The sequence below is a fragment of the Methanobacterium spitsbergense genome, from assembly GCF_019931065.1.
In the GTDB taxonomy this organism is placed as follows: domain Archaea; phylum Methanobacteriota; class Methanobacteria; order Methanobacteriales; family Methanobacteriaceae; genus Methanobacterium_B; species Methanobacterium_B spitsbergense.
Window position 1 is genome coordinate 637597 of the sequence record NZ_JAIOUQ010000003.1, and the last position, 57671, is coordinate 695267.

Consider the following 57671-nt stretch of genomic DNA (forward strand, 5'->3'; position numbering starts at 1 on the left):
ATCCAACACAGTTCGGTAAAATATGCCCCAATGAAACACCTGAGGGCCCTAACTGTGGACTGGTGAAGAACCTTGCAATACTTGCCAAGATATCAGAGGGTTCAGATCCAGAGGAACTTGAAGCTGTAATTAAAAAGATGGGAGTTATAAACCCTGTACAAACTTTATAAACCAATTAATGATAATCCAAAGGATAATCAATTTTGTTGGAAATTGGAGTTTGTTGAGAAAGTTAAAACGCAAAAAATAGAATTTAAGCGTTATAAACCATTAAATTCTCTTCAAACCCGGAAATCCTTTTTGGGGGCAAATTCGTGAAAAAATCCAAAATATATATTAACGGTAAGATCATCGGGACTTGTGATGATCCAGAAGACTTTGTAATGTCCATGAGGGAAAAACGAAGATCTGGTGAAGTATCCCCCGAGATGAACATAACCCACTACCATGAAACAGACGAAATATACCTGTTCACAGATCCAGGAAGAACTAGAAGACCACTAATAATTGTGGATGAAGGTGAATCAAAACTCACAGAAGAACATATTGTGAAGCTTCAAGAGGGAGAACTTGACTGGGACGGTCTTATAAATCAAGGAATCATCGAGTACATGGATGCAGAAGAGGAAGAAAATTCTTACATAGCCATGTTCCCGAACGAAATCAACGAGTACCATACACATCTAGAAATAGATCCATCCACAATGCTCGGAATATGCGCAGGAATCATTCCATTTGCAAACCATAACTCATCACCAAGGAATACAATGGAAGCAGGTATGACGAAACAGGCTCTAGGGCTTTACGTTTCAAACTACAACATGAGAACAGATACACGTGCTCATTTACTTCACCATCCTCAGGTGCCACTGGTCAAAACCAGAAGTATGGATGCAACTAAATATGATAAACGTCCATCAGGACAAAACTTCGTTGTTGCAGTTATGTCTTACGAGGGCTACAATATGGAAGATGCCCTCATACTGAACAAAGCATCACTAGAGAGAGGACTTGCAAGATCATCATTTTTCAGGTCATATGAAGCCTCAGAAAGACGTTATCCTGGAGGACAGGAAGACAAGTTTGAAGTACCAGAGAACATAGTTCGGGGCTACAGATCAGAAGAAGTTTACAGACACCTGGATGAGGATGGAATAGTAAACCCTGAAGTAGAAGTTAAATCTGGAGATGTTTTAATCGGTAAAACATCACCACCAAGGTTCCTTGAAGAGATAGACGAATTCGGAACAGTTGCAGAAAGAAGACGTGAAACATCTATAACTGTAAGACACGGAGAACATGGAGTTGTAGATGCCGTACTCTTAACAGAAACTGTAGAAGGAAGTAAACTCGCAAAAATAAGGATTCGAGATCAGAGACAGCCAGAATTTGGTGATAAATTCGCATCAAGACACGGACAAAAAGGAGTTGTTGGACTTATAGTTTCACAGGAAAATATGCCCTTCACAGAAGAAGGAGTAGTTCCTGATTTAATAATTAACCCACACGCAATTCCATCAAGGATGTCAGTTGGGCAAGTTATTGAAATGATAGCAGGCAAAGCAGGGACCATGGAAGGAACCAGAATGGATGGTACTCCCTTCGGTGGTCAACAGGAATCCGAGATAATGGAACTCCTGAAGAAAAATGGTTTTGAAACAGCAGGACGTGAATCACTTTACAATGGAATAACCGGTGAAAGATTAGAATCCGAAATATTCGTTGGAGTCGCATTTTACCAGAAACTGCACCATATGACTGCTGACAAAGTTTATGCAAGATCCAGAGGACCTGTACAAGTTTTAACAAGACAACCAACAGAAGGAAGAGCAAGAGAAGGTGGTTTAAGATTTGGAGAGATGGAAAGAGACTGTCTCATTGCACACGGAGCAGCATTAGCACTCAAAGAAAGACTGCTGGACGAATCCGACAAATACGAAGCATTAGTATGCCAAGACTGTGGAATGATAGCCATATACGACAGAATAAGAGATAAAAAATACTGTGCAATATGTGGAGAATCAGAAACATTCCCAGTTGAGATTTCATATGCATTCAAACTTTTACTCGACGAACTCAAGAGCCTTTGTATATTCCCAAAATTAGTTCTTGAAGATAAAGCATAGGGGCGAACAAAAGCGGATATGATGCTGGAATTAAGAATAAAAGCCCATAAACGCACATAATAATAAGGAGAGAATGAGCTTGAAAGGAATTTTAAAAAAGATTTCCCAAATCAACTTTGGTCTTATGTCTCCAGAGAACATAAGAAAAATGTCCGTTACCAAAATTGTAACACCAGACACCTACGATGAGGACGGATATCCAATAGAAGCTGGACTCATGGACCCAAGGTTGGGAGTTATTGACCCAGGTCTTAGATGTAGATCCTGTGGATCAAAGGGTGGAGATTGTCAAGGACACTTTGGACATATAAATCTAGCAAGACCAGTTATACATGTTGGTTTTGCAGACACAATTCATAAAGTACTTAGATCAACTTGCAAAGACTGTGGACGTGTTCTCTTAACAGAATCTGAAATGGTAGATTACAGGGAAAAGATAGAGAATCACCTCAAAAATGAGGAGAGCATAACAGCAATTATTAAAGAAATTTACACTGTTGCAAGAAGAGATAAATGCCCTCACTGTGCAGAAGAACAGGAAGATGTCAAAATTGATAAACCAGTTTCAATAGTTGAAGGAAACTATAAACTCACTGCAAGTGAGGTAAGGGAAAGGTTAGAAACCATTCCTGATGATGAGTATATATTCGTTGGAATAAATCGTGATATTGCGAAACCCGAATGGATGGTTTTAACTGTACTTCCAGTTCCACCAGTAACTGTGAGGCCTTCAATAACACTTGAAACAGGGGAAAGATCTGAAGATGATCTAACCCACAAGCTTGTTGATATTTTAAGGATCAACCAGAGACTTAAAGAGAACATGGAAGCAGGAGCACCACAACTGATAGTTGAAGATCTCTGGGAACTTTTACAGTACCATGTTACAACTTACTTTGATAATGAAGCATCTGGTGTGCCACCTGCTAGACATCGTTCAGGAAGGCCACTTAAAACACTTGCACAACGTTTAAAAGGTAAAGAAGGACGTTTCAGAAGTAATTTATCCGGTAAAAGGGTAAATTTCTCTGCAAGAACAGTTATATCTCCAGATCCAAACATCAGTATAAATGAGGTAGGAGTTCCGGAGATGATTGCCACAGAAGTTACTGTACCAGTTTTTGTAACTGAATGGAATATGGATGCAATGAAGAAGTTCATTATGAACGGTCCAAAAAAGCATCCTGGAGCTAATTATGTTATACGACCAGATGAAAGGAAGATAAGGGTGTATGACGAGACCAAGGAAACTGTTATCGAAAAATTGGAACCTGGTTTCATAGTAGAAAGACATCTAATGGATGGAGATGTAGTTTTATTCAATAGGCAACCTTCTCTCCACAGGATGTCAATGATGGCCCATGAAGTTAAAGTTTTACCCTACAAAACATTCAGATTGAATTTATGTGTATGTCCACCATACAATGCTGATTTTGATGGGGATGAAATGAACATGCACGTATTCCAGACAGAAGAATCCCGTGCAGAGGCCAAGTCCCTTATGAGGGTTCAGGAACACATACTCTCCCCAAGATTTGGAGGACCTATCATAGGTGGAATACACGATCATATATCTGGCGCATATCTTCTAACAAGAGAAGGTTCAAACTTCTCAGAAGAAGATGTATTCCAAATGGTTAAACATGCAAGAATGCCATTACCAAAACCAACAGGTGAAGAGTGGACTGGAAAACAGGTTTTTAGCCTGCTGCTTCCAAAGGATCTGAACATGGTTTACAAGGCAGAGATATGCAGAAAATGTGATGAATGCCTTAAACAGGAATGTAAAAATGATGCATATGTTGTTATTGAAAATGGACAGATTAGATCGGGAGCCATGGATGAAAAAGCATATGGTGCATTTTCAGGTAAGATACTTGATTCCATAGTCAAGGAGTATGGTACAGACAAGGCACGTGAATTCCTTGATGCATCAACAAAACTTGCAATATCTGGAATAATGAAAAGGGGTTTCACAACCAGTACCGCAGACGAAGAAATACCAAGGGAAGCCAAGGACCGTATAGAGGAGTTATTGGCAAATGCAGAGGCAAAGGTTGAAAAACTTATCGATGCATACCATAATGAAGAACTAGAAGCCCTCCCTGGCCGAAGTCTGAGGGAAACACTCGAAATGAAGATAATGCAGGTACTTGGTGAAGCAAGGGACAAGTCTGGTGAAATAGCAGAAAGTTACTTTGGAATGGAGAACCATGCAGTTATAATGGCACTTACAGGTGCTAGAGGATCAATGTTGAACCTGACCCAGATTGCAGCATGTGTAGGTCAGCAGTCTGTTCGTGGTGGGCGTATAGAGAGAGGTTACAGTAAACGTACCTTACCTCATTTCCAAGTTGGAGAATTAGGTGCAAAGGCAAGTGGATTTGTTCACTCAAGCTACAAAAAAGGCCTGGACCCACTAGAATTTTTCTTCCATGCAATGGGAGGAAGGGAAGGACTTGTGGATACAGCTATACGTACTGCACAGAGTGGTTACATGCAACGAAGACTTGTTAATGCCCTCCAGGATCTGAATGTACAACCAGATGGAACTGTGAGGGACAACAGGGGAGTTATCATCCAAACAGAATATGGTGAAGATGGTATAGACCCTGCAAAAAGTGACTATGGTAAAGTTGCAGATATAGACAGGATGATCGATGAAATGAGAATAAAATCCAAGGTTAAATAACCAAAGGATTCATCGCATCCACTTTTATTTAATGAATTATTTGATATTATTTGATTGGGACGTAATTTAGGATCAGGTGGTTTTGTGGACATAGAGAAGGTAGAAAAGGTTGTTAAGAAGAAAAGGACCAAATTTCCTGAAAAACTTATTTATGAAATAGCTGAAGCAGCCGAAAGACATGAATTAAATGACAAGGAATTAGATGAACTTGTTAAGGAAATTAAAAAGGCAAACCAGCGTGCAGGTGTCGAAAATGGAGAAGCAGTTGGTACTGTTGCTGCACAGTCTGTTGGGGAGCCTGGTACTCAGATGACCATGCGTACTTTTCACTATGCAGGTGTTGCAGAGCTGAATGTTACATTGGGACTGCCGCGTCTAATAGAAATTGTTGACGCCAGAAAGAAGATATCAACTCCAACAATGGGAATATACTTCGATGAAGAGTACAGTGCAGACGAAGAATTCGTAAGGCGAATAGCCAATCGTATTGGTAAAATTGTCTTAAATGATATTCTAAAGGATTTTAACGTCAATTATGCAAATATGAACCTTTCCATCGAGATCGATGAAGCCAAGGTTGAAGATAAAAGACTAGACCATGACGAGATCATAGCCAAGATAGAAAAAGCTTTTAAGAAAGTAGAAATAGATAAGAACCTACTCAGTTTTGAACCTACGATTTCTGATCCTAAACATGCAATAAGAGAATTAAGACTTTTAGCTGATAAGGTCCGCGATCTCCAGATAAGTGGTGTTAAAAACATCGGGAAGGTTGTGATCAGGAAAGAAGGTGCAGAATGGGCTATACACACTGAAGGTTCAAATCTTGGAGCCGTCCTCAAAATGGAAGGTGTTAATAAGACTAGAACAAGCACTAATGACATCCATGAGGTAGAGAAGGTTTTAGGAGTAGAGGCAGCGCGAAATGCAATCATACATGAAGCACAGAGTACAATGGAAGAACAGGGACTTACAGTTGATGTAAGGCATATAATGCTGGTTGCAGATATGATGACTGCTGATGGTAAGGTAAAATCCATTGGAAGACACGGTATAAGCGGTGAAAAGGCCAGTGTTCTTGCAAGAGCTTCTTTTGAAGAAACAGGTAAACACCTTTTAAGAGCCAGTATTAGGGGAGAAATTGATCACCTCACTGGTATAATTGAAAATATTATAATAGGGCAGCCAATACCACTGGGAACAGGGTCTGTTGGCGTCATTATGAAAGAGAAGAAATAGGAGGCAGTAGATGGATATAGATAGAGGAATAAGAGTTGCTGTAGATACAGGTAATGTTATACTAGGATCTGATAAATCAATTCAGGAGCTGAAGCTTGGAAAGGGTAAGCTCGTGATACTTGCAGGTAACTGTCCTAAAGATATAAGGGAAGATGTTGAGCAGTATTCAGAATTATCAGATATCACTGTTTACAATTATGATGGTACAAGTGTGGATCTTGGATCTGTATGTGGTAAACCATTCACAGTTGCAACGTTAATTATTAAGGATCCTGGTGACTCCACTATATTAGAGATTATGGGGTAGTTTCTGTGACTATAAAATTTTCAACCAATGAAATAAGGTACATTGCACTGTTTGAAAGTATGACCGGTGCAATGGTAAAGGACCTTTTAGTTGATGATGAAAATGGTAAATTAACCTTCCTTGTTAAAAAGGGAGATATGGGACTTGCCATTGGAAAAAGAGGCAGTACTGTTGCCAAGGTTCAAAAAACAGTTGACAAGGGTGTTGAGGTTATTGAACACTCTGATGATCAAGTTGAATTCATAGGTAATCTCATGGCTCCGGCCAAGATCAGAAGTATAAGAATACTTCAGAAGGAAAATGGGGAGAAGATTGCCACTCTTGAAACAGATTCAAGAAATAAAAGAACTGCTATTGGGAAGGGTGGCCAAAATATTGAACGAGCCAGACTCTTGGCCAAGAGACAGCATAATATAAATAACATTATTATAAAATAGTGAAGAACGAAGAAAAAGATGATTCAAATCATAGTATTCAAATATAATAAATGTTACTCGTTGATTATCATCGAATGATATTATATTAAATAATCATAAATTGAATATCTGATAACTTTAATTAAATTGTAATATTTACAAGGAGGAATTTCATTTGCCAGGACTTTTCGCAGCAAAAAAGCTTAAAAAGAATAGACAAAATTTCAGGTGGAAGGATGTGGAATATAAGAGGAAAGCTCTTAGATTAGATGTAAAAGCAGATCCACTTGAAGGCGCACCCCAAGCTAGAGGAATCGTTATTGAAAAAGTAGGTGTAGAGGCAAAACAGCCAAACTCTGCTATAAGGAAATGTGTACGTGTCCAGCTTATAAAAAATGGTAAACAATTAACAGCCTTCGCTCCAGGAGACGGTGCAATAGGTTTCATTGATGAACATGACGAAGTCATGATCGAGGGAATCGGAGGGCCTTCAGGAAGGTCTATGGGTGATATCCCTGGTGTTAGATGGAAGGTTACAAAAGTTAACAACGTATCATTACAACAAATGGTTATAGGTAGAATAGAAAAACCTGTAAGATAAAAGTGAGGTAATTTTAATGAGTTTTAAGGTCTTCGATAAATGGGATTTAGAAGAGGTGAAGGTAGAGGACTTAGGTCTTGTAAACTACATTTGCCTTGACGAAATTCTGGTTCCGCACACCCTAGGAAGGCATGTTAAAAGGCAGTTCGCAAAATCCAAAGTTTCCATAGTTGAAAGACTCATGAACAAAATCATGAGAACACAGAGAAACTCTGGGAAAAAGAACAAGTCTTACAACATAGTTAAAGGGGCATTGGATATTATAAACCAGAGGTCAAAAAAGAACCCTATTCAGGTTCTAGTGAAAGCGGTAGAAAACACTTCTCCACGTGAAGAAACAACCAGAATAAAGTATGGTGGAATAGGATATCAAGTTGCAGTGGATATAGCACCACAGAGAAGGGTTGATCTGGCTGTTGGATTCTTAACAAGAGGCGCTCTACAATCATCATTCAAAAGGAAACGATCTGTAGAAGAATGTCTTGCTGATGAACTTCTTTTTGCTGCAGAGTACGATACAAGAAGCTTTGCAATCGGAAAGAAGGAAGAAAAAGAGAGAATTGCAAGATCTGCCCACTAATATTAAATGATTACAAATTTTGGTTACTAGGTGATTTTGGTGAGTAGACGTACTAAAATGATTAATAAGATTAAGGAATTGATGTACACTCCTAAGTATATAAGGAACATCGGTATTGTAGCCCATATTGACCATGGGAAAACTACACTATCTGACAACCTCCTGGCTGGAGCTGGCATGATCTCTAGAGAACTTGCAGGTGATCAGCGGTTTCTGGACTTTGATGACCAGGAACAAGCAAGAGGAATTACCATAGATGCAGCAAACGTTTCAATGGTCCACAAGTACAGGGAAGATGAGTACCTAATAAACCTCATAGACACACCTGGTCACGTTGACTTCGGTGGAGATGTTACAAGGGCAATGAGAGCTGTTGACGGTGCAGTTGTTGTTATATGTGCAGTTGAAGGTATAATGCCACAGACAGAAACTGTTCTGCGTCAGGCTTTAAAAGAAAATGTTCGGCCTGTTTTATTCATAAACAAGGTTGATCGTCTTATAAACGAGCTCAAACTTGAGGGAGATGAATTACAGAACAGGTTCCTTAAGATAATAGCCAGTGCTAATAAGCTCATAAAAAATATGGCTCCAGAGCAGTTCAAGAAGGAATGGCTTGCAAGAGTTGAGGATGGAAGTGTTGCATTTGGTTCAGCATATCATAATTGGGCTATAAATGTTCCAATGATGCAGAAAACAGGTATAACATTTAACGATATTCGTGAAGCTTGTCGAGACGACAAACAGAAGGACTTAGCAGACAAAGTCCCTATACACGATGTACTTTTAGGGATGGTTGTGGACCACCTTCCAAGTCCTGATGTCTCCCAGAGATACAGGGTGCCAAGTATATGGAATGGTGATATAGAATCTGTTGAAGGGCAGGGTATGATTAACACCGACCCAGATTCACCACTTGCTGTGATGATCACAAACGTAAGCATAGACAAACATGCAGGTGAAATTGCAACTGGAAGGGTTTATGGTGGAACCATAGAAAAAGGATCTGAAATATATTTCGTAGGATCCCATGGAAAAGCCAGAATCCAACAAGTAGGAGTTTACATGGGCCCAGAACGTATTAACACAGATAAAGTTCCTGCAGGAAACATAGTCGCTATAACCGGTGCAAAGAATGCTATGGCTGGTGAAACAGTAACCAACCTTGGAACAGTCATCGATCCCTTTGAAGGTATTGAACACATATCTGAACCAGTTGTTACGGTTGCAGTCGAAGCCAAAAGCACCAAAGACCTTCCAAAACTCATAGAAGTTTTAAGACAAATTGGAAAGGAAGATCCAACTGTGAGAGTTGAGATTAACGAAGAAACAGGCGAACACCTCATATCCGGTATGGGTGAACTTCACCTTGAGATCATAACCTACCGTATAGATGAAAAAGGTGTGGAAATCGAGACTTCAGAACCAATCGTTGTGTACAGGGAAACTATTGCCGGAAAAGCAGGCCCTGTCGAAGGAAAATCTCCGAACAAGCACAACAGGTATTATATTGACATAGAACCTTTATCCGACGAACTTTTCAATGCCATTCAGGACGGAAAGATCAAAGAAGGCCGTGTTAAAAAGAAAGAAAACACTTCAACCTTCACGGAGTATGGTCTTCCCAAGGACGAGGCCAAAAAGGTATGGGATGTTTACAAAAGATCTCTCTTTATCAATATGACACGTGGTATCCAGTACCTGGATGAGATAAAAGAACTTCTACTCGAAGGATTTGAAAGTGCACTTGATGATGGGCCAATAGCCAGAGAGAAGGTTATGGGACTTAAAATAACACTCAAAGACGCTAAAATTCACGAGGATGCTGTTCACAGGGGTCCTGCTCAGGTTTTACCCGCAATAAGGAAAGCTGTGTACGGTGCAATCATGCTGGCTAACCCAACACTATTGGAGCCAATACAAAAAGTATTTATCAACGTTCCACAAGACTATATGGGTGCAGCAACTAGGGAAATACAGAACAGAAGAGGACAGATAGTGGACATGTCACAAGAAGGAGACATGGCTACATTGGAATCAACTGTACCTGTTGCTGAAATGTTCGGATTCGCAGGAGATATAAGATCTGCTGCTGAAGGTCGATGTCTCTGGTCAACAGAGAGTGCTGGCTTTGTAAGATTGCCTCCTGAACTTCAGAAGACAATTATAAGAGAGATAAGAGCTAGGAAAGGATTAACTCCAGAGCCTTACGGACCAGACCATTACATAGGCTGATCAAAAATTAATGAATAAAACTAATAAAATTATACAAATGTTAAATGGAGGTATATTTTATGGCTAAACAAAAAGAACATATGAACTTAGCGTTTATTGGACACGTAGACCATGGTAAATCAACACTTGTCGGACACATTCTCTTACAATCAGGAGCTATAGCTGAACAGCAGCTCTCAGAAGGTGAAAACAAGTTTAGATTTGTTATGGACAAGCTCCAAGAAGAAAGAGAAAGAGGGGTTACAATCGACCTTGCACACGCAAAATTCGATACTCCTAAATATGAATTCACAATTGTGGACTGTCCCGGTCACAGGGATTTCGTTAAAAACATGATTACCGGTGCATCACAAGCAGACGCAGCCGTATTAGTAGTTGCAATTGACGATGGTGTAATGCCACAGACCAAAGAACATGCTTTCCTTGCAAGAACTCTAGGTATCAACCAATTAATCATTGCAATAAACAAAATGGATCTTGTAAAATACGATGAAGAAAAATTCAACGAACTCAAAGAAGAAGTATCTGCTTTAATCAAAACAGTAGCATACAAACCAAAAGATATCAACTTCATACCAATCTCTGCATTCCAGGGAGACAACATCACAACATCATCTGAAAACACACCATGGTACAAGGGACCATCACTTGTTGAATCCCTTGCTGAACTCAAAGCTCCAGAAAAACCAACACAGCTACCATTAAGGGTACCTGTTCAGGATGTTTACTCAATCACTGGTGTCGGAACTGTCCCAGTGGGAAGAGTAGAAACTGGAATAATGAAAAAAGGTGACAACATCATATTTGAACCTCCGGGCTCAACTGGAGAAGTAAAAACTATCGAAATGCACCACGAAATGCTTGATCAAGCAGAACCAGGTGACAACGTAGGTTTCAACGTCAGAGGTGTTGGTAAAAACGACATCAGAAGAGGAGACGTAGCTGGACATACATCAAATGCACCAACAGTTGCAAAAGAGTTCACAGCACAGATCGTTGTACTACAGCACCCAGGTGTTATCACCGTTGGATACACACCTGTATTCCACTGTCACACAGCACAGGTTGCATGTACCTTTATGGAACTCCAGAAAAAATTGGACCCAGCAACAGGTCAGACAAAAGAAGAAAACCCAGATTTCCTTAAAACTGGTGACGCAGCATTTGTTGTTGTCAGACCAACAAAACCTATGGTAATCGAAAAGATCAAGGAAATTCCACACATGGGAAGATTCGCTATAAGGGACATGGGTCAAACAGTGGCAGCTGGAATGTGTATTGATATCGTACCAGCGAAGTAATTTACAGATAATAACTGAAGGTAATATTAAACCTTCTTTTTATTTTTATGGAGGATTGGAATGCACAAAGCCAGAATAAAACTCACAGGTACAGATCCTGAGAAACTTGCATATGTATGTGATCAGCTCAAAAGAATAGCAGAGAGAACAGGCGTGGACCTATCCGGACCAATACCATTGCCAACCAAAAAACTTGTGGTGCCAACCCGTAAATCTCCAGATGGAGAGGGAAAAGCAACATGGGAAAAATGGGAGCTCCGAATCCACAAGAGACTTGTTGGGATTGAAGCAGATGAACGTGCAATGCGTCAAGTCATGAAGGTCAATGTACCAGACAACGTGAGCATAGAAATCGAATTAAAAAGCTAATATAGCTTAACCCCTTTTTTATATCATGCCGGGATAGCCTAGCCAGGGAAGGCGCAGGACTTGAGATCCTGTGGAGTTTGACTCCACCTGGGTTCAAATCCCAGTCCCGGCGTTCAAACCCTTACAAAGTTTGATATAATAAATTTTTATATTCTATTTTAAATTTTTAAATTACCAATTCATATCACACCTAGAGAGGATGCTCGATGAGTTACACCCAAATATCAACTTTCATAAAAACAATAACAGGAATCACAATAGGTAAAATACAATTCAAAAGAGATGAAATCAATAAAACTGTACAAATGTTAGATGGCCATAGATTCACTGTATTTAGACATGTAATAAAAAAATCAAAAAATCAGAAAGGGCAAAAACCAGCAGTATTATGTGTCAGATTTCATGTAAACGGAATGTCACCCGAAAGAAACATAAAATATTCACTTTTGCCAATGTTATTTATACTTGGTCTTCCCGGATTCAGGGAAAAATATTGGATGATAAATAGAAGAAACGGAGATTTCCAGGGATTATATGAATGGAACAGTGTTGAACAAGCTGAAAAATATGTCAATTCTTTTGCAATGAATTTTATGGCTAAAAGATCCATTCCAGGTTCTGTTTCATATGAGATAATTCCAGAAATTGGTCTTGCTGATCATCTAAGACATTTAGAACTATAAAAACATCAATAATTTATTATAATTTATTTCTATTTTTTAAATTCTATATACTATTTATTAGGAAACTCTCTAAAAATTCTCAGTTCAATTATTTTAAGTAAAAAATAATTTATGGCTTCAAATCCAAATATAAACATAATACTTTTTGGAGGGTGATCATGAGGTCAATATGGTCGGGATATTTATCGTTTGGTTCAATTCTCATACCTGTCCGTCAATATGCTGCAAGTGGAACTCTTCATGTCAGTTTTCACCAAGTTCATAAGACTGATTGTGGAAGAGTTCGTTATAAAAAGGTGTGTGAAAAGGATGGTGAGGAACTCAATCCTGAAGATATAATAAAAGCATATATTGTTGGGGGTGAATGTCTTAAATTCACTGACGAGGAATTAGATTCTCTCAAACCATTTTCAACAAAAATTATGGAAATATTAGGTTTCTGCAACATAAAAGAAATCCCTATGGAAGCACTGAACAAACCATATTATCTAGGTACAGATTCTCCAAAGAAGGGAGGGGCAGGTAAAAGTTTTCTTCTTTTAAAAGAATCAATGAATAAAAGCAATAAAGTAGCGGTAGTTAAGTGGGTGTCAAGAACCAACGAGTATCTTGGAATGTTACAACCATATGAAAAAGGTTTACTCCTAAAACAGCTTTTATATCATGAACAAGTAAAGCCAATAGAAGAAGTTGAAGTATTAGATGCAGAAGTTGAAGATGACTTGGTTGATAAGGGCGTTAAGGCTATTGAAAAGATGACATTCAAGTTTGATTGGTCAAAATACACAGAAACATACACTCAAGAGGTTAAGGAACTTGTTGAAAGGAAATTCATAGGTGAAGAAGTGGTAGTGGGTGAATTCAAAGTACCCGAAACCCGTTCAATTGAAGCTGAATTAGAAAAGATGCTGGAAGAATAGAAAATGGTGATTTATAATGCCCAACATGATTGAACCCATGCTGGCAACCCTAACAAATCCAACGAATTTGAAATTAACTGGTACTTGGATTATCGAACCAAAATATGATGGTGAGAGGATAATAGCTGTCCGTTATGGTGATAAAATAGATTTATGGACCCGTAGAAATATTCAGGCAACCTATAAATTTCCTGAAATAGTAAAAGCATTGAAAAAAGAAGTTGATGGGGATAAATGGATACTTGATGGTGAAATGACTGTTAAAGGAGGTTTTAGACAGTTATTAAACAGAAATGTTGAAGATAGATTTAAAATTAGTTTACTATCACGAAAGATCCCAGCAACATTCAATATTTTTGATATATTACAATATGAAAAAGATGATCTAATAAACAGGCCTCTTATGGAGCGTAAAAGCATATTAATGAAGGTGGTACATCCAGAAAACTACATAGAAATTGTTCCATTTAAAGAAGTAGATAAACCAGATAATCAATTTCAAGATTATTTAAAACAGGGTTATGAAGGGGCAGTTATCAAGAATTTAGATTCTAAATATGAACCTGGAAAAAGATCAGATAATTGGTTGAAGATTAAAAAAGGAGACACAGTAGATGTATGTATAATAGGAGCCACTAAAAGCACGAGTAGTATACCATTTGGTGCTCTTTTAATGGAAAAGAATGGAAAATATTTTGGTAGGGTTGGGACAGGCTTCAGTGACCAAGATAGAAAGGATATATTAAAACTTCTTAAGGAAAATCAAGCACCTCTCCAAATAACAGTACCTCCTGATGTGGAACCAGAAATATTAATCACATCTAAACCTCTTTTAGCAGAGATCAAGATGCAAGAGATGATCAAAAGATCTCCCCGAGCTCCTGTATGGGTCAGATTTAGATGGGAATAATTTTAAAAAAAAATAGAGTAATTTAAATATGTTAATTTTTACTCAAGTCATTCTTTTTAAAGTAACAACAACTATCTGTGGAGGTGCAAAAAATCTCACCGGCGCCCATACCATACCAATACCATTGCTTATTATCATTGTATCATTGCCCAATTTTGTAACGCCACTAAGATGCTTTTGTTCATATTGAGATTTTATAAATGGAGCATAAAGTCCAAATAAAGTAATTTGCCCGCCATGAGTATGTCCTGCAAATACCAGATCAACCCTTGATTTTGAAACTTTTGGAAAATAGTCCGGTTTATGAGTAACCAATATAACAAAGTCTTCAGGAGTTATATCTTGTAGTATAGGAAGTTGGTTTGGAACATCTGTGTCCATATCTGCTACTCCTCCCACTCTGATCCTAGAAGAATTAGTGCCTATCCATGCACCATTATTCCCAATATATGTGATGCCTGCATTTTGCATAGCATGAATTGATACATTTTTAGGGTCATTATTTCCTAACACACCATAAACCCCTAAAGGTGCCTTTAATTTTGATAAGGATAAAAAAACAGGTCCAACTGCCGAAGAGTCAGAAGTAACATAATCACCACCAAGGAGGATCATATCTGGCTTTAACTCATTGGTCTGGTTTACAATGCTGTCTACTCTTTCTTTACTAAAAAATGAACCATAATGAATATCTGTTAAAAAAACTATATGCTTTCCATCAAATTCTGGTGGAATCTGACTTGATTCAATTGTGATTTCTTTGGTTTGAATGAGATAAGGTTCAACAAAGGAGTAGGCACCAAAAAATATCCCTAGAATTACAATAATTAAAATTAATTTTTTTAACATTTTAGCATCCTTTCATATATTTTAATAAAATAATTTAAATTTAGAATATTATTTTTCTAAAAAAAAGTCTAATAAAATTGGAATTTAATTTATTTTCCCCAATGCTATCTTTTTCATTATATTTTATAGTAAATAAATGGTTGGTTGACTATGGATATTTTAAAATATGTTAGTGCTCAAATTTATTTTAAGTTTTTGTTAGCCTATTTTCCAATAATATGTTTTAAATCTAATTTAAACACCAAAATCTTTGAGAAAATAATTCAAGATTTGTAATAAAGATGTTCAAAATAATAATCACCTTTCTATAATAGCCCAACATTAAATTTTGAAACTCCTTAATATTTTTTTTAACCTAAATAAAAGTCTAAAATTACAAATAAGAAGTGATACAAAGCCGATCTAATTTGGGTGTGATTTAGGCATAGGTACTTATCGTTTATTAACAATACAAATATACATACATAACTCAAGAAAGTAGATACTAAAATTTTCAAGCTTACAAATAATTTTTAAACAAATAATAAACAATATTAAATATAAATTGGAGAGATAAGATGCATCGTTTTGATAAATTAACTTCATTTAAAGATTACATTCCACTTATAAGAGAAAATTCACACGGAAAAAATATAGGACTTCTTGTAGACGGTCCTAATATGCTTCGAAAAGAATTTGACTGCAATTTAGATACAGTAAGAGATTTAATTTCTGAACATGGTAATATCAAAGTTGGTAAAGTTTTTCTTAATCAATACGCTTCAGACAAGCTTATAGAGGCTGTTGTAAATCAGGGATTTTCACCAATGATCGTAGCAGGGGAAACAGATGTTCAACTTGCCGTTGAGGCGTTTGAACTTATACACAATCCTAATATTGATGTGATTGCCATTATGACTCGTGATGTGGATTTCTTCCCATTAATAAATGTTGCCAAAGAACACGGGAAAAAAACTATTGTAATTGGAGCAGAACCCGGATTCAGTGTAGCTTTAAAGAATTGTGCAGATAGTACAATTACTCTAAAAACACATCAACCACCAAGCGCAGCTTAATTTAATTCATTTTTCAATTCTTTTTTTTTAGTTACTTCATTATATTTTTTCGAAATTTACATTGTTATTTTTAAAGTAAAATCCTTATGTTGGATAAAAATTTTTATTATATAATGATGACATAAGTAAATTCTGGAGAGTTTGTTATGGAGATAGTAGAAAAAAGAATAGAAGAAACAAGAGTAGCTTATGCACAATTTAAAGGGAGTTATAGTAAAATTCCAGAGCATATGCAAGAAGTTGGTCAGTGGGTTATTGATGATGGTTTAGAAATGACTGGCATGGTATACGGTTCTTATTTCAACAGTCCTGATGAAGTTTCAGAGGATGAACTTGAATATGAAATAGGATTTTCATTTAAGGGAGATTTAAAGATTCAAGAAGGTAAATTGGGGTATAAAGAGATACCAGAACATTCAGTACTGGCAGCAGTACACAAAGGACCTTATACTAATGTAGGTCCTGTAATCCGTGCAATAGCAAAATATGCAGCAGAAAATGGGTATGATGTAGTAGGTCCAGTTACAGAGGTCTACCTCAACGATCCTAGTCAAGTTTCGCCTCAAGAGTTACTAACTGAAGTAAGATTTCCAGTGATTAAAATGGGTTAATATTCAGTTTACCTAAAATATTTTTTTTATCTTTCAATAGAAATGGAATAACTGAGAAACGATTTCAATGCAACCCCTAGAATAGATCCTCATATATCAGAAATTGATTTCAAATATGATACAATTCCATAATATGAATCTTTAATTTAAAAATTTAACAAGATTAAAAGATATTTGAAAATATTTGGCCTTCAACAAGAAGATTTGAAATTGCAGAAGAATTATTTGGAAAATTTCAAATATCTTTTGGTAAAAAACTGTGGAAACAGTTGAATATCAATTAAAAAGATTTGATATAGAATATTTCTCCATTAAAACAGATGAACTTAAATTATTATTGTAAGAAACATTTTTTGGGATAGTTAAAGTGTTTTTAATATGTGCTAAATAGGATTTTATAAATAATTATAAATTTCAATAATCTTAATTTTTATATAAATTAGAACAGAATATTTATAGATCAATAATTTATTCAGGGGGTCTTAATATGGAAATCAAACTGAAAAAAACTGAAGAAAAGCAAGTAGCATATATATTTTATACAGGACCCGTGGAGGATATGGGTGATTTAATTGGGGAGATAGTTGATTGGATGATGGCACAAAATGTTGAAATGACAGGTCCACCATATTCTGCTTATTACACAAGTCCAGCTGAAGTCGCACCTCAAGATATGCAATATGAAATGGGAGTTCCTTTTGCAGGACAAGCATCAGAAGCAGGAAAGGTAAAAATAAAAACCATGCCTGTTCAAAAAGTCATTTCTGCTATTCACAAAGGACCTTACAGTGAAGTTGGTCCCGTGTATGAAGTTTTAATGAACAAAGTTATTGAAGATGGATATCAAATGATTGGTGCACCCATTGAGATATACTTCAACAGCCCTATGGAAGTACCCGAATCTGATCTGTTAACAGAAATACAATTTCCTGTTGTTAAAATTTGATATTATAAATTTTATATTAAGTATATGCCAGCAATATTCATTTATTGTGGGTTAGATTTGGAAGTAATATTCACATGATCCAAGATTTTAATGATCAAAAATAGAAATTAGAAATCAATGATGGAAGTACATTTTACATTCAAGTTTTTCAGTTTGGCAGAATGTAATTATTTCTTCTTCAATTCTTTCCCAGAATATACTATCTTCAAAATAGATATCCTTATAATCTTGAATTATATCGGGGAATTCCGTTTTAAGCCACCTGTTAACAGAACCCCATATATTACCAACAATATTCAAATTTTCAAACATGAAATAATCAGCATAACTTCTAGTTTGACTAATTATCTCCTTCCAATTAGTAATAAATGGAATAATAGGGCTTACAAATACATAGCTTGTTATATGCTCTTCATGAATAGTTTTAAGGGCCTTTAATCTATTTTTAATAGATGATGCTCCAGGTTCGACTTTTTCCTGAATATCTTCCTCTAGGGTTGAGAATGAAAATCCTATCTCTTTATTTTCAAACTGTTTTATAAGGTCAAGATCTCTTATAACCAGATCAGATTTGGTAAGAATGATTAAATGAGGCTGATGAGGAATGAGCTTTTGCAATATTTTTCGTGTAACTTCATATTTCCTTTCAAGAGGAATGTATGGATCAGTTACTGAAGAAAGAAGGATTCGTTTACCAGTATACTTTGAAGATTTATAATCCTTCAATACGGGTATGAGAGCGGGAGCATTGATTTTAATATCTATAAAATCGCCCCAATTCTCTTTATGACCTGTAAAACGTTTCATAAATTTTGCATAACAATAAAAACATGAATGAATACACCCAATATATGGATTTATAACATAATCTGCAGAAGGAATTCCTGTTTTAGAAATTATTGATTTGGATATTATTTCTTGTATTTTCATAACAGCCCTATTAATATATCTGCAGAATTGATTATTCACATTTCATGGTACTTATTTACTATTTCAATGAAAGATTCCCCAATATAGTCCTTCTGTTCCTTACTGAAACCATAAATACTACACTTAAACCATTTTGTCTGGCCCCGTTTAATACCAACTATATTCCTTTTCTTAAGTTCTTCATAGAGGAAGAACCCTCTTCGTGGATGTTTACTTGCTATTTCGTCAAACACAGGTGTTTCAAAACGAACCAAATCATGTTCTGTTGGTTTCACTCCCAGCTGCACAACACCTTCAATTTTCTCCATTTGATCAACAAATTTCCTAGTGTCTTGGACTTCATTATCCCAATTTTTCAACCTTTCAATAACGAATGGTAATGAAGCCATAAGAGTTGCTACTGGTGCGCCACGACTAGTGCAACCCAACATTTCAAGTTCCTTCACAGCATGTCTTTTGGACTTTTTAAGTAGTATGTCTGCCCATTCCTCCTTCAAACCCAATACTCCAATTGGGCCCGAAGCAGCCATACTTTTGTGGCCGCTTCCAACTACAAAATCTGCGTTAAATGCCTTAGCATCAATTGGCAAACGTCCCATGGAATAAGCACAGTTTAAAAGTAGAGGAACTCCGGCATTATGTGCAATTTTACCTATTGAACTAGAATCTGTCAAGTTCCCATAATTACCATCCACATGTGTTAAAAGAACCAAGCTTACTTCTTCACCTTGGTCTGTTAGATCATCTAGAACTTCTTTGTAACCTTCAGGATTTATTTTATAATCTGGATATTCACTGTTAGGAACTTCAACGATGTTAAGTCCAGCCCTTTCAGCAGCAACATGAGTTGTATAATGAGCATTTCCATCAATGACTATGGTGTCGCCTGGCTTGCAAAGCGCATGCATAACTGCAAATTTGCCTTCGCGTGCCCCGTGAACTGTTCTTGCATGATCAGTGTTAATGAATGAGGCAAGATCATCAAGGAAACCTTTTATCTCTGGTTTTGATATTTCATCAAGTCTTCCCACACAGTAATCACATACACTATAACCATCAGAAAATTCATAAAGTGCCTTTCTTGCCGCGACAGGCAGTACTCCTCCTCTTTGAAGAGGATTTAAATTGAGGTTTTTCCTTTCTGTGTCTCTAGTAAGTCCATAATCTTGACATTCCATATAATTCACCTGCAAATTTTCATAAAATTATGTAGAATCTTCAAATCATATCAGATTTTTGATCACTATGTTATTTTTGTCTTTTTCTATTAATTATTATCGTGATAAAATTAGCTTATAAATTAAGAAAATAAAATTTTTTTCTAAATAATAAAATCAAATATCTAAATTTTTTTAGTAGTATTTAGATATGGAGCTTCCCTTATCAAATTTGTAAGTTTTTTTGATTCAATTTCTTCAGAATTTCGAATCTTCACATGACGCATTTTTTGCCCTGTTCCTTCTAACATTCCATCTGGATCTAAAAGTTCAATACCATTAGCAAACTCCAGGTTAACATGATCTTTGTGCACAACAATTGCATAAACCAATCCATTTTTTTCGTAGATTATATTATTCCATTTAATAACTTCATCTAAATCTAAATCCAATTTAAGAATCTTAGCCCTTAGATCTCTAACCAATATACTGATATCATCAGTAAATGGGGATAAATATTTATCCAAATCTATTCTTTTGTTTTCCATAAATTATAGCTCCTTAATTAAATGATTATACTTATCATCATCTATTGGAACCTCTCCAAATTTTAAGTAATTTGGTTGTTACAGGATTTATAATGTTTGATCTCTTTCCAAAAACAGTGAAATCACTGTTTAACACAGCTTCCCTAATATTATCAGATTCAGTTTTAACACCAGCATTTCCTATTTCATTTTCGAAATGGGCGTCACTACCCGCAATTATTTCAAGATCATTTTCTAAGGCATAATTTCTGGCCATATCATTGTAAATTTGACGTACACACCTTGAATTGAAAACTTCCATGCTATCAATAAATTTAACGTCTTGGGGATCAGGATGAAATGATGTGCTCCTTATGCCATCGAAGGGGTGCGGCAATATGACAATTCCATTTTGTGCCTTTATTTCCTCAACAACATCTAAAAAGCACGTTTTTTCTATTTCTTCTGTTAAAAAAATCCCTGTGACTTCTCCCCTATCAGTCAGAATTTCTGAACCCACTATAATCTCAATTTCGTTAGTAGCAAGTTTTTTAGCATTTAAACCTCCTTTTATGGTGTTATGATCTGTTACTGCAACTCCTGATAGTCCAGCTTTAGCTGCAACTTTCACAAGCATTTTTGGCTCCATATATCCATCAGAGGAATACTTAGTATGGGTGTGGAAGTCGTATTTCATATTAGTAATTTTTGGAACTCATTATATTTATTGGATATACTCATTTTAATGATAATCTTACAAGGTAACGAAAGGATCATAAACTTTAAAATCTTATCATTTACTATAATACCTTGGAGATTGTTTATGACTGGGAAAAAAACACCTATTAAAAGTCTTGATCAATTCTGGAAAATAGATGATGCTCAACTTAAAACACCAGAACATGATAAAATGTTGCTATGGCTCCTTAAAAAAGAAAATTTAAGGAAAATTATCGTTAAAAATAATCCTGAAGCAGAAAAATGGGATTGGGGGCATGTGAAGATACATGCAGAGGAGTATATAGTTTCAAACAGCGGATTTAGGGTTGGTGCTCCGGACATTATCTTTATAGTTCCACGATACATATGTCAAAATTGCAATTTCACCCATAAAAATACTGATAACTGTCCAAACTGTGACAGCAACGATATTGTAGACTATTCTCGTGATCATCAACAACACTATTCAAGATATTTCATTGAAATAAAACCTAAAATAGAGAACTTTGGAGCTACATTAAGACAGCTTAAACTTTATATTTCCTATGGATTCGAGGAAAGAGCCTATATTTTCACGAAGGATTTAAGATTCAAGGAAGAATTTGAAGAACAAGGTATAAAAGTTATAATCCCTCTGGAAATGCAGTCTAAACTGGATTAGTATTTTATCAAGATATTTCATATTTAGAAAAGGGGAATATTGGATTTTATCCAATTATACCAATATTCTTATTTGTTCTAGCAATGGATTTTTCAGAATTTGTTTCCATTTCTAGCATTGCTCTTATTGCATCAACATTTTCAGGTACAACATCTGATTCCTGGTGTATTGCTTGCATATAATACAATTCGTTGTCTACAATGTTTAGCGATTCTCTCCAAACTGCTATCTCAAACAAATCCCCTCTAGGTCTTCCAAGATCCTTTGCATATTCCATTATTTCTGCTGTTGAGCCAAGACCCCTTGAAGCATCCACCAGAATAACCCTCGGAGTTTTTTCAAAGGTTTCAACTACATCATCTATACTCACATCAGATTCAAGTTCAACCATTAGGTTATGTTGATGCATAAGTGTTGTCGGAACAAGTATTGCCATTGTTGTAATGTTAAGTCCATACATGACAGTTTGAACATCAGGACCATGGTGTGATGGTACAGTTGGGGGATTTGGAACTATTGAGTTGATTGGTCCTTTTTTAACTTGACCAGGATCAGCACCTCGTCTTACCATAACAGCTCTAACTTTTTTAATGCCTCCTAGTTCTTTTATTGGATTTAATGTTCTACAAAGGCCTGTAGTGTTGCAGGAAACTACTCTTACATAGTCTGCTCCAAGTGCATCATTGAAGTTTGAGAATGAATTGAAGGATTTTCCTATCTGGTCATGTTTTTCTCCACCTTGGAAAATACCTTTCACACCCATCTTTTCATAAATCTCCTTATTTTTTGCACCTACTCCTCCAGGAGTACAGTCAACCATAATATCTATTTTATCATATAACTCGTCAATTGTGCCTTTAACAGGAATTTCTGCTTCTTCAAAGAGGTTTTCTCTGTCAGGGGCACTCATATAAATATCATAACCTAATTCAACAGCCCTTTTAGCTTCAAAGTTTGGAGTTCGCTTTGTGACTCCTGCGATTTTCATGTCATCTTGAGCAGCTACTGCATCTGCAACTCTTTTACCTATGGTACCATATCCGTTTATTCCAACAGCTTTCATAATTGACCTCCATTATGGAATTTTAAAAGTTATTCCTGCTATAAATGAACTTTACAAATATATTCAAATTCTTTGAGATTTTTAATAATGTTAACTTCTTTAGAAGGGGTTTGACATAAAATACTATTTCTTAAAAACAATTTATATTATTCATTGTATTATAAATTTTATGATTTAATTCCAGTTTCTATTTATTATGACATCAAAAGAAAATTAATAAAATTAATTTAATTTGTTCAATTTATTGGCTTGAAAAATATGTATTTTTGGAACATATAAAAAAATTTAAGTAGTTTAACTTTTACATTATAAATGATATAATATGAAAATGAATTAGTTATTGTTTAGAATTACTTCGAAAATTTCGATTTTTTCTATTCATTTACCAACAGACATGGTTTTAAAAAGGTGATAAAACATGATAGTTGATAATCTAGATAAAATTTTAGGATTATTTGGGTTGATGATTGGAATTGAATTGATTGCAATAGTTATTTTCACTGTTTCAATATTATACATCCGTAATCCTGTAGCTGCAGGATTAATTGGGAATATTTCAAGTCTCACCATGACTCTTGGAATTATTGGATATGCAATAAACAGAGATAGAAAATAATTCTATAGGATAATTACTTGAATAAATATTGATTTCTATTTAGGTTTTAAGAAAAATCTAAAAAAAATAATTTATGAATCTAAAAAAATGAAATAGCTTTATAATCCTAATTGCCCTTTTTAATTTCATCATCACATTCAGGACACAAATATTCTTTTACTTTGCCTTCTTTTTTGATATTTGCGATCTTTTCTTTTTCCAGTTTGTACCATTTATCGCATCTTCCACATTTCACGGTCTCTTGTTCAGCCATTGTATCACCATATTAATAATAGATTTTGACACATATTAATTTTTTTAATTTAAGTCAGTAGTGAATTTAAAACATTTAAGCGGTTTTTATATAATTTTTAAATTATCAATAACTTTTTATCTACGAATATGTGAATTTAATGCCCATCAGAAGCTGCTTTCTTACTTAATAAATTAATAATAAGTCTTGCTTAATTTGGATGATACAATATTCACCAATAAATTCCCATTTAAAAACTATTATTTTCTTGTTTTTAAAATTATCAACGCTCCTTGCTTAAAAAGATTGTTAATAACATATTTTTGGTATAGATTTGGGTATAAATCTGGAATACTTACTTAAATATAGTTTCATCAACACTGTTCTAAGGAATTGTGGAGGTAATAATGAAATTTAGGAATCTCATAGTAAAAAATATTTTTCGAAATAAATTTAGAAGTATTCTAGCAATAATTGGAATTGCAATAGGTGTGGCTGCTGTAGTAGAATTTGGTCTTGTAACAGATAATCTTAGTTCATCTGCACAAAATGCACTTACAGCGGGTGCAGCAGACTTTTCAGTTATTAATGGAACTAGTGGTGAAGGTGGCGGACCACCAGCCGGTGGAAATGATCAGTTGATCAATCAAACTTCAATTGGTGATATCCAACAAGTATCGGGTGTAGCTAATACAGCTGGAGTTTTACAAACAATGATCAATCTAAACACATCTGATACAAATAATAGTGGAGATAACAGGGGTAACGGCGTATCAGGAGGTAATTTTAGATCAATGACCACATTGATCAGTATTAACAATGATTCTATAAGCATGGATAATTTAGCAATAACAAACGGCACTGTATTTTCCAATTCAATGAAGTTATATTGGGTCAAAATGCTGCTCAAAGTTTAAATAAAACAACAGGCGACACTATTTCCATTTCTAATCAAACTTTCAAAATAGTTGGAATTTATGAAACTGGTAACTTCCAAGAAGATAGGGGAATTGTTATGTCGTTAAGTGAGCTTCAAAATATCACTGGTGAGACTGGGCAGGTTTCATTGATTTTGGTTAAAGCAAAGAATGGAACTGATGCCACTACATTGGCAAAAACAATTCAGCAAAATTATCCTGGATTAACAACATCAACATCACTTTCAGGACATGATAGGATGAATAACGGTCTTGAAGTTATCAATTCTGGTGCATGGGCAGTATCATTACTTGCCATTCTTGTTGGGGGAATTGTTGTTATTGTCACTATGATGAAAGCAGGGTGAAAGAACCAGAGAAATTGGAGTTTTACAGGCTATAGGGTGGACACAACAAAGAATATTGGTCATGATAATTGGTGAATCATTGGTTATATCATTGATAGCTATTGTTGTTGGTTTGGCTGTAGGTATGGGGATTGTAGAACTCATATCCACTATGCATATTATGAGAGGAATTGTTCCATCATTTTCAACATTACTATTACTAAAGGGTGTTGGAGTTGCATTATTCCTTGGTATAGTGGGAGGAATCTATCCTGCATACAGAGCAAGCAGGTTATCACCAACGGAGGCATTACGCTATGAATGATGAGAATATTATTGAAATAAAAGATCTCAAAAAAACTTATGAAAATGGGTTGATCAAAGCATTAAATGGTATAGATCTTGAAATAAAAAAAGGAGAAAGTGTATCAATTATTGGACCATCAGGATCTGGTAAGTCAACACTTCTCAATATGATCGGGGCGTTGGACAGAGCTGATGATGGTAATATTTATGTGGCTGGTATCGATCTGAAGCAGGAAAAAGACCTTAGTAAGTTTAGATTAAATGAAATTGGATTTGTTTTCCAATTGCATAATTTAATACCTAATCTCACAGTCCTTGAAAATGTTCAAATGCCATTAATTGAAACTAATATTCCGGATAAAGAAATGGAAGAAAGAGCTTGGAAATTTTAAGATCAGTCAATTTAATTGACAAGATCAATCAAAAGCCAACAAAACTTTCTGGAGGTGAAAGACAACGTGTAGCCATAGCAAGAGCATTAGTTAACCATCCATCTATTATTTTAGCCGATGAACCTACAGGAGCTTTAGATTCAAAAACACAAGAAATCATAATAAATTTGCTATTAAATATACACAAAAAAGAGAATGTAACGTTGATTATGGTAACACATCAAGAATACATAGCAAAAAAAGCTGAAAGAAGTATATATATGCTTGATGGAAAAATTGAAGAGGTTCCATAGTATCTCTGATTTAATCAGAGTTGTTGAAGATTCTACTTTTATCCCATATTTCTTTTGGATACTCAATGGGAAAAGCAAATAAACTATTTCGAAGAATTCAAAGATTTGGGTGTAATTATGGAAAAAGTATTTACTGTTTTGTTTCAACTTTAAAATTATACAAAGTATAATTTAGATACTAAAAAAATCTAATGAGAAAGTTAAAAAGAATATCATATTTTTAAGATGTACTATTATCATCTATACTCCTTTTTATTAGTTCATCATTACTTAATCCCCTTAAAGGGGTGTGATGATTAAATCAACTATAAATTTGGATAATTTCCATAGATGTTATATAAAGTATATTCTTAGGGTATGAAACTGCTCTTAATGGTTTAAAAACCCATGATTGTTTGGTGATACCCATGAAGAAAATACTTTGGTGGCTTATTGCCGGTACAAAGGGAGGTATTAATAGGGCAAGGATAATACATAACATCCAAAAAAGGCCTTATAACGCCAATCAGCTGGCTGAAAAATTAGAATTGGATTATAAAACTGTAAGACATCATATAAAAGTTTTAGAAGATAACAATGTTATAACATCATCTGGTGAAAAATATGGAACAAAGTATTTTCTTTCGTCTACAATGGAAGAAAATTATGAACTTTTCCAGGAAATATGGAATGAAATAAAGGAAGATTAGAAGGTGATCATGTGTTAGATAATCATATGTTCAATAATCAAGTGTTTAATAACTTAGACCCAATTAATGGAACTCTTGGAGAAAATAGACCAGAAAGGAACCCATTTGATGATCCTATTTTGGCTCTTGTTGCTGCCATTGTATGTGCAGCTAACATTGGATTGCTCTTAATATTGTTATTCACATATATTACAAGTTATAAAAAACTAAAATCCCAGTTCACATTGGGTTTGGTTATATTTGCATCACTCTTAATAGTACAAAACATAATATTCATGCTTTTCTTATTAATAAGAGAAGGGTTTCATGGTCCCGGAATGGGCTTCCCCGTACTTAGTATGAGTATAATTGAATTTGGTGCTCTCTTAGTTCTTTTGAAGACCACATGGGTTTAACACCATTTAAATTCAGAACCAAATTATTTTGAATAACGAAAATTTATTGCACAAATAATAAGAGTTTAATCGATTGTAACGAGATTATAAAGAAAAGATTGAATATAAAAAAAATAGTTAAATATTTTAAAAAATAAAAATAAGGTTGAATTTATCAACCTTTTTCAACCATTAATGGTTGTTTTACATCGCATCAAGTTTTTCTGGTAAATATGTGTCAACTACATATTCCAGCCCATATTTCGAGAAAGACTGCTGTTCTGCTTTTTTACCGATCTTTAGCATTTTCTTGATCTCTACCTTCCAGAAATCATCCCTGTACCTTGGATCCTTGTAAAGTTCTTTGAGCCTTAAAACATCTATGTCCTTCAATGGGTCTGTTGGTAAGTCATAGTTTATAATGTCTGAAGCCGTAACTCCCAGAAACTTTGCATTGGGTGTTGCAAGCTCGTGGTTTACATGTGCGAGTTTTGCACTTCCAGATATGATAACCATAGCAATATGGAATCCCCATGGATCTCCATCGTTACAGATGTAAACTGGAAGTCCAAGTTCTTCATTAACTCTTTTAAGAAATCTACGTGTCGCACGTGCAGCCTGTCCTTTGAGTCCAACAATAAGTGTATCGAATTTTTTATATGCGTTTTCTTGAACCATCCTGTGGAACATACCCATGGTTTCAACAGCTATTACTCTTTGGACATTGTGATCAACTAGTTCAACCTCATCAATGGTTGGTGAAATTGTGTAACCTGATTTACCCATTCTCAGGGCGTTTATTTCTACATCGTCATCTTTAACTGTAATGTCTCCATAGACTGATGCACCATCTTCTTCAGGCATTAGTCCAAGATCTTCACGTGATATACCTAATGTTACCTCAAGATCTTCTCCAACTATGTTAGATTCCTGCTGGTCTCCAAAGTCTATGTCCCATCCCTCTGAAACATAATACATTTCCCTTAAAGTTGCTGTTTTCCCTGTTTGAACAAGACCCTTACAAAAATTAGCCATGTAAACCATTTGGCCGATTTTCTTGATCTGTTTAACATTTCCTAGAGATCTCTGCCCAAAACGATCTCCAAGTACGTAGTAGCGTTTTTCATCGTCGTAAACTATATTGGAAGTACCTCTTGAGGGTACTTGTATTGATGGGACATTCATAGCATTAACGTCTTCAATTATTTTATCTCCAAGACTTTGGAGTTTATTTACAGCCAAATCTCTTCTGTTTAAGGCAAGTTCTTTTCTATTCATCATCCTTTTCGCCTACTATATCTTCATCGGCTAATTCGCCTAAATCTACTTCAATTTCATCTAATATTTTTGGCCTTCTAGTTACCTTGGCCAGAATTTCCTTGTATTCTGGAACATCTTTCCCAGCAAGTATTGCAGCTTCTCTCATTATTACAGGTACATATGTTTCAAATATCTTTGAACGCATTTCCTCATCTTTTGCTGCCCTTTTAGCGTTAATATATTTTTGAAGACTCCTTGCTATTTTCATAGTGGCTTGTCTAACTTCGTGGAGTATTTCCTCTTCGGGAGCAACACTCTGTTTACCTGTTGAAAGATATGGAACGTTTGTTGAAACTATGTTAACAAATACAGTAATTGGTGCATTTTCTAGATCCCGTATACCATACCGTTTCCAATCTATGCTTTTAAGTGCTTCTGTTATTGCACAGCTTCCCTGATCAAAGCTCAATGGAACTCTGTTTGCAAACCTCATAATTTCTGCACGGTTTTGTTCACCAACTATTCGTCCAGAATCTCCTCCATAGGATATACCTGCTTCTATTACGAATGAAACTCCACCACGATAAGTTTTGGGTTTTCTTGTTGTGGTTGCAACAAATTCAGGGTTTAAAATTTCTCTTATACCCTTCTCAATTTGTTCTTTTCCAATTGGGATCAAACCGGATGTTGGAGGTGCCATAAAGTCCATCTGGGCAAATAGTTCAACAATTCTTTCGGCTTCTTCCCATTTCATATCTTTAGGACGTTTGTTAAGGTCTATCTTGGTTATTTCTTGTATTTCATTGACCCTCTTGGTCGACATCCTTGACAGTGAACTGGTTAATAAACTCCTGAATCTACGTTTATCAGTGTGTTTTGCCATGAATATTAGGTCATCTGCTGTAACACCTCTTGGATGGGGCAAAACTTCCTTGGGGAGAGGAGGTATAACGTCTGTAGCTCGTTCAAATATATATTTGTGTCCTGTTGGATCACGGAAGGTGATTTTTGCATGTGGATTTGCTATCATACTTCTTCTGATATATTCATATGCTCCTTGTTCACTAAGGGAATATGAAACATCTTTGAACTGTAGTTCTATTGCCACACCAGTTGAATCTACTTCTACAGGACGTTTATCCAGTATAAGTCCTTTGTTGGTTTTGACATCCATTTTAAATGTCATCTCAACTCCCTGGAGTTTTTCACCTTTTTTATATCCCGATATTACTCTGGCAGGTTTTCCTGTTGTCATCTGGGATAATAATACACATCCACTGCATCCTAGCCCTTGTTGACCTCTGGATTGAATGTTCCTGAATTTAGAACCAGCAAACATTGTACAGTAAACTTTAGTTATGAAATCTTCAGGGATTCCTGGCCCATTATCCATGTGTTTAAGAATATAATGGTCTTTATCAACTCTCTTAAGGTCTATGGATATTTCTGGCTGTATTCCTGCCTCTTCTGCAGCGTCGAGGCTGTTGGTTATCAGCTCATGAAAAACCATTGTGAGGGACCTTATTTTTCCAGAGAATCCCAGCATTTGTTTGTTCCTTCTGAAAAATTCAGATGCTGTAAGTTCCTTAAATTCTTCAAAAAGTTCTGATGCTTCTCTCTCCAAACTTAGCCTCCTTTAAATGCGATTTTTTGCATCAATAATTTATAAATCTATAAATATCATGTATTTATTTATTTTTAGAATATTACTCTTCTAATAATTTTAGAAATGTTTTATTCTAGGTCAGTTTCATCTTTTGCAATTCTATGGAACTGTTTTATCTTCATATCACGGGTTTTTTTCTCGAGGAATGCATAGACAGTTTTATGTCTAACACCGCTTAAAATCATTTCAACTGCTTCTTTTGCAATATGTATCTGTTCCATGTCTCCAATTATTGCAACTGTTTTTCCGTAGATTGAAATATCAACACCAGTCATATCAGTTATTATATCTTTGGTACGACCTTCTTTACCTATTATCCTAGCTTTCTGCCTTAATACTGCTTTCTTGTTTTTTCCAACATAGTCTGGAAGGTTTATTATCTCGAGAATTGTTTCATCGCCCATGAGTTTAACTGCTATTTCAGGGTTGAATCCCCTGCCTATAGCTTTTACTATGTAACGAGCTTTCCACACTGATAATGGGTCTTCTGTTTCTTCTGTAGGTGATATTGCAACGGTTCCAGCTTCGCTGTCTATTGTAATTTTTGTTTTTGTTAAATTTTCAATTTCGTCCTTTGTAATGCCGTTTTTCCCAATAACAACCCCTACTCTTTCACGGGGAATTTTGAGGTATTCTGTGTTTGGCATGATTTCACCTCAATTTATATAAATAATATTCATATCCTTTTTAATATACTTTTCTATCCTCATAAATCCATAATTTTACTTTTAATCTGATCCTTAGATATCTGGAGTCCCATTTTTTTGAAATCTCTATATAAGTTGTCTATATCTCTTTTTAAAAGCTCCCTTGATATTGGATGGTCAACCATAACACCCTGGGATATGTCGATTATAACAGGTTCACCATCATCTATTAAGATATTGTAACCTGATAAGTCACCATGAACTAATTTAGCATCTTTATAAAGTATTTTAACATATTCCAATATTTTATTTGCAACATATTCAGGATCTGATATTTTGGATTGTCTCATAAGTTGTGCTGGATTTCCAATATCGTCTCCTATGAATTCCATGACCAAAACATTATTTTTTGCGATTATTGGTCTTGGTACTCTAACACCCACTTCTTGAGCTCTTGTTAAATTCCTTAATTCCTTTGTAACCCATGTATTAATAAGCTGGCGTTTGTTAGAAGTTCTTACATTGAATCTAGGGTCTCCCTGAATATAATACTGCATTTTCTTAAAATCAGATGTTCCTACCCTATATATTTTAACAGCAACAAAGTTTCCATCGTCGTCAATTCCTTTGAAGACATTCGCCTCTTTTCCAGTACTTATGGCGCCCTGTAACTTGTTTATGTGGCCCATTTTTGCAAGTTTGTAGAGTGTTTCAAGTGTAAGTCTATCAAAAACTTCACTTCCAACTCTTCTGTCTTCATCACCCTTTAAACGTTTCTCTGACAAGAGTTTTCTCAAATCATTATCAGCTTTGGATACTTTAGAGCACATGAAATTTTTCACCAGTTATAAAAGAGCCTAAATTATTTATTAATATCATAAGTAATTAAAGAACAATATTTAAAAATCATTTAAATCAAATTTAAAGCTTAAAAAGCTTAAAATAGTATGATTTATTAAACAGTCAGAATAATCATTTCATTAAATTCTAACCATTTTTTTAAATTTATTTTAGATAATGTTAATTTTAATTAGAGTTTCAAGTAGCCCCTTCTTTCAAGCCAGTTAGCTTCTGTTCGAGTGTATCTCCATATAACATCTGCTTTTTCATCGCTCTGGAAGTCCCATGGCTTTATTAAAACCACATCTCCTTCTCTTATCCAGATTCTTTTTTTCATTTTACCTGGAATTCTTGAAAGTCTTGTTTTACCATCTGCACATCGTACTTTGAGTTTTCCATGGCCGAGTATCTGCTCGACAACGCCTGGTATTTCACCTCTCCTTGGTGATCTTACTCTCCTCATTTCTTGTGGGCCTTGATTTTGTCCTCTTCTCAAATACTCTCCTCCTTAACTTAAAGCAGTTCATGATCGTCAATGAAATTTTATAAATATGTTTAGCAATAGTTTAAAAACCATCTTTAAGAGTTATAAATTTTAATATATATTTTCATTGATCATTTAATCTTCCTATTTATATAGTGTTTTGGGGTATATAAAAAAGCGCATTTATCATTGATCTGGTATATCTCAAAAACATTTTCTCACATTTGATTCATAACCTGCAAACTAAATTCTTACATTTAACAATCCATCAAATATTGTTAGAATTTCATCTCATAATCAGAAACTCTTTGATCCACTTCAATATTTTTTCCTGATTTTTCAAAAGAATCAACTGTTATCTGAAGTAAAATCAAATAAAATTTCATATTCATGTTCTAACAGTTCAAGTGAGTCATGATCATTATTTTACAGTATGAATCTTCTTGTATTGGGGGATTATCTCTAACAATTTTTTGATAAATCTCAAATATGTTCCAGTTGGTCTTAGAATTTTTGAATTAGTGTATAGGAAAAACTATAAGATCTTCATCTTTCTTGAATACTCCTAAATTATAGAATATGCTTTCATCCTCAGACGTTGAACGAATATAAGATCACATTTACAACACCCTCCTTTCAATAAAAATACTATGTATTGGGTATACTATGACAGTTGAGTAATAGTATACGAAAAGTAATGATTCATAAGTAACTATAAAATGTATCAATAAATATACAATATCTGAAAGATCATTTGAAATCATCAAATAAGAATCGAAAAATCGAATGTGGTAACATGGGACAAGAATTTTTAAATATAATGGATCCTGAAGATGTAAAAAAAATTATAGATGATATTCCTACGAATAAACGGGTAGAAAAGATATTACTTGGAGACTCTCTCAACAGAGTTATTGCTGAGGATGTGCGTGCAACTATAAATCTCCCACCTTTTAGAAGGACTTCAATGGATGGATATGCTGTAATAGCAGAGGATACTTTTAATGCTTCTGAAGATTATCCAGTTAGTTTAAAACTTATTGAAGTAATAGGTGCAGGAGATGTTCCTGAAAAAAAACTGAGAAGTGGATTTTGTACCGAGGTTTCAACAGGAGCACCTTTACCATCAGGCACCACAGGGGTGGTGATGGTAGAATTTACCGAGAGTAACAATGCGGAGATACTTATCTACGAAAGTGCTGCAATTGGCCAGAATATAACAAAAGAAGGTTCAGATGTAAAAGAAGGAGAACTACTACTTCCAAGGGACACTAGGATAACTCCTGATAAAATAGGAGTTTTAAGTGCAATTGGAATGAAAACAGTGACAGTTTATCAGCAACCCCGGGTAGCAATCATATCTACTGGAAACGAGATAATAAATCCCAATGATAAGTTGACCTATGGTAAAATTTATGATATAAATTCCATGACAATTTCAAGTGCTGTTAAGGCATGTGGTTGTATTCCAGTACATACAGATATAGTTGAAGATGATTACAGCGCTTTAAAAAATAAGATAAATGAATTTAAATATGTTGATTTAATATTAACATCAGGTGGGACATCTGCAGGCACTGGGGATGTATTAAGGGAAGTACTGGATGATCTGGGCGAAGTTATTGTCCATGGTGTGGCAGTTAAACCAGGTAAGCCAACAATAATTGGCAGATTAAAAAATGATGAAGGTTTAAAATATTTATTTGGTCTTCCAGGAAACCCAGTTGCTGCATTAATGGTTTTTCGTGTTTTCTTTGCACCATTTTTAATGAAAATGGCATCCATAAGTACATTAACCCATTCAAATAATAATGTTCAGACACTTAAACTTTCTCGTAGATATCGTCCTGCCAGAGGAAGACTTCACTATGTATTGGTGAAAATTGAAGGAATAAATGCAATTCCAATTTTAAAAGATTCTGGTGCAATATCTTCTCTTGCAGAAGCTGATGGTTTTATAAAAATACCAAAAAATATAGAAATACTTGAAAAAGGAGACTCAGTCCAAGTTTTCCAACTAGTTGATTTTTAACATTTATATTCTATTTTACTGATTTAACAATAATAGATCATATCTCAAAAAGATCTCCTAGAACAACTTTTTTATTTGTTTGCACAAGTTTTGGAATTTTTCCAAGGGTTCCAGCTGACTCTCCAACAACAACAAGCACGCCCTGCATGAATTTTCTGAAATCTTCAGCCCTTTCAAGAGATTTCTGAACTGCATCATGATCCTTCTTACCAAGTGCATTGTTTGCAATAGAAGTTGCAAGTGCATCTGCAATACTTGCTTCGTCTGCGAAAACAGTGACAGAATCTGACCGTCCAAAGCTTATTGAATGTCCCACAGTACCTGAGGACGTGCATACTCCCATTGGTGTTTTTCCAAACTTAATTTTAAATCCAAGCTCTCCTGAAAGAGAAGATTCACCTGCATAAAGCCCTACAACCACATCTTGATCAGTTTGCAGTGCCACATCTCCCCCATTGTCAACTATCACATATTTGGCTCCATTCTCAATCATAAAGCCCATTGAAAGTTGGGATATGGTCCCTGCAACAGCTGCCATTGGCCCAACCTCACCCCTTCTTCCTGCACGGGCCATTAAACTTACTATGAGGGGAGGTTCACCATTATTTTTTTTCTCAACAATAACCGGTTCAAAACTGTTTAAAAAATCAGGATTTTCCCTAATATAACTCTTGAGTTCAAATCGTTGTTTAAGGATAAAATTTGGAAGCTCATGTTTCATAAGATCTGTTTTAAGTACCAGATCGGTTTCTCCAATTTTTATTCGTTCCCTAGTTATTCTGTTAACTATCATTGAACTTAATCTGTTTAATACTACATAAAATATTTAGATGATCAATAAGAGAACTAGTGTTGATGAACATGACAGATAGTAATAGAAGAGATTCACATCCCGTAGAAAGGGTTTTATTTGAAACCAAACCCAGATTCATTGCAAATATGAAATCTGCAATATTTAAATTTATCATTGTATTGGTGTTGTTGTATTTTTTTACTACAATAATACAGTATGCTGCCCTTGTTCAAGGTCGTGTTGGAAATCTTGTAAACATACCATTTGTAGAAGGAACCACTTCCATTCTAATTATCATCATTTTATTGATGATACTATGGATACTGTGGAATATTCTGTATTGGAGATCAAAAATTTATACAATCACCAGTAAGAGAGTAATGATAAAAACAGGCATCATTAGGAAAAAAAGTGTTTACATGCATTATGATAAAATTCAAGATATAATTGTATCCCAAAGCCTTATAGAAAGGATTTCTTATTCTGGTGATATTGAAGTATTTGGTGGTCACGATAGAACCAGTTTGATCTTAGTAGACATACCAAATCCTGGCGAAATAGAAAATATGATAAACAGGATGATAGATGGAGATGATCTGGAATTTGAAACTTATAAACCCAAAAAGCCAGAGCAAAAATCCAAAAAAAGAGAATCGGTAATGGAAGAGTATGATAAAAAGTTCAAACTCTAAACTAATTATTTTTAATCTGAAAATTCTATTAAATTATAATTTTTCGAATAAATAAGGAGAATGTCATGGAATATATAAAATCAATTTTTTTCTTTGTGCTTGCTGGTCTGTTCGAGATTGGAGGATGATACCTGATTTGGCTTAGTTTAAGAGATGGAAGGGGATGGGAATTTGCAGTTATAGGTGCAGTTGTCTTGGTGCTTTATGGAATTATTTCCAACATTCCAACCCGCAAACTTCGGCAGGGTTTATGCAGCATATGGAGGAATATTCATTTAATGGCATTATTATGGGGTTGGCAAATAGACAAAATAATACCTGATAGATTTGAGATAATCGGCGCATCGGTGGCTCTCATAGGGGTATTCATAATTATGTACTGGCCAAGGGGATAATATTCCATTTAATAGATCCAACAAGAATTAGTCAAGTAATCGATTTAATGAATTATAGGATCTTATTCAATCAATTAAAATTTATTCGGTGAAATCCAATAAATATTGTGCATTAATAAATTTTAAATTAATTATTTCAACAAAAATTTTTACATAAATAGACCATACATCATATTAAATATAAACAAATTCTTTATTGAATATGAAACATATCATTAGTTGGTAATTTTCCAGAACTATGATCATCTCATCATAATAAATTATGCTAAGAAAATTTTTTTAGGAAATAACTTTCTAATTCTAAAAGAAGTTCTAGATCTAAATTATTGTTAAATTAATTATATCAATAAAATTACAAAAAAATTGAAAAAACTTACTAAAATTTAATTGGGTAATCTAATGAATAAATTTGACGTAATAGTTGTTGGTGCAGGGCCTGTAGGCTCAACATTTGCCAGATATATTGCAAATGAAGGTTTTAAAGTAGTAATGTTAGAGAGGAAACGAGAAGTTGGTGTTCCCCTCCAGTGTGCAGGACTTTTAGGCAAAAAAATAAAGGATATTAATATCCTTCCAGACGAATACATCTTAAACGAGGTTTACGGCGCATATTTACATTCACCTTCAGATATTATATTAAAAGTTGGCCGAAAAGATCCAGAGGCATATGTAATCGATAGAGTAGGTTATGACAAATTTTTAGTAGAACAAGCAGTTGATGCAGGAGCAGAGCTTCTTTTAAACCATAGGGTAAAAGGTTTGGATGTAAAGACAGGAGAAGTTTGTGTTGGAAACAATTCTGATAAGATATTCCAAGGTGAAGTGATTGTTGGAGCTGATGGACATGCATCCCGAGTATCTGATGAATTCAACCCAAAATCAAAATCGGTAATGGCAGCGCAATATCTTTTAGACATGAAAAAAGATGTTTTTGATATAGATAATGTCAATCTTAACGTTAATTCAAATATATCTCCCGGATTTTTATGGATGATCCCGATTTCTAAATCAATGGCGAGAATAGGACTCTTTGCAAATAAAGATTATAATGGACTCAATGAAGTTTTAAAAGATTTTATTAATCATGATACATGTTATAAAAATGCTTCAATTTTAAAGAAGTATCAAGGATTCATACCGGTTTATAACTCTAAAAAGAAAATTGTAAAAGACAGAGCTATACTCTTGGGTGATGCAGCATCACAAGTAAAACCCACTACTGGTGGAGGCCTTATAATTGGATTTGAATGTGCTAAAATGGCAGCAAATACTGTTTCAAGGGCACTTCAAATGGAAGATATTAAAATTCTCAATGAATATGAATATGAATATAAAAAACGTTTTAAAAATGAGTTAAAAGTTCAAATAGAAGTTCAAAAGATTTTTGAATCACTTACAAATGAAGATCTTGACAAGATGTTTTTAAAACTTAAAGAAGGAAATGCAGAGGCTTTAATATCTGAATATGGGGATATGGACACCCAATCCACTCTTATAAAAGAAATGATAAAAAATAGGCTTCTGTTTTCCATTTTACCCAAATTGTTAACTCGGAGGATAGGAAGTTTATGGAAATAGTTTTAATATTGTCGCAGGAACATCAAACATTACCAAAAGCAGAGGTTGAAGCTGTTTTAAATGCTGAAAGTATACCATTCAGCTTTGAAAATCAGTACGAAGGTGTTTTGATTCTCAATGTACCAGATGAATATTCAAAATCTCTTAAGACCTTTGGTAAAAGGCTTTCATATACTCATGAAGTTTGTAAACTTTTAATAGAAACAGATAAAGTTCATTTAAACTCTGAAATTCAGACATATCCATGGAAAGATATCATAATAAAAGATTTTGCTGTTAGAGTAAAGCGAATGGATAAAGATGATAAGTTTGATACAACCGATGTTGAATGGGAGATAGGCGGCTTAATAAATAACAATATAGAAGGGGCCAAAGTAAATCTAAAAGATCCATCAAGCTTTTTGCGACTTATATACATTAATGGAAAGATTTTTGTAACTGAAAGACTATTTAAAATAGAAAAGAAGCATTTTTATAATCTTAAACCGCATAAAAGGCCTTTTTTTTATCCTGGATCTATGAGTCCAAAACTTGCAAGATGCATGGTTAATCTTACAGGAGTAAAGAAGGGAGACTTAGTTCTCGATCCATTCTGTGGAACAGGAGGAATTCTCTTAGAAGCAGGAATTATGGGTGCAAAGGTTATTGGTGTAGATATAGATGAAAAAATGGTGAATGGAACAATTAAAAATCTTAATTATTGTGGTGTAAAAGATTATCAGGTTTTTCAAGGTGATGCGAGGAAAATATGTTTGCATAATAAAGTTAAAGCTATTGCAACTGATCCTCCGTACGGTATTTCAGCATCAACTGGCGGTGAAGAAAGTCAAAATCTTTATGCCGAAGCTCTTGTTACAATGGCGGAAATACTCACAGATACAGGGAGGCTATGCATGGCAACACCTCACTACATGGATATAGAAGAGCTTATACAAGGTACAAACTTTGAAATAATAGAACAACACCATATAAGAATGCACAAAAGTTTAACTCGTGTTATATCTATCCTTAAAAAATCACTGAAAGAGGAAAGATAATCAAGACTTAGATCAAATTTGTTTATATAAATTAAAATTTTGTATTGAGCAAATTTTATAAATTATTTTATTAGATTCTTAAAGGCCATCTAGAATTGTAATTTAATTAAAATTTATTAACATTAAGCAATCTTTAAAACTTTGTTTAAGATTAAAGTGGAGGGGGACCCTTGAAAGCTAGAATATTTGACACAACACTTAGAGATGGAGAGCAAACTCCGGGAGTTTCTTTAACTCCGGATCAGAAGCTTAGGATAGCAATCAAGCTTGATGAGTTAGGGGTTAATGTTATAGAGGCAGGTTCCGCCATTACATCGGTGGGGGAAAGGGAAGGAATTAAAAAAATAGTTTCTGAAGATCTTTCAGCTGAAATATGCAGTTTTGCAAGGGCAGTTAAAGTTGATGTAGATGCAGCTCTAGAATGTGGAGTTGAAAGTGTTCATTTGGTTGTTCCAACATCTGATTTACATATAGAACATAAATTAAGGAAAACTCGAGAAGAAGTAAAAAGAACAGCAATTGAAGCTGCAGAATATGCTGTTGATCATGGTTTACTCGTTGAACTTTCAGCAGAAGATGCAACTCGAAGTGATTACAAATTTCTTAAACAAGTTCTAAGTGAAGGAATAGATGCTGGAGCTAAAAGAGTTTGTGCCTGTGACACAGTAGGAATGCTCACACCAGAAAGATCTTATGAATTTTACAAGGGTTTAACAGAATTAGGAGTGCCAGTTAGTGTTCATTGTCATAATGATTTTGGATTAGCCGTTGCAAATACTCTATCAGGACTTCGGGCCGGTGCAAGTCAGGCTCATGTAACAGTAAATGGAATTGGTGAAAGAGCTGGAAATGCTTCTCTTGAGGAGGTTGTAGTTTCCCTGAATTCTCTTTACAATATTAAAACAGATATTAATTTTAAAATGCTCTATGAAATGTCAAAAACAGTGGCAAGGATGACAGGAATATATCTTCAGCCAAACAAGGCCATAGTGGGTGAGAATGCATTTGCACACGAATCAGGAATACATGCAGATGGTGTTATTAAAAAGGCAGAAACATATGAACCAATAACTCCGGAGCTTGTTGGTCACAGACGAAGATTTGTTATGGGTAAACATGTGGGTTCTCATATTATCCGAAAGAGAATAAAAGAGATGGGATTAAGGGTAGATGATGTTAGATTTGAACAAATATTCGCAAGAATAAAAGCCCTTGGAGATATGGGAAAATGTGTAACAGATGTTGATCTTCAAGCAATTGCAGAAGATGCACTTGGAGTTCTAGCAGAAAAGCCAGTAGAACTTGAAGAGTTAACCATAGTCTCTGGAAACAAGGTCACCCCAACTGCATCGGTAAAAATCAATGTTGATGGTGTGGAAAAGGTTGAAGCTGGTGTTGGTGTTGGTCCGGTGGATGCAGCAATTGTTGCAGTTAGGAAAAGTGTAAAAGACATTGCAGACATACAGCTTGAAGAATATCATGTTGATGCCATAACAGGGGGAACTGATGCTCTGATTGATGTTGTTGTCAAACTCAAAAATGGTGATAATATAGTTAGCGCAAGAAGTACTCAGCCAGATATTATAATGGCCAGTGTAGAAGCAGTTTTAGGTGGAGTTAACAAAATAGTCAGCGATAAAATGATCAGAGAATCTGAAAATAAGGAATAATCTATTTTAATCAAACTATGATTATTATTCCTTTCCCGGTTTAGAACATAAAATCGCTGTTTATTCTAGATCAGCATAAAGAAGATATAATAAACAAGAGGATTTAATAATTTAATTATGAACTCTGCACCATCAAAAGGTAAGTTATCACATGTAAAAAGATTTTTCAGTGCCTTAGGAAGTCTTTTATCCACTTACATGGCAATTATACTTACAATAGGTTTTTTAGTACCTTGGATATTAGGAGCAATCAAGATACATAACTACAATGAAATAATTAGCTTTATTGAAGTTTTTGTGTTGGTTTCTGCAACATTATCCCTTTTAAGCTTCACATATATTATGGCACTTTCAGACATACATGAAAAGGTCAAAGATTCTATGATAAAATCTGGAGAATTGTTTTTCATGACAACTGTCCAGTTTATTGTAGGACTGTTTTTATTATTATTGATGGATTATTTTACTAACAGTTTCCTCAACATATCTAATATTAATTTAAATCTCGACTTGGCTGGAATTACTTCGATTGCAATATTTTTAATTCAGATAATTGTACTTTTAGAGTTGATATTTGCTGTATCAAAATTTTTCAAGGGAGTTATAGGAGTATATGTTTCATTTAGGTCAGAACATTTCAAAGAATCCATATTTTATATTTTATCATGGAGGGGTAGAAATGTTTGAAAACAACGATGAACTAGGATGTAATATACAGGTGGCCGGATTCAAAACTCATATAACAAATATTGGACAGGTTATGGCTGATTTAAAACAATTTGACAATTGTATTATCCAACTCATGGATGCAGAGGGAATAGCTGGCAGAGAACATGCAATACATGCTACAATACATGCTATCAATGCATTTTCAAGAAAAGAAAACATTGCAAATGATTTGGGTCTAGAGATTTGTGTGAGAATGTCTGGTCAAAGGCAGATCTCGCAAGCCTTAAAAACACTAGGAATTAAAAACGGAGATGTGACTGTTTGTGTAATAGCAGTTGATTGTAACGCTGATGTCATGGATAAATTAACAGATATTCTTGATGAGAGAGACGATAAAGTTCTTGAACCTGATGAAGATAAGTTAAAAACCATGTATCATATTTCAGATATTGAAGCTGAAACTGCAGGAAGCATTAAAAAACTTTTAATGGAAAAAACTGCTCTTTTGATACTTGAAACTTGAATTAAAAGAAATTATATTTTTAATTTAGAGTTTTTAATATTTTTACTATCTCATCAAGATTTTCATGTGTCATGCACTTCACATCAAGATTTTTTATTTCAATGCATAATGCATTCATTTTCACCCTGTTGTAATTAGGGCATACAGTTATTATACTGCCTCCATTCACATTGAATCTATTTCTTAATTGATAACTTAATCTTTTAGGATGTTCATCAGGGATTATAATGTTTAATCCCGATTTGTCCCCATATAATACTTCCCTAAACTCCATTATTTCTGACTTTAAAAAGTTACAAACTTCTAATGTTTTAGAAAGTATGTAAGGTGCATTTTTTATCTCTGATGCAATACCTGCACATGTTACTGGATCTGCCTTAAAACTTTTTAAAATATTTTTAGCTGAATTAATTAAATTTATATCGTTAGTTGAAATGAAACCACCATTCCCAACATTAACTGTTTTGGGAGATCCAGTAGATGCAACAATCACATGAGCATGTTTGCCATTTCCAAGCATTCCACTTTCATCTCCAATTCCACCGGATGCATCTTCAACTAAAACAACCCCCATATCTTCACAAATCTTGTAAATATTTTTTATAGGTTGTTCTGCTGAATATCCTGCAAAACTGGTTATGAAAAGAGCTTCAGGATTAAATTTTTCTATTAAACATTCCAATTCATTTACTTCTACAATGCCAAGTTCTGTTGGAATTGGAATTGCTTTAATACCAAGAAATTCAGCCATTTTTTTGAAACCTATCCAGCCACCTTGATCAGGAATCATGATCCTATCTTTAAATGTACTCATTACTGAGAGAATGGCAGAATTGCCACTGTTCACAATTTTAACTTGATCATGTCTGGTGAATTTTTTTACACCCTCTTCTGCACTTTCTATTTCTTCATATCTACTGCCAGGGATATGTTTCAGATTGAGAGCTGATTTGCTCATGGCATTTCTTGTTTCAAATGAAGGTCGTCTGTAAAATAAATCCATAATATCCTCTTTTAAGTTGGTATAAAACTGTCTAAAGTAGTTTGTCTAGATTGTAAAAGTTCTTTTAAAAGGTCACTTTGTTTTACAAATTTTTGCATTGGGAGTTTGAGTTTGGTTGATATGTAGGAAAGAGCTGTTTTCATGTCCTCAAATTCAAGTGGTTTTTGATTCATAGCATTTCTAACATTTTCACGAACATTAAAAACTCCAAGGGGCACATAACCATTATATGCTTCTCTTAAAACTATTGCTCCTGCCTGTTTTCCTTCACGAGCAAGAGATTCAAGCACTGCCATTTTACATGTGTAGTAACATCCTCCAACTCTTGAATAACCTTTTTTTCCAGTGTTTCCTTCGTAGTCGGAAAATATTAATTCTTCACTTCCAAGAACATGTAAAAATGCTTCCATCCATTCGTATTGCCATTCTGTAGGGAGTAGAAGAATTGCATAATAATTGTTAAGACTTGAAAATTCATATACACGATGTGTATCAAGAACATCATTATAACGGACATTTTTCAGTAGACGATCACCTATAGTGCTGTCACATGCAGTTATTGACCATCTTGTTGGTACAAGTTTTCTTCTTTTACCAACTCCCATTGCACCTACTGAAAATGCTTTCTGTATGTTTGAAAATGGTATTCCCTTATTATTAAGGTCTAATACAGCATCGGCAGCCTTAAGATCACTATCATAGAAAACTTTCTCAAGCTCATGATCCCATTTTACATTATCAATGTCAAACTTTTGTATAAGTGCGCTTGGGCCATGAGGGGTGTGTTCATCACTGAAAGAGGTACCTCTTGGTTTTTTACTGAATTCTGCTTCACTTCCTATTGAGCTATCAGCAAGAGATATTTCTTGAAGTTTTTCAATAAAATTATTTTCCAGGTCTTTAATACCAACTATTTGTTTCCCACGCACTAGATTCAATCTGTAACCTATTATATCCTCTTGACTTTTGTCTTGTGGGATCCAAGATTCTGGCATGTCCATGATGGTGGTGTCACCTGAAAGCGGTGCTATCATTGGTCCTGCATATACTTTGGGATAGTTCCAACTACCAATAAAAACAGATGGTGGTGTGCTCCCATCAATCTCCTTACCAACATCCACTGAATGCATTTTTATCCTAGAAGTCAGTTTTTTGAGGTAAGCTGTTTTGCCGTTTATCATAATTATCTAATAAACTATTCAACTACAAACTTAATAAGATCGATGAGAGCATTTGAGCAGTAACAAAAAATTTTGTTTTTATTTTGATTAAATAAATAATATATTTCTAAATAAAAATCTTTTAAATTTATCTTTTGACTAACTTTAAGGATGCAGAATTCATGCAATATCGCAATCCTGTTGGTTTGGGTCCGTCGTCGAAAACATGTCCTAAATGTGCATCACAGCGGGCGCATAGTGATTCAGTTCTTATCATACCATAGTTTCTATCCTTATGTTCTTTGATATTTTCATCAGCTATGGGTTGCCAGAAGCTTGGCCATCCAGTTCCGGAGTCAAACTTAGTATTCGAATCAAACAGATCCGTTCCACAACAAATACACTCATATATTCCATCCTCGTGACAGTCGTGATATTTGCCTGTAAACGCAAGTTCTGTCCCCTGGTGTCTTGCAACATTATAGGATTCTTTGCTCAATATTTTTTTCCATTCTTCGTCGGTTTTTTTTATTTTCTCAACCAGTTCTACCTTACCAGTTTTTACAGAGTAGATTGGTATAAGTGAATCTTCCTTTGAATTGGTTGTCATGATAATTTATATGATCAACCAAAACTAAATAATTCACTGTTTAAGAACTTAAAAAGAAAAAGTAAATAAAAAAAAGGTTAATTTTTTTAGGCAAATTCAATTGTACTAGGAGGTTTGTCACTTACAGAAAGTGAAACATGTGTTACTTCGGGTATTTCAGCTGTTATTCTCTGAGATATTGTTTTTACCATACTCCATGGGAGTTCAGGTACATTTGCAGTCATTGCATCGATTGATTCAACCATTCGAAGCACTACCAAATAACCAAAATCCCTTATGTCTCCTTTAACTCCCGTAACTTTTGTATCAGTTAAAACAGCAAAGTACTGCCATAAAGTTGCATCAAGACCTTCTTTTTTAACTTCTTCCTCTACAATTGCATTGGCTTTTCTACAAATGCTTATTTTTTCAGGAGTCAATATGCCTACTACCCTTACTGCAAGCCCAGGACCAGGATATGGTTGTCTGTTAACCATTTCATCAGGAAGACCCATTTTACTTCCTATTACTCTAACTTCGTCTTTATAAAGTTCTCTTATTGGTTCAACAATCTCCAGTACTAATCCATGTGGAAGTGCTATATTGTGATGCGATTTTATTTGTCCATCACTTTCTATCCAGTCTGGTGCTATTGTGCCTTGTACAAGAAATTCAGCACCTTCTTCTTCTGCAACCCTTTCAAAAACTCTTATAAATAATTCACCAATGATCTTTCTCTTTTCTTCAGGATCAGAAACACCATCAAGTCTGTTTAAAAATTCTTCCTCTGCATTAATAGTTCTCAAATTGAGTCGGTCATTAAATGTTTTATTAACATAATCTGATTCTCCTTCTCTTAAAAGCCCGTGATCAACAAATACGGCAATTAAATTATCTCCAATAGCTGTTGAAGTTAATACTGATGCTACTGAGCTGTCAACACCGCCAGATAGTGCTATTATGGCTTTTTTATCGCCTATTATATTTTTTATTTCTTGAATTGATTCATTTATAAAATCAGATGGATCTAACATGTTTTCACCTTGAACAATATGAAATTATGTTTATCATAACAACTATAAAATCTATTTCTTATTTTTACATTGTATGATTCAATTATTTTTACTTGTATTAATTAAATGTTAATAAATGATGACAAATAAATATTATTTTATTATGGGGATAACGTATGGCTCATGATAATTTATTGCAAAAGCTGTTTAGAAATCAAACAAATAAAACTTGGGTTCAATTTTTAAGATATATTTTAGTAGGATGGATAGTTTTTATTATTGATTTTGGTTCCCTATTTTTTCTAACTGAAGTTTTTGGGATTTATTACCTCATTTCAGCTGCTTTAGCCTTTACACTGGGATTAATTGCCAATTATTTCTTGAGTATTGGCTGGGTTTTTAATATAAGAATTCAAACAAAAAAACACTTTGAATTCGGGGTTTTTGCGTTAATTGGAATAATTGGTCTCTTTTTTAATGAAGTTTTGATATGGGTTTTAACTGAGGATCAAGGGATTAACTATCTGATTTCAAAGATATTTACATCAATATTAATTCTGTTCTGGAATTTTTATGCAAGGAAATTTATTTTATTTAGTTGATTCATGATAAATAATTAAATTTAGATATTCAAACTTTGTAAAAATTAATTAGTTTAATGATTTTTTTTCATTATATTCCTTACAAGTTTCATAGAAGTTTTCGAATATCTTTCCTCCATTTTCAGTGTGATGAACTTCAGGATGGAACTGTATTCCATAAATAGGTTTGGTTTCGTGTTTCATGGCTTCAACACCACATATTGATGATGTTGCAAGAACTTTGAAGTTTTCAGGTGGTTTAATTACTTCATCTTTGTGAGATGCCCATACATCTGCACTTTTTCCAAAACCCTTTAATATATCGTTTTCATCAAGTATATTTATTTTAATCTGAGCATAACTTTCAATACCTGCTGCACCTATTTCTCCACCAAATGCTTTGGCAATAATTTGATGGCCAAGACATATGCCTAAAATTGGATAATCAAGTTCTTCAACATAACTCAAGGAGTTTCCGGCTCTTTCGATCGAAGGTCCACCACCGAGAATAAGTCCGAGGGGATTTTTTTCCTTTACTTCTTCAAGTGATGTTGAATTTGGAATTATCTCTGAAGGAATCTTAAGATAATGGAGACTTCTATAAATTCTATGATTGTACTGCCCAAGATTATTAACAACAAGTATTTTCATTTATTATACTCCTTAATTATGGTTTTAAATATATTAAAAGCAGATTTTCTAGTTTATAACTGCTTAATTTGAATTAGCTTAAATCTTAATATTGGAAATCTATTTATGATCCCGAACTAACAATAAAAACATGGAATTTAGTGATCTAGTTTATATAATAATAGCTCTTTTAGTGGCAGCTGTTTTGTTCTATATCTTCATATGGTTAGTGCCAATTATAATAGTATTAATCATAGCTTATGTAATATATATCTTTTTGAAGGGACCTACAGATAGTTACTGAAGGATCAAAAAAACAGATTATAAGAACATTCTTTTTATTTTTTAGTTCTAAAAAATTATTTATCCTGTTTAAGGTAAACCATCTATTAGGAGAATATATATGAGAAAGGACAGTGAATTTACAGGAATAACCGAGAATCTTTTAGCATTCCGAGAAGAGGTAAAGGATGCTAAAAAAATAACATTCATTGGTATGCCTGGGGTATGTAGTCCTTTTGCTCTGCTTTTTGCCTTTGTTGTTAAGGAAAAGGAATCAATTTTTATAACTGGTACAGATTTAACTAGTGCCAAAAAAATTATCCCTTCTGATCAAGGTATGCGGTTTGGTGAATTAGCAGATCCTCATGCTGATGTTGTTGCTCTTTTGGGAGGGTTAGCTATGCCAAAATCCAAAGTTAAAGCTGAAGACATTCAAAAAATTCTTGATGTTGTTCTTGAAGATAATGGAAAATTAATGGGACTTTGTTATATGGATGTATTTCGAGAGTCTGGATGGCATGAAATATTAGACTTTGACTGTATAATTAACGGGACATTAACAGGTTTTATTTTAAGAAAATAATTCGGTGGAGGGGGTATATTTGGATCTAGAGTCAATTGGTATGAAAAAGGGATTATTATATGAAACAATTTTAACAACGAGGAATGATGATGGAACTCCCAATGCTGCACCTATAGGGGTGATATGTAAGGATAATAAAGAAGTTGTTTTGTATCTTCACCAAGGATCCTGTACTGTTCATAACATAAAGAAAAATCAAAGTTTCATTGTGAATATATTGAAGGATCCAATGGTTTTTGTAGAATCTACTATGGGTGATTTGTCTGAAAAATATTTTGAGCAGTATGAAAATGAATTTTATATTAAAAATACAGACGCATTTTTTTTGGCTAATGTTACAAGTTTGAAGGATGTTGAAAGGGAAGATAATTTTGGAATTTCTGTAATAACTGTTTTAAGGGCTGAAACTTCCTATATAATCAAGAAAAAAGAATGTGTTGAACCATTAAACAGGGCAATATATGGAATAATCGAAGGACTAGTTTATTTAACAAGAATGGAAATGGTTTCTGGGGACATGGAGAAACTTTATCGTCATAGAATGAGTGAAATTTCTAGGATAGTAAACAAAGTTGGTGGAGAAGAACATAAAAATGCAATGAAAAAAATTTCAGAGGCTTTCAAAAAATACGATTAATATAATTGTTAAATACCCTAATAATAGATTTAATAAGATTAAACCATTATTTCTGGATCAGATCAATAAAATCAAACTTTTCAACATCAAAAAGACCAATATCACTTATTTTAAGTTTTGGAATTACAAGTAGTGCCATAAAAGATAACGACATGAATGGAGATTGTAGTTTTGAGCCCATATTTTTAACGGCATGATGCAATATCATCAAATCTGATGAAACATCTCTAACATTTTTGTAACTCATTAATCCTGCTACAGGAAGTTCCAATGAATAAATCCCCTCCTTTGAAACTGCTGCTAGCCCTCCTTTATTTTTAAGGACAGTATTAACAGTTTTTGCCATATACTGGCTGTTTGTTCCTACAGTTATAATATTGTGTGAATCATGGGCAACACTTGATGCAATAGCACCTTCTTTAATACCAAAACCCTTTATAAATGCATTAAAAACCCGTTCATGACCATAACGTTCTACAACTGCAATTTTTAGTATATCCTTATCAACATTTGTTTCTAATTTTCCATCTATTATTTTTAAATTAGCTAAAAATTCTTCGGTAATTAGCTGGCCCTCGAGAACTTCCATAACCCTCACAGTTTCACTAGATCCTTTACCCATAATATTAAAGTCTGAAGAATTTTTTGGTTTTAATTTAAACGTGCTTGGAATTTCAATTGGTTTCACATTAAAATGAGGTTTTCCATCCTTTGCAACCAGTTTTCCATCTATAATAACCTTTTCTATATTCAATTCTTCAATACTATCTACTAAAATCATGTCTGCAGCTTTTCCCGGAATTAAATTTCCGTTGTTTAATTTATAATGCTCTGCAGGATTGATTGTCACCATTTTAATAGCATCAATGGGATCTATCCCATATTCAATAGCTCTTTTGATCATTTCATTTATATGTCCATTTAAAAGGTCTTCAGGATGTTTATCATCAGAAACAATAAAATCTCCCCCTGCAGTAGCAAGATCTTTAAGATTCTTGGCTGAAGAACCTTCCCTAAGCATTATTTTCATGCCAAGTCTTCTTTTTTCAGCTACTTCATCAACATTAGTACATTCATGGTCTGTTGATATTCCTGAAATAATATATTTACAGAGTTCAGGGCCTGATAAAAGTGGGGCATGGCCATCAATGGGCTTTTTTAATTTTTTTGCAACTTCTAATTTATTTATTACTTCAGGATTATCTTCTAATACTCCTGGAAAGTTCATCATCTCTCCAAGTGCAACTACATTATCATTTTTAAGTAATAATTCTATTTCTTCTGTAGAAATCACTGCTCCAGATGTTTCAAACAATGTTGCGGGAACACAGGAAGGTGCAGTTAAGAACATTTTAAGTGGAACAGAAGAAGCATCATTTAACATGTAATTTATGCCCTTAATCCCCATTACATTAGCTATTTCATGGGGATCAGATACAACAGATGTTGTTCCATATGGAACTACTGCTTCTGCAAATCTTGAAGGTGTTAACATAGAACTTTCTATGTGTATATGTGAATCAATAAAACCCGGTAAAATTAAACTCTTAAAATCCTCATCAACAGTTTTAACACATTTTACAATCCCATTTTCAATAGAAATTTCGGCACCATAAATTTCTTCTGTAGAAACATTTAATAGATTTCCACTTATTCTCTCCATAACATGTCCTCTTAATTATGATCAATTGTTAATTTAATAATTATCTTTATGATTAATTATAGTTTGAGATTTGAATACCTATGCTTCATATAGAAAAGCGCAAGGGGATAGGTAACTTTTTGAAAGAGATTGAAATTGTGAAATGAATATAGGTACTTTAATGGATCTTTGGATTTATATATCCTATTTAAAATGAGTGAATAATTACTGGATGCAAATTTCTCCCATATGAATCTGTTAACTATTCCTGCATTAAATTTTGGTCTAAAATATTTTTCAACAGTTTTATAATAATTTTCAGAATCATTACCTTCTAAAATATTGTTTGCAGCTATAAAACCTGATTTTATCGCGTTTCTAATTCCAAAGCCCCATAATAAATCTTGAAATCCTGCTCTTTCTCCGATCACTATTTTATTTTCATTTCTAATCTTATTTGAAAAGCTTCCATAGCCCGCGAATTTCTGTTGATCTTCCATTTTAAGATCAAAATTACCTGAAAATGTATCAAATGTTCTTTTGAAATATTTGTTTAGATCATCAAATCCCTCAAATAATACAGTTGCAATACAACCACAACCATTGGATACAAGAAGATATGAATATCCCTTAAATGCATGATAATTATTTATAAGGCCGATTGCTATATTATCCAGTTCTGTTTTAAATGTTAATCCTCTTGCAACTGCGAATTTGTTTCTTGGATCAGGACAGTTGCAACTATATCAACATCTTCAATTGGGGCGGTTTCCTCAAAATGTATGTTGACTCCTTTATCAAGTGCTTGTTCCTTTAACCCTTGATCTAAACTTTTTTCTTCAGTACCACGCTTTACAAGGTAAAATGCAGGTCGTTTACAATAAAAATCCCAGTTTTCATCGTTATTAGTTATTTTAAGATTTTTGAAAGGTTCAAAATCGAAATTGGGTTTTATTTTCATTTTACGAAATTCTTTTATTATATCTTGATTATCTGACCAGTTTTCAAGTCCTTGTAGGTTTTTTTGAACTCTTGAGCCGATGTCTTTATTTTTTTCAAAAACATCTACAATATAACCTTCATTTGCAAGATTAATGGCTGCAGACAATCCTGCAGGACCTGCTCCTAAAATTTTAATATATTGCATATTATATTATTATGATTTTTTGAAGATAAAAAAAATTCTATTAAAATAATAGATAAGAAAGAAGGAGTACAAAATATAAAAAGTAAATAAAAAAAAAGAAATTGGTTATTCTGATTTCAGCTCATTGTAAAGTAGGGGTAAAAAAGTCCCAACATCTGTAACTATGCCTACAACCTGAGCGCTACCTCTGTCACTTAGTTTTGTAACTGTAGCAGGGTTAATATCTACACATATACTTTTAACATGCGATGGTAGCATGTTCCCTGTTGCAATTGAATGTAACATGGTAGAGATCATTATAACCATATCAACATCCTGAACATATTTTCTCATTTCATCTTGAGCATCTATAACATCAGTTATTACATCTGGGAGGGGTCCATCATCTCTTATTGAACCTGCGAGTACAAATGGGACATCATTTTTAATGCACTCGTACATTATCCCTTTTTTCAATATTCCCTTCTCAACAGCATCTTTTATAGATCCTGCTTTGTTTATTTCATTTATAGCATATATATGATTTCTGTGACCTCGTGTAACAGCTTCACCAGTTTTAACACACATTCCAAGTGAAGTTCCATAAAGTGCATTTTCAATGTCGTGGGTTGCAAGGGCATTTCCAGCAAAGATAATATCAATTATCCCCTCTTTTATCATATTGGCTAATATTGGACCAGATCCTGTGTGTACAACTGCAGGGCCCGAAACAACTGCAATTTTGCCTCCTCTACTCTTAACTTCCTTTATTTCCGATGATATCTTTCTTATTATAGATTTTATTGGTTTTTCAGAGGATGCATCGCTTGACATGAATTCGAATACACCTTTTTTACCTCTTGGACGTTCAGGAGGAGAAACTTGGATCCCATCCCTACCTACAACAACGCAGTCTCCCTTTTTTATCCTTCCAATTGGTCTACAAAATGCTCTTCCACTCTCTAAATCCACAACAATCATACAATCCATTTCAATATCTTCAACCACTACCCATTCCCCATTATGGCGTATATGGGTAGGATGATGTGTTGTGGAATAAAAATCAACAGGAAGTGTTTTATTCTTCTCAGACATTAAAATCTTAACATCTTTAATTTCAACAACAATTGCACCAATTTCTGAAAGTTCATCCAGGATTTCTCCAAGAAGTATTTCGCTAGATGCTTCAACAATTATTCTAGCATGGCTGATATTCCCTTTGAGCTTACCAACTTTAAATTCAATTATCTTAAAATCTCCTCCCATATCCATAATGAGATCAAGAGCCTTAGGAAGGATCAGGGAGTCTATTATATGACCGGAGAGCTTGACTTCTCTTTTATACATTTTATCCACCTTTAATTTTCAATTAAAAATTCTGAAGCAGTTTGTATTATGATTTTTATTCTTGACGGGTTAAATAACAATTTAAGTATCAATTTCAGTTGAACAATATGATTTTAATGTATTTTCGTTCCACTATAAAAAAATACTGTATTTAATAACCCATTAATATTTGGTGAATATATTTTAAAAAATAGTATGAAAACCACAAAGAATATTGTAAAAAATATTTATTTATCTGTTATTGCAATGATAGAATATCATAAATTATTTTAGCAGCATTTAACGAGGTAATATCTCCAATTTGAGTTGAAGAAACCTCAACCATATCAAATCCTACAATTTCTTTTCCTTTAAAACTGTAGATCAATTTTTCAACCTGTTTGGGAGTTAAACCACATGAAGAAGGAGTACCAACTGAAGGTGCATATGCAGGATCCAGCACATCTATATCAAAGGACAAATATATTGGGCCATGGATTTTTTCTATCAATTCGATTATTTCTCCAATGTTTTCATCAACATCACAAGATTTGAAAGTTTTTATATTTTGTTTACTTGAAAAACTTGCTTCATTCATTGATGCAGATCTAATACCTATTTGGATAATCTCTTTGGGATTCAGGTCAGATATCCTATGCATAACAGTTGCATGGGAATATTTTTCCCCAATGTAAAGATCTCTTAAATCCATATGGGCATCAAAATGTATTATAGTAATATCATCCATTTCAAATCCATGGCTTTCATCTATGGCTTTCAGTACACAGTAGCTGATGCTATGATCTCCACCAATTGTTAATGGAACCATTTCCATTGCTAATATTTCAGAAATAGTAGTTTTAAGCTTTGAACATGTTTTATTGAAATTTCCATGAACAACTTCCAAGTCTCCAAAATCGTATACTTCTGCAGATATATTCTTATCGAGAATCAGGTTATATCCTTCGAAATTATAGGATGCTTCCCTGATTGATCTGGGACCAAAACGAGCTCCTGGCTTGTAACTTGCTGTACCATCAAAAGGTACTCCTAAAATTGCAAATCTTAATTTATTATCAGAAATAGGGAATTCAACATCGATATCTGTTGTTTCCATTGAAAATGCGAACTTCAATACATTTTCTGTGTAAAAAAGCATTTATTATCGACTCAGTAAGTTTAATTGAAATACGTTATTAAATTTTTGATAAATCAGGAAATTATGGGTTTAACATAACCCATTTATCCTTTTATCCTCATTAACTTCTTTTTACCCATTGCCATGATATAATCCACTTCAGAACCTTCGTTAAGTTTGCCTTTAAGTTCATCTGGAATTGGGATATCAAATGTTTCATAGGTTTCAAGATCCATAAGCTGAACATCATTTTTTCCCATAATGGATAAAACTTGGCCTAAACATTTGTCTATCATGGGGACATCACACTTAGAATCAACGGGTTTAACAAAATTTCTCTTCTGACCATCAAATATTCCAGAGGCTTCGACTCTTGCCTTTGCAGCACCGTGTTTTCCCGGTGATGATGTTTGAATACTAGTGATCTTGGATGCTTCACCGCCTATTATAACATATTTACCAACTTTTAAGGTTTTAACTTCTACTACCTTTTTTGACATTTTTTACCTCCGATTATCATATATAGATCCTTTAATGAACCATTAAAGGGATTTTGAATATTTATAAATCTAAAAGAGATCAACAAAATTCATATTCAATTCATGATCTTTAATATATTTGTAATAGCATGTATACTATCATTATCCTATCTATGTTTAGATATGTAAACTTTTATAGATAACCATTGATCATATAGGATATGACTATGTTATTTTTGAATATTTAAATTTTAAGTGGTACAAATGAAAGTTTCGATAACTTCTGGAAGGGCTGAAGGTCCAACAAAGCTCAATGCATTTGATAATGCATTATTGGACGCAAATATTGGTAATGTTAATCTTATAAAAGTTTCAAGTATATTACCTTCTGGTACAGAGGTGGTACCAATTCCAAAATTTCCTGCAGGGGATATGGTTAATTGCGTGCTTGCATATACATCATCAGATGTTGAAGGGGATTTAATAACCGCAGTTGTGGCTGCAGCAACATCTGATGACTTTGGGTGTGTAGTTGAAAACACTGGAGTTAACAGAGATCTTGAAGACGTAAAAAGTGAAGCAAAGTCTATGGTGCAGTATATGATGGATATTAGGGGACTCAAAATAAAGGAAATGCTAATGGCAGATGAAACCCATATAGTTAAGAAACAAGGTGCTGTTGTTGCAGCAGTTGTCTACATAGGTTAGAGCAAATACAATAGATAAAGTGGTAAATCGAAGGGATAAACATGGACAGGGACGATATCAAGTTTTGGAGTACGATCTCAAACAGAATAATGGAAGAGGCTAATGAAGTAGTTAAACCGCTTGTTGGTAATCCAAAATCGGATAAAATAGTTAAAATGGGTGCAGATGGAACTCCAACCAAGTTTATAGACCTTGTTGCTGAAGAAAAGGTTATTGAAATTTTAGAAGAGTCTAAAAGACCAGTCACATTAATAAGCGAGGAAATAGGCGAATTTAAAATAGGAAAAGGACCTTCTGAAGCAGTATTTGTAGTTGATCCTTTAGATGGCACAAGAAATGCCATAAAAAACATACCAGCATATGGTATATCCATTGCAGTTGCAGATCCAATGGGTGCATCAAAATTAGTCACAGATCCAAGCAAACTAATTATCAGTGATGTAGAAGTGGGTTTTGTAAAAAATTTTGCAACTGGAGACATTTACAGTGCAAAAAAAGGGAATGGGGCATTTCTCAATGGAATTCCAATAAAACCATCCCAAAAAACCGATGTTTCAGGTTCATCAATAGGTGCCTACATATACCGTGCAGAGATGTCCAAGATAGATAAGCTCTTAAAAACTGTTAGAAGTATGAGAATTTTAGGTTCAGTTGCAATTGAATTGTGTTATGTTGCAGATGGAACATACGATGCATTTTTAGATATTAGGGGAAATTTAAGAATAGTTGATATATCTGCTGCAAAACTTATTATTGAAGAATCAAAAGGTATTGTAACAGATGAAAACTGCCAGTCACTTGAGAGTGGATTGAATGTTCTTGACAGGACATCAATAATTGCTTCATGTAACAAATCGATTCACAAAGAAATAATAGAAATTTTGGGAGGTATCTGATGCACTTAGGAGTTGTGGCACGTCTTGATGTCGAAGAAGCAGTTGAGCTAGCAGGGAAAATAGTTGAATTTCTTTTAGAAAAAAATGTTGAAACTCTACTGGATTCTGAATTAGCATCCAAACTAAACAAATATCAAAACATTGCTTCAGACCTAAAAGACATGGATGTTGACATGGTTATAGCAGTTGGTGGAGATGGAACAGTACTCAGAACCCAAGGATTTATAAACAAGAAAAAGATTCCATTATTTGGTATTAATATGGGTGCTGTAGGTTTTTTAACCGAAATAGATCCTGATGAAACTTTAACAGCATTGGAACAGGTTCTAGATGGGAATTATTTTGTTGAAAAAAGAACCCAACTTCAGGTATGGCATAATAAAGAATTACATTCTGCACTTAATGAGGTTGTACTCATGACCCAAAAACCTGCTAAGATGCTTCACATTGAAATAAGTGTCGATGATGAGGTTGTGGAAGAACTCAGAGCAGATGGAATTATAATTGCCACTCCAAGTGGTTCGACAGCTTATTCAATGTCCGCAGGGGGACCTATAGTCGATCCCCGAGTCGGTGCATTCATAATAGTTCCTATATGTCCATTTAAGCTGGGTGCAAGACCTACGGTAGTGCCTGATGATAGTGTGATCAAGGTTAAATTTTTGCGTGAAGGTAAAAAGGCAGTTGCAGTAATAGATGGTCAATTAGAGGAAGAAATAAATTATATGGATGAAATGATCTTTAAAAAATCAGATGATAGTGCTTACTTTGTGCGGCTAACCAAAAATTTCTACAGGCGGGTTAGAGAGAAGCTTCAAGGAGACGTATAAATCCATGAAGGTTTTAGTAGTGGATATGACCCATGGGGGTGCAATAATAACATCCGAATTTTTAAAAATACCTAATTTTGAAGTTTATGCATGGGATATATACTCAACAATGGAACAAGAAACTCGTATAGAACTAGAAGAGAAAGGGTTGAAATTTGTAGGGAAGGAAGGCTTTGATGATTTAAAGTTAGACAAAAATTATTCTACAGAATCTGATTTAATATTGATTGCACCGGTTCATTGTGAATTAGAATCTGAAGTTAACATGACCCATCATCAGGCAGTTCGATTCTTACTTGAAAACAAGATAAATGTACCAGTAATTGAAGTCACTGGTGTTAAAGGAAAAACAAGTGTTGTATGGATATTAAAAGAGATATTTAAGGACTCAAATCCTTTAGTTTTAAGCAGTTTGGGTGTTGAAGTTGTTGAAGACAAAGAATGGAAGCTTTTAAAGCAGAATATAAGCATTACTCCTGCAAGTATAATTGAAGCATGGAAACTTGCAGAAGGATATGAAGTTGGGATTTGTATCTTTGAAACATCTCTTGGTGGAACAGGACTGGCAGATGTGGGAATACTTACAAATTTAGCTGAAGATTATCCTATAGCAAATAATTCAAGGGTTGCTAGTGATGCAAAGTTGCAGATATTCCAAAGTAGAATGGTTTCATGCGATTTGGATTCTTATAATACTAATTATTCTGAATTTCAAGAGAAAACAAACACATTTGATAACGGTGAGTTTAAAGTTAAAAATCCTGCAAATTTAACAGCTACACAAATAAGATTTGGGTTTGATAAAACCCACATGAGGATAGATATTGTTGATTTTAAAACACTAGGAAATAAAATTATCAATGAGTATATAGAAGTGTCCACATTTGCACCAGCGCCTATACATATTAGTAATGTACTAGCAGCAATAACTGCATCTTTAACTCTTGAAGTATCTCTAGAAAAAATAAAGAATGGCTTAAATAATTTTAATGGAGTCAAAGGAAGGACATCAACCACTGATTACAATGGAATTAGAATAATTGAAGAAATAAACCCGGGATTGAATGTCACAGCAGTAAAAAAAGCATTGTCCATGATGAAAGATATGGATGATGTATGTGTGATATTTGGAGGTAAATATGGAGTAACATGTGAAGAAATAGATGAAAAATCTGTTTCAGAAGTTTTAGATAAAATAGAAAGTGATGTACAATTAATATTAACAGATGAATTGGGAGCTAATGTTAAAAATATTTTAAATAGAAATTTCAAATATTCAAATAATTTAAATGATGCTATAACTTGTGCTGTTAAAAATACATGTTCTAATATACTCATTATCTACAGATCAAACTTTTCAGATATTAAAAAAAGGTAATAGAGAATTCAGAACTTTACATGGTAACATTTATTAGAGATTATACAAGAATCATTCACTAGGAGTTTTAATGAAATGATTTAGGATCACTATATTCAAGATCCTTTATAATTATTAATCTCAATTCGGAACTTTTAATGGAATATATTTAACCAATGACTATGGCTGAAGTTTTTCTTTACTGGAGATGATTTTTTTGAAGGTTGGCACAAGGGGGAGCAGTCTTGCAACTGTCCAAACAAAGAGTATAATTAATGCATTATCCAAAATAACACATGAAAAAATAGATATGGAGATTATCAAAACTACTGGAGATAAAATCC

At 34.2% G+C, this 57671-nt stretch carries 63 protein-coding genes, 1 tRNA gene and 2 pseudogenes (2 of these 66 only partly in view); 42 read left to right on the forward strand and 24 right to left on the reverse strand.

The window, feature by feature from the left end; all coding sequences use genetic code 11:
* From K8N75_RS04435 to K8N75_RS04505, 15 genes are all read left to right on the forward strand, one after another.
* On the forward strand, positions 1-170 hold the 3' portion of the coding sequence (locus tag K8N75_RS04435) for a DNA-directed RNA polymerase subunit B'' (protein ID WP_223790898.1). The gene continues 1333 nt to the left of window position 1, outside the view; 170 of the gene's 1503 nt are visible here — the last part of the coding sequence; the start codon falls outside the window, past its left edge; its stop codon occupies positions 168-170.
* Positions 171-314: 144 nt separating this feature from the next.
* Entirely contained in the window at positions 315-2126 is a 1812-nt protein-coding gene (gene rpoB / locus K8N75_RS04440; protein WP_223790899.1) for a DNA-directed RNA polymerase subunit B, read from the forward strand.
* A gap of 79 nt (positions 2127-2205) precedes the next feature.
* Positions 2206-4818 (forward strand): DNA-directed RNA polymerase subunit A', encoded by a 2613-nt coding sequence (locus K8N75_RS04445; RefSeq protein WP_048189782.1) that lies wholly within the window; start codon positions 2206-2208, stop codon positions 4816-4818.
* Between the two features lie 84 nt (positions 4819-4902).
* Complete coding sequence (rpoA2, locus tag K8N75_RS04450; RefSeq protein ID WP_048189783.1) at positions 4903-6057, forward strand: DNA-directed RNA polymerase subunit A''; 1155 nt, start codon at positions 4903-4905, stop codon at positions 6055-6057.
* A gap of 10 nt (positions 6058-6067) precedes the next feature.
* Positions 6068-6364, forward strand: coding sequence for a 50S ribosomal protein L30e (locus K8N75_RS04455; RefSeq protein WP_048189784.1), 297 nt, complete (start codon positions 6068-6070; stop codon positions 6362-6364).
* A 5-nt stretch (positions 6365-6369) separates the two neighbouring features.
* On the forward strand, positions 6370-6801 hold the full coding sequence (locus K8N75_RS04460) for a NusA-like transcription termination signal-binding factor (RefSeq protein WP_048189785.1): 432 nt from the start codon (positions 6370-6372) through the stop codon (positions 6799-6801).
* A 154-nt stretch (positions 6802-6955) separates the two neighbouring features.
* Positions 6956-7381, forward strand: a complete 426-nt coding sequence (locus tag K8N75_RS04465) for a 30S ribosomal protein S12 (protein WP_223790900.1) — start codon at positions 6956-6958, stop codon at positions 7379-7381.
* A gap of 16 nt (positions 7382-7397) precedes the next feature.
* Complete coding sequence (locus K8N75_RS04470; RefSeq protein ID WP_223790901.1) at positions 7398-7961, forward strand: 30S ribosomal protein S7; 564 nt, start codon at positions 7398-7400, stop codon at positions 7959-7961.
* A 39-nt stretch (positions 7962-8000) separates the two neighbouring features.
* Entirely contained in the window at positions 8001-10193 is a 2193-nt protein-coding gene (locus tag K8N75_RS04475; RefSeq protein WP_223790902.1) for an elongation factor EF-2, read from the forward strand.
* A 59-nt stretch (positions 10194-10252) separates the two neighbouring features.
* Positions 10253-11494 carry a translation elongation factor EF-1 subunit alpha gene (tuf, locus tag K8N75_RS04480; RefSeq protein WP_048189789.1) on the forward strand — a complete coding sequence of 414 codons (1242 nt, stop codon included), beginning with the start codon at positions 10253-10255 and terminating at the stop codon, positions 11492-11494.
* Positions 11495-11554: 60 nt separating this feature from the next.
* Positions 11555-11863 (forward strand): 30S ribosomal protein S10, encoded by a 309-nt coding sequence (gene rpsJ / locus K8N75_RS04485; protein ID WP_013645952.1) that lies wholly within the window; start codon positions 11555-11557, stop codon positions 11861-11863.
* Positions 11864-11890: 27 nt separating this feature from the next.
* Positions 11891-11975: transfer RNA gene (locus K8N75_RS04490), tRNA-Ser, on the forward strand.
* A 94-nt stretch (positions 11976-12069) separates the two neighbouring features.
* A complete protein-coding gene (locus K8N75_RS04495; protein WP_223790903.1) occupies positions 12070-12546 on the forward strand; it encodes a YdhR family protein in 477 nt (158 codons plus the stop codon).
* 158 nt (positions 12547-12704) lie between these two features.
* Positions 12705-13466 (forward strand): non-homologous end joining protein Ku, encoded by a 762-nt coding sequence (ku, locus tag K8N75_RS04500; protein ID WP_223790904.1) that lies wholly within the window; start codon positions 12705-12707, stop codon positions 13464-13466.
* A gap of 16 nt (positions 13467-13482) precedes the next feature.
* Positions 13483-14376: an ATP-dependent DNA ligase gene (locus K8N75_RS04505; protein WP_223790905.1), complete on the forward strand. Its 894-nt coding sequence runs from the start codon at positions 13483-13485 to the stop codon at positions 14374-14376.
* A 42-nt stretch (positions 14377-14418) separates the two neighbouring features.
* On the opposite strand, the gene K8N75_RS04510 is transcribed toward K8N75_RS04505, so the two are convergent.
* Positions 14419-15225 carry a metallophosphoesterase gene (locus K8N75_RS04510; RefSeq protein ID WP_223790906.1) on the reverse strand — a complete coding sequence of 269 codons (807 nt, stop codon included), beginning with the start codon at positions 15223-15225 and terminating at the stop codon, positions 14419-14421.
* 557 nt (positions 15226-15782) lie between these two features.
* Here K8N75_RS04510 and K8N75_RS04515 point away from each other — a divergent pair.
* From K8N75_RS04515 to K8N75_RS04525, 3 genes are all read left to right on the forward strand, one after another.
* Complete coding sequence (locus tag K8N75_RS04515) at positions 15783-16280, forward strand: TIGR00288 family NYN domain-containing protein (RefSeq protein WP_048189793.1); 498 nt, start codon at positions 15783-15785, stop codon at positions 16278-16280.
* A gap of 146 nt (positions 16281-16426) precedes the next feature.
* Positions 16427-16891 carry a GyrI-like domain-containing protein gene (locus K8N75_RS04520; protein WP_223790907.1) on the forward strand — a complete coding sequence of 155 codons (465 nt, stop codon included), beginning with the start codon at positions 16427-16429 and terminating at the stop codon, positions 16889-16891.
* 487 nt (positions 16892-17378) lie between these two features.
* Positions 17379-17837, forward strand: a complete 459-nt coding sequence (locus K8N75_RS04525) for a GyrI-like domain-containing protein (RefSeq protein WP_223790908.1) — start codon at positions 17379-17381, stop codon at positions 17835-17837.
* Positions 17838-17951: 114 nt separating this feature from the next.
* Here K8N75_RS04525 and K8N75_RS04530 read toward each other — a convergent pair whose 3' ends face one another.
* From K8N75_RS04530 to K8N75_RS04545, 4 genes are all read right to left on the reverse strand, one after another.
* A complete protein-coding gene (locus K8N75_RS04530) occupies positions 17952-18767 on the reverse strand; it encodes a spore photoproduct lyase family protein (protein WP_223790909.1) in 816 nt (271 codons plus the stop codon).
* A 35-nt stretch (positions 18768-18802) separates the two neighbouring features.
* The gene (gene pscS, locus K8N75_RS04535; RefSeq protein ID WP_223790910.1) at positions 18803-19945 is read right to left on the reverse strand and encodes an O-phospho-L-seryl-tRNA:Cys-tRNA synthase; all 1143 of its coding nucleotides are present in this window, start codon (positions 19943-19945) and stop codon (positions 18803-18805) included.
* Positions 19946-20109: 164 nt separating this feature from the next.
* Positions 20110-20472 (reverse strand): DUF1801 domain-containing protein, encoded by a 363-nt coding sequence (locus tag K8N75_RS04540; RefSeq protein WP_223790911.1) that lies wholly within the window; start codon positions 20470-20472, stop codon positions 20110-20112.
* A gap of 37 nt (positions 20473-20509) precedes the next feature.
* On the reverse strand, positions 20510-21148 hold the full coding sequence (locus tag K8N75_RS04545) for a PHP domain-containing protein (protein ID WP_223790912.1): 639 nt from the start codon (positions 21146-21148) through the stop codon (positions 20510-20512).
* A gap of 126 nt (positions 21149-21274) precedes the next feature.
* Between K8N75_RS04545 and K8N75_RS04550 the strand changes: the two genes are divergently transcribed.
* Positions 21275-21832: a hypothetical protein gene (locus tag K8N75_RS04550; RefSeq protein ID WP_223790913.1), complete on the forward strand. Its 558-nt coding sequence runs from the start codon at positions 21275-21277 to the stop codon at positions 21830-21832.
* A gap of 46 nt (positions 21833-21878) precedes the next feature.
* Here K8N75_RS04550 and K8N75_RS04555 read toward each other — a convergent pair whose 3' ends face one another.
* Positions 21879-22895, reverse strand: a complete 1017-nt coding sequence (locus K8N75_RS04555) for a phosphorylating glyceraldehyde-3-phosphate dehydrogenase (protein ID WP_223790914.1) — start codon at positions 22893-22895, stop codon at positions 21879-21881.
* 418 nt (positions 22896-23313) lie between these two features.
* Here K8N75_RS04555 and K8N75_RS04560 point away from each other — a divergent pair, with 418 nt between their 5' ends.
* Positions 23314-23511, forward strand: a complete 198-nt coding sequence (locus K8N75_RS04560) for a hypothetical protein (RefSeq protein ID WP_223790915.1) — start codon at positions 23314-23316, stop codon at positions 23509-23511.
* Positions 23512-23617: 106 nt separating this feature from the next.
* On the opposite strand, the gene K8N75_RS04565 is transcribed toward K8N75_RS04560, so the two are convergent.
* Positions 23618-23764 carry a DUF2197 domain-containing protein gene (locus K8N75_RS04565; protein ID WP_223790916.1) on the reverse strand — a complete coding sequence of 49 codons (147 nt, stop codon included), beginning with the start codon at positions 23762-23764 and terminating at the stop codon, positions 23618-23620.
* A 386-nt stretch (positions 23765-24150) separates the two neighbouring features.
* On the opposite strand from K8N75_RS04565, the gene K8N75_RS04570 reads away from it, so the two are divergent.
* The 6 genes and pseudogenes from K8N75_RS04570 (at position 24151) to K8N75_RS04595 (ending at position 27082) form a co-directional block, all read left to right on the forward strand.
* Positions 24151-24660, forward strand: coding sequence for an ABC transporter permease (locus tag K8N75_RS04570; protein ID WP_223790917.1), 510 nt, complete (start codon positions 24151-24153; stop codon positions 24658-24660).
* Positions 24633-25028 (forward strand): ABC transporter permease, encoded by a 396-nt coding sequence (locus K8N75_RS04575; protein ID WP_223790918.1) that lies wholly within the window; start codon positions 24633-24635, stop codon positions 25026-25028. Before K8N75_RS04570 ends, K8N75_RS04575 begins: the two co-directional genes overlap by 28 nt.
* 10 nt (positions 25029-25038) lie before the next feature.
* Positions 25039-25332, forward strand: a pseudogene (locus tag K8N75_RS04580) (ABC transporter permease); the annotation flags it as partial.
* Positions 25325-25998, forward strand: a pseudogene (locus K8N75_RS04585) (ABC transporter ATP-binding protein). The pseudogenes K8N75_RS04580 and K8N75_RS04585, both read left to right, overlap by 8 nt.
* A gap of 407 nt (positions 25999-26405) precedes the next feature.
* The gene (locus K8N75_RS04590) at positions 26406-26687 is read left to right on the forward strand and encodes a winged helix-turn-helix domain-containing protein (protein ID WP_223790919.1); all 282 of its coding nucleotides are present in this window, start codon (positions 26406-26408) and stop codon (positions 26685-26687) included.
* 11 nt (positions 26688-26698) lie between these two features.
* Positions 26699-27082: a DUF8036 family membrane protein gene (locus tag K8N75_RS04595; RefSeq protein ID WP_223790920.1), complete on the forward strand. Its 384-nt coding sequence runs from the start codon at positions 26699-26701 to the stop codon at positions 27080-27082.
* 183 nt (positions 27083-27265) lie between these two features.
* On the opposite strand, the gene K8N75_RS04600 is transcribed toward K8N75_RS04595, so the two are convergent.
* The 5 genes from K8N75_RS04600 to eif1A form a co-directional block, all read right to left on the reverse strand.
* Positions 27266-28342, reverse strand: a complete 1077-nt coding sequence (locus tag K8N75_RS04600) for a DNA topoisomerase IV subunit A (RefSeq protein ID WP_223790921.1) — start codon at positions 28340-28342, stop codon at positions 27266-27268.
* Complete coding sequence (top6B, locus tag K8N75_RS04605; protein ID WP_223790922.1) at positions 28332-29945, reverse strand: DNA topoisomerase VI subunit B; 1614 nt, start codon at positions 29943-29945, stop codon at positions 28332-28334. The genes K8N75_RS04600 and top6B overlap by 11 nt, the downstream gene beginning before the upstream one ends.
* 110 nt (positions 29946-30055) lie before the next feature.
* Positions 30056-30634: a KH domain-containing protein gene (locus K8N75_RS04610; protein WP_048189804.1), complete on the reverse strand. Its 579-nt coding sequence runs from the start codon at positions 30632-30634 to the stop codon at positions 30056-30058.
* 59 nt (positions 30635-30693) lie between these two features.
* Positions 30694-31464 carry a serine protein kinase RIO gene (locus tag K8N75_RS04615; RefSeq protein ID WP_048189805.1) on the reverse strand — a complete coding sequence of 257 codons (771 nt, stop codon included), beginning with the start codon at positions 31462-31464 and terminating at the stop codon, positions 30694-30696.
* Between the two features lie 200 nt (positions 31465-31664).
* A complete protein-coding gene (gene eif1A / locus K8N75_RS04620; RefSeq protein WP_048189806.1) occupies positions 31665-31970 on the reverse strand; it encodes a translation initiation factor eIF-1A in 306 nt (101 codons plus the stop codon).
* A 784-nt stretch (positions 31971-32754) separates the two neighbouring features.
* On the opposite strand from eif1A, the gene K8N75_RS04625 reads away from it, so the two are divergent.
* On the forward strand, positions 32755-33990 hold the full coding sequence (locus K8N75_RS04625; RefSeq protein WP_223790923.1) for a molybdopterin-binding protein: 1236 nt from the start codon (positions 32755-32757) through the stop codon (positions 33988-33990).
* 37 nt (positions 33991-34027) lie between these two features.
* Here the strand turns inward: K8N75_RS04625 and K8N75_RS04630 are convergent, their stop codons facing one another.
* Positions 34028-34783, reverse strand: coding sequence for a UPF0280 family protein (locus K8N75_RS04630; RefSeq protein ID WP_223790924.1), 756 nt, complete (start codon positions 34781-34783; stop codon positions 34028-34030).
* Between the two features lie 68 nt (positions 34784-34851).
* On the opposite strand from K8N75_RS04630, the gene K8N75_RS04635 reads away from it, so the two are divergent.
* From K8N75_RS04635 to cgi121, 7 genes are all read left to right on the forward strand, one after another.
* Positions 34852-35475 carry a PH domain-containing protein gene (locus K8N75_RS04635; protein ID WP_223790925.1) on the forward strand — a complete coding sequence of 208 codons (624 nt, stop codon included), beginning with the start codon at positions 34852-34854 and terminating at the stop codon, positions 35473-35475.
* Between the two features lie 204 nt (positions 35476-35679).
* On the forward strand, positions 35680-35754 hold the full coding sequence (locus K8N75_RS04640; RefSeq protein WP_223790979.1) for a hypothetical protein: 75 nt from the start codon (positions 35680-35682) through the stop codon (positions 35752-35754).
* Positions 35755-36269: 515 nt separating this feature from the next.
* Positions 36270-37448, forward strand: coding sequence for a geranylgeranyl reductase family protein (locus K8N75_RS04645; protein ID WP_223790926.1), 1179 nt, complete (start codon positions 36270-36272; stop codon positions 37446-37448).
* Complete coding sequence (locus tag K8N75_RS04650) at positions 37439-38485, forward strand: TIGR01177 family methyltransferase (protein WP_223790927.1); 1047 nt, start codon at positions 37439-37441, stop codon at positions 38483-38485. Before K8N75_RS04645 ends, K8N75_RS04650 begins: the two co-directional genes overlap by 10 nt.
* Before the next feature lie 170 nt (positions 38486-38655).
* Complete coding sequence (locus K8N75_RS04655; RefSeq protein WP_223790928.1) at positions 38656-40155, forward strand: (R)-citramalate synthase; 1500 nt, start codon at positions 38656-38658, stop codon at positions 40153-40155.
* Positions 40156-40272: 117 nt separating this feature from the next.
* Positions 40273-40842, forward strand: coding sequence for a hypothetical protein (locus tag K8N75_RS04660; protein ID WP_223790929.1), 570 nt, complete (start codon positions 40273-40275; stop codon positions 40840-40842).
* On the forward strand, positions 40835-41347 hold the full coding sequence (gene cgi121, locus K8N75_RS04665; RefSeq protein WP_223790930.1) for a KEOPS complex subunit Cgi121: 513 nt from the start codon (positions 40835-40837) through the stop codon (positions 41345-41347). The genes K8N75_RS04660 and cgi121 overlap by 8 nt, the downstream gene beginning before the upstream one ends.
* Positions 41348-41366: 19 nt before the next feature.
* On the opposite strand, the gene K8N75_RS04670 is transcribed toward cgi121, so the two are convergent.
* The 4 genes from K8N75_RS04670 to guaA form a co-directional block, all read right to left on the reverse strand.
* A complete protein-coding gene (locus K8N75_RS04670) occupies positions 41367-42350 on the reverse strand; it encodes a DegT/DnrJ/EryC1/StrS family aminotransferase (protein WP_223790931.1) in 984 nt (327 codons plus the stop codon).
* A gap of 11 nt (positions 42351-42361) precedes the next feature.
* Positions 42362-43531, reverse strand: coding sequence for an Nre family DNA repair protein (locus K8N75_RS04675; protein WP_223790932.1), 1170 nt, complete (start codon positions 43529-43531; stop codon positions 42362-42364).
* 127 nt (positions 43532-43658) lie between these two features.
* The gene (gene msrB / locus K8N75_RS04680; RefSeq protein ID WP_048189815.1) at positions 43659-44120 is read right to left on the reverse strand and encodes a peptide-methionine (R)-S-oxide reductase MsrB; all 462 of its coding nucleotides are present in this window, start codon (positions 44118-44120) and stop codon (positions 43659-43661) included.
* Positions 44121-44206: 86 nt separating this feature from the next.
* On the reverse strand, positions 44207-45133 hold the full coding sequence (guaA, locus tag K8N75_RS04685) for a glutamine-hydrolyzing GMP synthase (protein ID WP_223790933.1): 927 nt from the start codon (positions 45131-45133) through the stop codon (positions 44207-44209).
* Positions 45134-45288: 155 nt separating this feature from the next.
* On the opposite strand from guaA, the gene K8N75_RS04690 reads away from it, so the two are divergent.
* Positions 45289-45714 (forward strand): GtrA family protein, encoded by a 426-nt coding sequence (locus K8N75_RS04690; RefSeq protein WP_223790934.1) that lies wholly within the window; start codon positions 45289-45291, stop codon positions 45712-45714.
* A 48-nt stretch (positions 45715-45762) separates the two neighbouring features.
* On the opposite strand, the gene K8N75_RS04695 is transcribed toward K8N75_RS04690, so the two are convergent.
* Positions 45763-46344, reverse strand: a complete 582-nt coding sequence (locus K8N75_RS04695; protein WP_223790935.1) for a GMP synthase subunit A — start codon at positions 46342-46344, stop codon at positions 45763-45765.
* A gap of 382 nt (positions 46345-46726) precedes the next feature.
* Here K8N75_RS04695 and K8N75_RS04700 point away from each other — a divergent pair, with 382 nt between their 5' ends.
* Positions 46727-47188: a DUF2124 family protein gene (locus tag K8N75_RS04700; protein WP_223790936.1), complete on the forward strand. Its 462-nt coding sequence runs from the start codon at positions 46727-46729 to the stop codon at positions 47186-47188.
* Between the two features lie 19 nt (positions 47189-47207).
* Positions 47208-47825 (forward strand): DUF447 domain-containing protein, encoded by a 618-nt coding sequence (locus K8N75_RS04705; RefSeq protein WP_223790937.1) that lies wholly within the window; start codon positions 47208-47210, stop codon positions 47823-47825.
* 46 nt (positions 47826-47871) lie between these two features.
* On the opposite strand, the gene ade is transcribed toward K8N75_RS04705, so the two are convergent.
* From ade to K8N75_RS04735, 6 genes are all read right to left on the reverse strand, one after another.
* Positions 47872-49488, reverse strand: a complete 1617-nt coding sequence (ade, locus tag K8N75_RS04710; RefSeq protein WP_223790938.1) for an adenine deaminase — start codon at positions 49486-49488, stop codon at positions 47872-47874.
* A 56-nt stretch (positions 49489-49544) separates the two neighbouring features.
* Complete coding sequence (locus tag K8N75_RS04715) at positions 49545-49967, reverse strand: NAD(P)/FAD-dependent oxidoreductase (RefSeq protein ID WP_223790939.1); 423 nt, start codon at positions 49965-49967, stop codon at positions 49545-49547.
* Positions 49968-50158: 191 nt separating this feature from the next.
* The gene (locus K8N75_RS04720) at positions 50159-50614 is read right to left on the reverse strand and encodes an NAD(P)/FAD-dependent oxidoreductase (RefSeq protein ID WP_223790940.1); all 456 of its coding nucleotides are present in this window, start codon (positions 50612-50614) and stop codon (positions 50159-50161) included.
* 105 nt (positions 50615-50719) lie between these two features.
* Positions 50720-51940, reverse strand: coding sequence for an ornithine cyclodeaminase, nickel-pincer nucleotide-dependent (locus K8N75_RS04725; protein ID WP_223790941.1), 1221 nt, complete (start codon positions 51938-51940; stop codon positions 50720-50722).
* Positions 51941-52178: 238 nt separating this feature from the next.
* Positions 52179-53078 (reverse strand): agmatinase, encoded by a 900-nt coding sequence (speB, locus tag K8N75_RS04730; protein WP_223790942.1) that lies wholly within the window; start codon positions 53076-53078, stop codon positions 52179-52181.
* A gap of 83 nt (positions 53079-53161) precedes the next feature.
* The gene (locus K8N75_RS04735) at positions 53162-53557 is read right to left on the reverse strand and encodes a translation initiation factor IF-5A (RefSeq protein ID WP_223790943.1); all 396 of its coding nucleotides are present in this window, start codon (positions 53555-53557) and stop codon (positions 53162-53164) included.
* Between the two features lie 243 nt (positions 53558-53800).
* Between K8N75_RS04735 and K8N75_RS04740 the strand changes: the two genes are divergently transcribed.
* The 5 genes from K8N75_RS04740 to hemC form a co-directional block, all read left to right on the forward strand.
* A complete protein-coding gene (locus tag K8N75_RS04740) occupies positions 53801-54244 on the forward strand; it encodes a pyruvoyl-dependent arginine decarboxylase (protein WP_223790944.1) in 444 nt (147 codons plus the stop codon).
* A gap of 41 nt (positions 54245-54285) precedes the next feature.
* Positions 54286-55140, forward strand: coding sequence for a bifunctional fructose-bisphosphatase/inositol-phosphate phosphatase (locus K8N75_RS04745; RefSeq protein WP_223790945.1), 855 nt, complete (start codon positions 54286-54288; stop codon positions 55138-55140).
* Positions 55140-55970, forward strand: coding sequence for an NAD(+) kinase (locus tag K8N75_RS04750; protein ID WP_223790946.1), 831 nt, complete (start codon positions 55140-55142; stop codon positions 55968-55970). The genes K8N75_RS04745 and K8N75_RS04750 overlap by 1 nt, the downstream gene beginning before the upstream one ends.
* Before the next feature lie 4 nt (positions 55971-55974).
* A complete protein-coding gene (gene cfbE / locus K8N75_RS04755; protein ID WP_223790947.1) occupies positions 55975-57348 on the forward strand; it encodes a coenzyme F430 synthase in 1374 nt (457 codons plus the stop codon).
* A 196-nt stretch (positions 57349-57544) separates the two neighbouring features.
* Positions 57545-57671 carry the beginning of a hydroxymethylbilane synthase gene (hemC, locus tag K8N75_RS04760; protein ID WP_223790948.1) on the forward strand. Its footprint extends 746 nt past the window's final position, so 127 of the gene's 873 nt are visible here — the first part of the coding sequence; the start codon lies at positions 57545-57547; its stop codon lies off the right edge, out of view.

Coding starts and splice junctions, on each gene's coding strand:
- K8N75_RS04560 (WP_223790915.1), top strand. CDS start 23,314: ATGATAGTTGATAATCTAGATAAAATTTTAGGATTATTTGGGTTGATG.
- K8N75_RS04625 (WP_223790923.1), top strand. CDS start 32,755: ATGGGACAAGAATTTTTAAATATAATGGATCCTGAAGATGTAAAAAAA.
- K8N75_RS04645 (WP_223790926.1), top strand. CDS start 36,270: ATGAATAAATTTGACGTAATAGTTGTTGGTGCAGGGCCTGTAGGCTCA.
- K8N75_RS04690 (WP_223790934.1), top strand. CDS start 45,289: ATGGCTCATGATAATTTATTGCAAAAGCTGTTTAGAAATCAAACAAAT.
- K8N75_RS04675 (WP_223790932.1), bottom strand. CDS start 43,531: ATGATAAACGGCAAAACAGCTTACCTCAAAAAACTGACTTCTAGGATA.
- msrB (WP_048189815.1), bottom strand. CDS start 44,120: ATGACAACCAATTCAAAGGAAGATTCACTTATACCAATCTACTCTGTA.
- cfbE (WP_223790947.1), top strand. CDS start 55,975: ATGAAGGTTTTAGTAGTGGATATGACCCATGGGGGTGCAATAATAACA.
- K8N75_RS04550 (WP_223790913.1), top strand. CDS start 21,275: ATGACTGGGAAAAAAACACCTATTAAAAGTCTTGATCAATTCTGGAAA.
- speB (WP_223790942.1), bottom strand. CDS start 53,078: ATGCTTTTTTACACAGAAAATGTATTGAAGTTCGCATTTTCAATGGAA.
- K8N75_RS04515 (WP_048189793.1), top strand. CDS start 15,783: ATGCATCGTTTTGATAAATTAACTTCATTTAAAGATTACATTCCACTT.
- tuf (WP_048189789.1), top strand. CDS start 10,253: ATGGCTAAACAAAAAGAACATATGAACTTAGCGTTTATTGGACACGTA.
- K8N75_RS04700 (WP_223790936.1), top strand. CDS start 46,727: ATGAGAAAGGACAGTGAATTTACAGGAATAACCGAGAATCTTTTAGCA.
- rpsJ (WP_013645952.1), top strand. CDS start 11,555: ATGCACAAAGCCAGAATAAAACTCACAGGTACAGATCCTGAGAAACTT.
- K8N75_RS04510 (WP_223790906.1), bottom strand. CDS start 15,225: ATGTTAAAAAAATTAATTTTAATTATTGTAATTCTAGGGATATTTTTT.
- K8N75_RS04630 (WP_223790924.1), bottom strand. CDS start 34,783: ATGATAGTTAACAGAATAACTAGGGAACGAATAAAAATTGGAGAAACC.
- ku (WP_223790904.1), top strand. CDS start 12,705: ATGAGGTCAATATGGTCGGGATATTTATCGTTTGGTTCAATTCTCATA.
- K8N75_RS04735 (WP_223790943.1), bottom strand. CDS start 53,557: ATGTCAAAAAAGGTAGTAGAAGTTAAAACCTTAAAAGTTGGTAAATAT.
- K8N75_RS04725 (WP_223790941.1), bottom strand. CDS start 51,940: ATGTATAAAAGAGAAGTCAAGCTCTCCGGTCATATAATAGACTCCCTG.
- K8N75_RS04740 (WP_223790944.1), top strand. CDS start 53,801: ATGAAAGTTTCGATAACTTCTGGAAGGGCTGAAGGTCCAACAAAGCTC.
- K8N75_RS04670 (WP_223790931.1), bottom strand. CDS start 42,350: ATGGATTTATTTTACAGACGACCTTCATTTGAAACAAGAAATGCCATG.
- K8N75_RS04470 (WP_223790901.1), top strand. CDS start 7,398: ATGAGTTTTAAGGTCTTCGATAAATGGGATTTAGAAGAGGTGAAGGTA.
- K8N75_RS04695 (WP_223790935.1), bottom strand. CDS start 46,344: ATGAAAATACTTGTTGTTAATAATCTTGGGCAGTACAATCATAGAATT.
- K8N75_RS04635 (WP_223790925.1), top strand. CDS start 34,852: ATGACAGATAGTAATAGAAGAGATTCACATCCCGTAGAAAGGGTTTTA.
- K8N75_RS04520 (WP_223790907.1), top strand. CDS start 16,427: ATGGAGATAGTAGAAAAAAGAATAGAAGAAACAAGAGTAGCTTATGCA.
- K8N75_RS04745 (WP_223790945.1), top strand. CDS start 54,286: ATGGACAGGGACGATATCAAGTTTTGGAGTACGATCTCAAACAGAATA.
- K8N75_RS04590 (WP_223790919.1), top strand. CDS start 26,406: ATGAAGAAAATACTTTGGTGGCTTATTGCCGGTACAAAGGGAGGTATT.
- K8N75_RS04530 (WP_223790909.1), bottom strand. CDS start 18,767: ATGAAAATACAAGAAATAATATCCAAATCAATAATTTCTAAAACAGGA.
- K8N75_RS04610 (WP_048189804.1), bottom strand. CDS start 30,634: ATGCCAAACACAGAATACCTCAAAATTCCCCGTGAAAGAGTAGGGGTT.
- guaA (WP_223790933.1), bottom strand. CDS start 45,133: ATGTTAGATCCATCTGATTTTATAAATGAATCAATTCAAGAAATAAAA.
- K8N75_RS04540 (WP_223790911.1), bottom strand. CDS start 20,472: ATGGAAAACAAAAGAATAGATTTGGATAAATATTTATCCCCATTTACT.
- K8N75_RS04495 (WP_223790903.1), top strand. CDS start 12,070: ATGAGTTACACCCAAATATCAACTTTCATAAAAACAATAACAGGAATC.
- K8N75_RS04505 (WP_223790905.1), top strand. CDS start 13,483: ATGCCCAACATGATTGAACCCATGCTGGCAACCCTAACAAATCCAACG.
- K8N75_RS04720 (WP_223790940.1), bottom strand. CDS start 50,614: ATGCAATATATTAAAATTTTAGGAGCAGGTCCTGCAGGATTGTCTGCA.
- K8N75_RS04525 (WP_223790908.1), top strand. CDS start 17,379: ATGGAAATCAAACTGAAAAAAACTGAAGAAAAGCAAGTAGCATATATA.
- K8N75_RS04455 (WP_048189784.1), top strand. CDS start 6,068: ATGGATATAGATAGAGGAATAAGAGTTGCTGTAGATACAGGTAATGTT.
- cgi121 (WP_223790930.1), top strand. CDS start 40,835: ATGTTTGAAAACAACGATGAACTAGGATGTAATATACAGGTGGCCGGA.
- K8N75_RS04715 (WP_223790939.1), bottom strand. CDS start 49,967: ATGGAAGATCAACAGAAATTCGCGGGCTATGGAAGCTTTTCAAATAAG.
- K8N75_RS04565 (WP_223790916.1), bottom strand. CDS start 23,764: ATGGCTGAACAAGAGACCGTGAAATGTGGAAGATGCGATAAATGGTAC.
- K8N75_RS04750 (WP_223790946.1), top strand. CDS start 55,140: ATGCACTTAGGAGTTGTGGCACGTCTTGATGTCGAAGAAGCAGTTGAG.
- K8N75_RS04660 (WP_223790929.1), top strand. CDS start 40,273: ATGAACTCTGCACCATCAAAAGGTAAGTTATCACATGTAAAAAGATTT.
- K8N75_RS04600 (WP_223790921.1), bottom strand. CDS start 28,342: ATGATGAATAGAAAAGAACTTGCCTTAAACAGAAGAGATTTGGCTGTA.
- K8N75_RS04615 (WP_048189805.1), bottom strand. CDS start 31,464: ATGTGCTCTAAAGTATCCAAAGCTGATAATGATTTGAGAAAACTCTTG.
- K8N75_RS04545 (WP_223790912.1), bottom strand. CDS start 21,148: ATGAAATACGACTTCCACACCCATACTAAGTATTCCTCTGATGGATAT.
- K8N75_RS04555 (WP_223790914.1), bottom strand. CDS start 22,895: ATGAAAGCTGTTGGAATAAACGGATATGGTACCATAGGTAAAAGAGTT.
- K8N75_RS04570 (WP_223790917.1), top strand. CDS start 24,151: ATGAAATTTAGGAATCTCATAGTAAAAAATATTTTTCGAAATAAATTT.
- K8N75_RS04650 (WP_223790927.1), top strand. CDS start 37,439: ATGGAAATAGTTTTAATATTGTCGCAGGAACATCAAACATTACCAAAA.
- pscS (WP_223790910.1), bottom strand. CDS start 19,945: ATGGAATGTCAAGATTATGGACTTACTAGAGACACAGAAAGGAAAAAC.
- ade (WP_223790938.1), bottom strand. CDS start 49,488: ATGGAGAGAATAAGTGGAAATCTATTAAATGTTTCTACAGAAGAAATT.